The following is a 54,496-nucleotide window of genomic DNA, read 5'->3' as shown; positions in this document are numbered from 1 at the left end:
TGGCAGGACGCGCCGGTGGTGACGCGCTGGGAGCAGCTTTCGCCGCCGGTGCGCCATGTCTTCACGCATTTCCCGCTGGAGCTGACGGTGTTCAAGGCGAGCGCGCCGGCCGGGACGCAGGCTCCGGCAGGCATGCGCTTCACGCCGCTGGCGGCGCTGGGCGAGGAGCCGCTGTCGGGTGTGATGGTGAAGGTGCTGGAGGCGGCGGGGCTCTACGCCAGTTCGAAGACACGGTAGGTCATCGTCGGCAACTCAACGGCCCATTTCGCATAGCCCTTCGAGTAGATCTTGCCACGATTGGGCGGCCAGGGATCGTGGATGCGGAGTGTCGTGCCGCTGCCATCGGCCTCGCCGTCGCCGCGCATGCCGACGACGACGATCATGTGACCCGGACTGCCGCGACCGGCGGTGTATTCCCCGACGCTCCAGAGCATGTCGAACATCAGCGGCCCACGCGACAGAGCCTGCCGCAACGCTTCGACCGACCAGGATTGTGGCGCGTTGCAGCGCAGGCCGTGAATCCGGCCATAGCGCGCGCCGGTCACGACGGCCTGGTCGGTCTCCGACGAGTTCGCCAGGCTGCCATCGGGCAGGATCATGTCCGGCGGCGTCCGCGCGATGACGATCGGCACGGTCGACTTCTTCATCATCGCGGTCGACGTCGCCCAGCAGGTCGTGTTCGTCGGCTGTGCGATGAAAGGGACCCTGTGCAGGATGGGCGGGAAGGCCTCGGTCTCGAAGAGGCATGACTGGGTCGCCGGCCCGGCCTCACCGTCCTCGACGAGCCAGTTCGTCTTCTGGAAGGCCTTGACCGCCGTCTTCGTCAGCGGCCCGAAACGCCCGTCGGGCACCAGAGGCGGCTTGGGTTTCTGCCGAAGGTTGAGGGCCTCCTGCAGCCTCCTCACCTCAGGTCCCGCCGCGCCGAGCTTCAGGATCGCCGCCATCGCCGCCTCCGCGCCATGCCGGCTCCGCAGCGGAGCCCATGACCCGAAGGTTAGCGTCGATGAGCAGGGCTCTCCGTCATCCGAACGGAGGACAGCCTCACGCCGCCGCCATCTGGGCGCGGATCTCGCCGCGCAGGGTGTCGAGCAGCGTCAGGGCGCCGTCGCGCTCGACATGCCAGAAGGTCCAGCCATTGCAGCTCGGCAGGCCCTGCGCCAGCGCGCCGATCTTGTGGATCGAGCCCACCGCCGGGTCGAGCAGCAGCGTGCCGTCGGCACGGATGATGGCCTTGTGGCGGCGCTTCTCGTCGGTGACGGTCTCGCCGGCCTTGACCAGTCCGGCCTCGACCAGAGCGAGGAAGGGCACGCGCGGCTCGCTGCGCTTGGAGGGCGCGGTGGCGAAGGCTTCCGGCGGCAGCGGCGTGATCGCGGCGATGCGCTTGCGTGCGGCCTCGGCATAGGCGCTCTCGCGCTCGATGCCGATGAAGCGGCGGCCGAGCGCCTTGGCGACGGCGCCAGTGGTGCCCGTGCCGAAGAAGGGGTCGAGAATCACATCGCCCGGATTGCTGGCCGAGAGCATGACGCGGGCGAGCAGGGCCTCGGGCTTCTGCGTCGGATGGACCTTGGCGCCGCCTTCGTCCTTCAGCCGTTCCTCGCCGGTGCAGAGCGGCAGATACCAGTCCGAGCGCATCTGCAGGTCGTCATTGCCGCCCTTCAGCGCCTCGTAGTGGAAGGTGTATTTGGAGGCCTCGCCGCGCGCCGCCCAGATCAGCGTCTCATGCGCGTTGGTGAAGCGCCGCCCGCGGAAATTCGGCATCGGGTTGGCCTTGCGCCAGACGATGTCGTTCAGCACCCAGAAGCCGAGATCCTGCAGGATCGTGCCGACGCGGAAGATGTTGTGATAGCTGCCGATGACCCAAAGTGCGCCATCCGGCTTCAGCACGCGGCGGCACTCGGCCAGCCAGGCGCGGGTGAAGGCGTCGTATTCGGCGAAAGAGGAGAACTTGTCCCAGTCGTCGTCGACGGCATCGACGAGGCTGTCGTCGGGCCGGCGCAGATCGCCCCCGAGCTGGAGATTATAGGGCGGGTCGGCGAAGACGAGATCGACGCTGGCGGGCGGCAGCGCCTCGAGGGCCGCCACGCAATCGCCGAGCAGAATCTGGTCGAGCGGCAGCTCCGTGGGCAGGCCGGCCGGCTTGAGCCGGGGTGCCTTGATCGGAGACTGCAGCGCGGGCCGCCCGGTACGCGAAACCTGAATCCGGACGGCGGCGCTGGTGGTCCCGGTACGCAAAATACCCATGACGCCCCAAGACCGTTACGCAACTTGAACAGTCGCGATATTGGCCAGTCAGGGTAAAAGCCGGGTTTAGGCTTCGAAAAAAATGCGTCTCATTCTGGGGCTGCAGTTTTTGCCCAGGTTCCTGGCGGATATGGGGAATTGCTAAGGGGAGGTTAAGGCGCGGCACCATGCGGCCAGCATGAATCCCATGCCGTCATGGTCGCCCTTGTGGCGACCATCCACGCCTTGCAAGGCGGGTCGTGGACAAGGCCGATGTCGGTAGTTGCTACCTAGTCAGGGGCAAGGCGTGGATGGTCGGGACAAGCCCGACCATGACGGTGGAAACCTCCGGCGACGCTCTCGTCACCGCCGCCAGACGCCCTTCACCGGCGCGAAGGAGTAGCGGTGCTCGGGGCATGGGCCGTGAGCCTGCAGGGCGGCGCGGTGCCGCGGCGTGCCGTAACCGGCGTGGAGCGAGAAGCCATAGGCCGGATAGCGCGCGCAAAGCCGCGCCATCATCCCGTCGCGGGTGACCTTGGCGACGATCGAGGCGGCTGCGATCGAGGCGATCTGCGCGTCGCCGCCGATGACGGATTCAGCAGGACAGGCCAGCGTCGGCGGATCGTTGCCGTCGACCAGCACGAAGGCCGGGGCGAGCGCCAGCGCCGCCACCGCACGCCGCATCGCCAGCAGGGTCGCCTGGCGGATGTTGATGGTGTCGATCTCGGCGGCGGTGGCGCTGGCAATGCCGATGGCGAGCGCCGACTGTGCGATCAGCGCAAACAGCTCGTCGCGCCGCGCCGGGGTCAGGTTCTTCGAATCGTCGAGCCCCTCCGGCACCGCCTGCGGATCGAGAATCACCGCCGCGGCCACCACCGGCCCGGCCAGCGGCCCGCGCCCGACCTCGTCGACGCCGGCGAGCGGCCAGAGGCCCTCGGCGATGGCTTTTGTCTCGCGGTGGAAATGGGCGGTCATGGGCGGGGCTTATGCCGATTCGCGGCAAAGCCCATAGCGGCGATCCCTTCTCAGCCCTCCTGAGGAGCGGGCACAAATCCGCGTCACGAAGGATGTTCCAGCTGGTTCCGGAGCCTCCTGGAGCATCCTGCGAGACGCAGCCTGGCGGCTGCTCCTCAGGATGAGGGCTCGGGCAAGAGCCGATGTCCCCTCAGAACAGGCTCAGCTGCGCCTTCTCCTTCTCCGGCTTGACAAAGAGGTCGTTGCGCAGGCGCGTGCGGGTGCCGTTGAAGCCCAGCCGCTCAGCCGCCATCTCGAAGCGCCGGCCGATCATCCAGGCATAGGGGCCGGAGCCGACCTGGCGCTGGCCCCAGGCGGCGTCGTAATCCTTGCCGCCGCGCGTCGAGCGGATCAGCGAGACGACATGGCGCAGCTTGTCGGGGTGATGGGTCAGGAGCCAGTCCTGCACGAGATCCTTCACCTCCAGCGGCAGGCGCAGCAGCACATAGCCGGCCTCCCGCGCGCCGGCCGCCTTGGCGGCATCGAGGATGCGCTCGATCTCGTGCTCGTTGATCGCCGGGATGATCGGCGCGACCAGCACCGTCACCGGAATGCCCGCATCCGACAGACGCTTCACCGTTTCCAGCCTTTTCGCCGGCGAGGCGGCGCGCGGCTCCATGCCGCGCGCGACCTTGGGGTCCAGCGTTGTGATCGAGATCGCGACCTTGGCCAGCCCCTTCGCCGCCATCGGCGCGAGGATGTCGATGTCGCGCTGGACCAGCGCCGACTTGGTGACGATGCCGACCGGGTGGTTGAACCTCGCCAGCACCTCGAGGATCTGGCGCATGATGCGCAGCTTCTTCTCGATCGGCTGGTAGGCGTCGGTGTTGGTGCCGATCGCGATGGTGCGCGGCTGGTAGGACGGGGCCGAGAGTTCCTTCTCCAGCAGCAGCGCGGCGTCGGGCTTGGCGGTCAGCTTGCTCTCGAAGTCGAGCCCCGGCGACAGGCCGAGATAAGCGTGGCTCGGCCGCGCGAAGCAGTAGACGCAGCCATGCTCGCAGCCGCGATAGGGGTTGATCGAGCGGTCGAACGAGATGTCCGGGGAATCGTTCTTCGTGATGATGGTGCGCGGCTTCTCGACCGCAACCTCGGTCCTGAACGCCGGGAGTTCGCCGAGCGAGCCCCAACCGTCATCCTCGCTGATGCGCTGCTCGGCCTCGTATCGGCTGCCGGGATTGATCGTCGCGCCGCGACCGCGCCGGCGCTCGGGATCGATGCGGTGGCCGGCATAGGCCAGCGGATCGACCGGCGCGACGCGCGCCGAGACCGACATCGGCGTGGCACCGGCCTGTTTCAGCGGCTGGGCCGAAATCGGCCGCGAAGAGGGCCTGCTCTGGAGCATGGCGCTGAACGTCCTTCGAAAATCCCCGGGAATCGGCGATTTCTGCGTCGTTTAATGTGAACATAAAGGGAACGAATTGCAAGCGACAGGATTGCGACATGCTGCGCTGCGACATAAGGAGGCGCATGCTCACCGCGGTCATACGCAGCGCTGGCTCGACCGAGGCCCTCGCGGCCACTTTTTCCGTCCTGATCCCGGCGGTGGCCGACGGATTCCTCGGCCATGCCGTCGTTCTCGATGCCGTGGGCGACGCCACGGTGGAGCGCCTCGCGGATGCGACCGGAGCGAGCTATCTGCGCGCCGGCGGGTCGGAAAGCTGGCCGGCGGGCGCGGCCCAGGCACGGGGCGACTGGCTCCTGCTGCTGGAAGAAGGCGACCTGCCGCAGGCGCACTGGCCGCAAGCCGTGGAGCGCCATCTGCTGATGGCGCCGGACAGGCCGGCGCTGATCCCGCTCAAGGGCTTCGCCCAGTCGCTGCGCGAGCGCGCCGGCCTCTCCTTCGGACCGCACCGGTTGCGCGCTGGGCTCGTCCTGCCTAAGGGCCATGCGCTCGCCGGGCGCCTCGGCGGGGCGCCGCAGCGCTTGGCCGTCGGGCGGGAGCGGGCCGCGGGATGATGCGCGGCCGGCTTGCGCCGGCGAGCGCAGCGCCGCACAGTCGCGCATGGCCGTCAAACCCCTCGCAGATCTGATCGACGACCTGCTCGCGCCCGCGCTCGCCGCGCAGGGATTCGCCGGGCGGGCGATCGTCGCGCTCTGGCCGGAGATCGTCGGCGAGCGGCTGGCCGCCCGCACGCGCCCGCTCAAGATCGACTGGCCGCGGCGGCGCCCGGCACCCGGCGAGATGTCCGACCCCGCGACGATGGTGGTGCGGGTCGAGAGCGCCTTCGCGCTCGAGATGCAGCAGCTCGGGCCGATCGTGATCGAGCGGGTCAACACCCATCTCGGCTGGCGGGCCGTCGGCAAGCTCGTGCTGAAGCAGGGGCCGGTGGACGCGCCGGTGGTGGCCACGACCGCGCCGGCAGCCGATCCCGCCCTCCTGGCGCGGATGGAGCGCGAGGTCGCCGGCGTCGAAAGCGAGGCGCTGCGGGCCAGCCTGGCGCGGCTCGGCGCCCATGTCGCGCAACGGGCAGCGCGACAGCGCTCCGACACAGCTTCGTGAGGGATGCGCGGCGGCGCGGTGACGATCTTGCCACAATCCTCCGCGCCTCTATAGGACCGGCAACCGGGCCTTGGCCCATGACATTCGCATTCCAGGAACCACGACGATGACGAACAGGCGACAGCTTATGACCGCGACGGCCGGTCTCGCGGCGGCCGCGATGCTCGGCGCTCCCGCAGCGCGGGCCCAGGCCGACCTCCTGACGCCCGGCCCGCTCGGCGATGTCTGGCTCGGCTCGCCGGACGCCAAGGTCACCATCATCGAATACGCCTCGCTGACCTGCGGCCATTGCGCCACCTTCCACAAGGACACCTGGCCGGCCCTAAAGGCGAAGTACATCGACACCGGCAAGGTGCGCTTCACGCTCCGCGAATTCCCGCTGGACCCGCTGGCGACAGCCGGCTTCATGCTCGCGCGCTGCAACGGCAACGACAAATATGTCGCGATGACCGACCTGCTCTTCGCGCAGCAGAAGGTCTGGGCCTTCACCGACAAGCCGGTCGATGCGCTGTCGACCATGGTCAAGCAGGCCGGTTTCACACAGGATTCCTTCGAAGCCTGCTTGAAAAGGCAGGATATCTATGACGCCGTCACGGTCGTGAAGGATCGTGGGGCCAAGGCCGGGGTGGATTCGACGCCGACCTTCTTCATCAACGGGCAGAAGCGTTCAGGTGCGCTCTCGATCGCCGAATTCGACAAGATCCTCACCCCGCTCCTGGGGGGCTGAGGGCGGCTGGCTTGTTTCCTTCTCCCCTCGGGGGAGAAGGTGGCAGCGCGAAGCGCTGACGGATCAGGGAAAGATGGCTCGCCCGGACACGGCGCCCTCATCCCCCTGCCGAGACCTTCTCCCCCAACGGGAGAAGGGAACGCTCACATGCAGCTGACGCGCCTCAGGCTCACCGGCTTCAAGACCTTCGTCGAACCGACGGAGTTTCTGATCGAGCCCGGACTGACCGGGATCGTCGGCCCCAATGGCTGCGGCAAATCCAATCTCGTCGAAGCCCTGCGCTGGGTGATGGGCGAAAGCTCGTTCAAGAACATGCGCGGCTCGGGGATGGACGACGTCATCTTCGCGGGCTCGAACGAGCGCCCCGGCCGCAACATGGCGGAGGTCGCGCTGACGCTGGACAACAGCGACCGCAAGGCTCCTTCCGCCTTCAACGAGACCGACGTTCTGGAGGTCACGCGCCGGATCGAGCGCGAGGAGGGCTCGACCTATCGCGTCAACGGCAAGGAGGTGCGCGCGCGCGACGTGCAGCTGCTCTTTGCCGATGCCGCGACGGGCGCGCGCTCGCCGGCCCTCGTCCGGCAGGGCCAGATTTCCGAAATCATCTCCGCCAAGCCGCAGTCGCGCCGGCGCATCCTGGAAGACGCCGCCGGCATCGCCGGTCTGCATGGCCGCCGCCACGAGGCCGAGCTGCGGCTGCGCGGCGCCGAAGAGAACCTGACGCGGCTGGAGGATGTGCTCGGCGAGATCGACGGGCAGATCGAGGCGTTGCAGCGGCAGGCCCGCCAGGCCTCGCGCTATCGCAGCCTCGCCGCCGATATCCGCCGGGCCGAGGCGACGCTGGCGCTGCTCGCGCATCATCTCGCGCGGGCGCAGGAGGCCGAAGCCGGGCGCGCGCTGGAGGAAGCGGTGCGCATCGTGACGGAGCGCACCGGAATTCAGGCCGAGGCGGCGCGGAAACAGGCGATCGCCGCCCATGAGCTGCCGGCCCTGCGCGAGGGCGAGGCCGCCGCGGCGGCCGGGCTGGTGCGGCTGAAGCGCGGTCTCGACGAACTGGAGGCGGAAAACCGCCGGGCCCGGCAGCGGGCGGAGGAGCTGGAGCGGCGGCTGGCGGAACTGCAGGGCGATCTCGGCCGGCAGGAGAACGTGGCGCGCGATGCCGCCGAGAGCCTCGCGCGCCTGTCGCAGGAAGACGCGGCCCTCGCCGGCGATGGCGATGGGGCAGCCCAGAGCGCGGAAGCTGCCTCGGCCGTGCTGGCGGAGGCGGAAGCCGCACTCGCCCAGGCGGAGGCCGCGCATGCGGCGGCCCAGGGCGCGCTCTCGGAGCTTTCGGCGCGGCGCGGCGCGCTGGAGCGGGCCCTGCGCGAGACGAAGGAGCGCGAGGCGCGCGCGGTGCATGAGCGCGACAGGCTGCTGCGCGACCAAGCGGCGCTCGACGCCGGCAGCGCCGCCCTGCCGCTGGAGCCCTTGCAGGCTGCCGTCGCCGCCGCGGACCTTGCGCTTCGCGGGGCGGATGCGGCAGCCTCGGAAGCCCGGACGGCGCTGGCCACAGCACGCGAGCGCGAAACCCAGTCGCGGGCGCCGCTCGCCGAGGCCGACCGCCTGGCGCAGCGGCTCGACACGGAAATCCGCACGCTGCGCAAGCTGCTGGCTCCGGCGAGCGCGGAGCGCTGGCCCGCCATCCTCGATTCGCTGACCGTGGCGAAAGGCTACGAGATCGCGCTCGGTGCGGCGCTGGGCGACGATCTCGATGCCGCGACCGACCCCGCCGCGCCAAACCACTGGCACGATACCGGCGCAGGCGAGAGCGACCCGGCCCTGCCGGGCGGGGCCGAGCCGCTGGCGGCGCATGTCGCGGGGCCGGCGGCGCTGCGCCGGCGGCTGGCGCAGATCGGCGTCGTGGCGCGGGGTGATGGGCCGCGCCTGCGCGCCGCCTTGAAGCCGGGGCAGCGGCTGGTCTCGCGCGAGGGCGACCTCTGGCGCTGGGACGGGCTGACCGGAGCGGCCGAGGCGCCCTCCCCCGCCGCCCGCCGCCTCGCCGAGAAGAACCGCCTCGGCGATCTCGAACAGGCGGCGCAAGCCGCGCAGGAGGTTGCCGCGCGAGCCCGCCGGGCGCTGGACGAAGCCATCGGCGAGGCGCGGACCGCAGCCCAGGCCGAGGCGGCGACGCTCGAAGCCGCGAAGCTGGCGCGCCGCGCGCTCGACCAGGCGCGCGAGACGCTGGCCGCCGCCGAGCGCAAGGCCGGCGAGGTCGCGGCCCGCCGCTCGGCGCTGAGCGAGGCGATCGACCGGCTCGGCCGCGGCATCGCGGAAATGGCTGCCGAGGCGGCGCGGCAGCAGGAGGCCGTCGCCGCCCTCCCCGCGACGGCGGCGCTCGAGGCGTCGCTGCTCGAAGCGCGCGTCCTGCTGGGCGAGCGGCGGATCGCCGCCTCCGATGCGCGGGCCCGCGTCCAGACGCTGCGGCGCGAGGCGGAACTGCGCGCCCAGCGCCGCCAGGCGATCGCCGCCGACATGCAGGCCTGGCGCGAGCGCGCCGCGCGCAGCGGCCAGACGGCCGAGGAGACGCGGCGTCGCATCGAAACGGTCTCGACCGAGCGGGCGGCGCTGCTGGAGGCGCCCGACACCTTCCTCACCGAGCGGCGGCGCCTGCTGGCGGAGATCGAGAGCGCCGAGGCACAGCGCCGCGCCGCGGCCGACGCCCTGGCGCTCGGCGAAGCCGCGCTGGCGGAGGCCGACCGGCAGGCGCGAGCGGCGCTGGAGGGACTGTCGGCGGCGCGCGAGACGCGGGCGGCGGCCGAAGCGCGGCGCGAGGCGGCGCGGCAGCGCGTCGCCGATGTCGCGCGCCAGATCGAGGAGGTGCTGGAGACGAGCCTCGACCGGCTCGGCAGCCTCGCCGGGCTGAAGCCGGGCGACACGCCGCCCGAGCAGGCGGAGGTCGAACGTCGGCTCGCCGGGCTGAAAGCCGAGCGCGAGCGGCTCGGTGCCGTCAATCTGCGGGCCGAGGACGAACTGGCCGAGGTCAAGGGCAAGCGCGAGGGGCTCACCGCCGAGCGCGACGATCTCAGCGAGGCGGTGCGCCGCCTGCGCCAGGCGATCGGCGCCCTCAACCGGGAGGGGCGCGAGCGCCTGCTCGCCGCCTTCGAGATCGTCAACGGCCAGTTCCAGCGGCTGTTTTCGGTGCTGTTCGGCGGCGGCACGGCCGAGCTCAAGCTGGTCGACGCGGAAGACCCGCTCGATGCGGGGCTGGAGATCTTCGCCCGCCCGCCGGGCAAGAAGACGCAGGTCATGACCCTGCTTTCGGGCGGCGAGCAGGCGCTGACGGCGACCGCGCTGATCTTCGCCGTGTTCCTGACCAACCCGTCGCCGATCTGCGTGCTCGACGAGGTCGACGCGCCGCTCGACGACGCCAATGTCGAGCGCTACTGCGACCTGCTCGACGAGATGGCGCGCGACACATCGACCCGCTTCATCCTGATCACCCACAACCCGATCACCATGGCGCGGATGGACCGGCTCTTCGGCGTCACCATGGCCGAGCGCGGCGTCAGCCAGATGGTCTCGGTCGACCTCGCGACCGCGGAACGCATCCGCGAGGCGGTCTGAGCGCTGAAAAAAGGCCACAATCGCCTTCGCAATGCGGCAAGAATGTCGGTATTCTCCGAATTTATAAGCTTTCCAATGCCTTAGCCGGCATTCGCCCGCCTTGACAGCATCCGGGGCGGGCAATAAAGGAGGCCGTGCTGACGACGGCTCGATGCGCGGGGCGCGGACAGGGATCGTGTGGCTTTTTGCAGGATCGTGGCCATTTCACGATCATGGAGGAGCTGCTGCCATGGCCGAACCCGACAAAAACGCCTCAGACTCGGAGTTGCGCGCAAGACTGGGGTCTCTGAAGGCCGCCCTCGGGCGGGCCGAAGAGGCCGAAAAGCCGGGCGCGAGCCCGGCCGGAGAGGACGGTGCCATGGCTGGCGCGATGTCCTCCGGTCTGCGCGCCGCGACGGATCTCGCAGGCGGCATCATCGCAGGCGCCCTGATCGGGATGCTGGCAGACCGGTGGCTGGGAACCTCTCCGTTCCTGCTGATCATCTTCCTGGTGATCGGAGCCATCGCGGGGCTGCGCTCCGTCTATCGGCTCGGTTCGCGTCCGACCTCCGGGTCCAAGGGCGGCGGGACGAAAGACTGACCGAGGCTGGCGGCCGGAAGGCCGCACGACAAGGGGCTGAAACGACATGGCGGCTGGCGGCGGAATCGATCCGATCCACCAATTCGAGATCAAGCCGATCATCGGCTTGCGGCCGTTCGGCCTCGACCTGTCCTTCACCAATGCCTCGCTGCTGATGGTCGCCATCGTCGCCGTGATCTCGGCGATCATGATCTATGGCTCGAGCCAGCGTTCGGTCGTCCCCGGCCGGCTGCAGTCGCTCGCCGAGATGATCTACGAATTCGTCGCCTCCACCGTCACCGGCGTGATGGGCAAGGAGGGCATGACGTTCTTCCCGCTCGTCTTCTCGCTGTTCATGTTCGTCCTCAGCGCGAACATGCTCGGCATGATCCCGGGCTCCTTCACCGTGACCAGCCACATCATCGTCACGGCCGCCTTCGCCTTCCTGGTGATCGGTACCGTGCTGGTCTACGGCATCGTCAAGCACGGCAGCCACTTCTTCGGCCTGTTCGTGCCGTCGGGCGTGCCGGGCTGGCTGCTGCCCTTCATGGTCCTGATCGAGGCCGTCTCCTTCGTCTCGCGCCCGATCTCGCTCTCGCTGCGTCTGTTCGGCAACATGCTGGCCGGCCACATCGCGCTGAAGGTCTTCGGCGGCTTCGTCGTCGCCCTGCTCGCCGCCGGCGGCGCCGCGACGATCATCGCCCCGCTGCCGCTGCTGCTGGCCGTCGCGCTGACCGCCCTCGAGTTCCTCGTCGCCTTCCTGCAGGCCTATGTCTTCGCGATCCTGACCTGCGTCTATCTCAACGACGCTCTGCACCCCGGCCACTGAGCCGGGCAGAGTTCGCGAGACCCTCCCACCCGCCATCACCTTTTCACACTGGAGAAAGACCATGGATCCCGTTGCAGCCAAGTACATCGGCGCTGGCCTCGCCTCGCTCGGCATGGGCCTCGCCGCCATCGGCGTCGGCACCATCTTCGGCAACTTCCTCTCGGGCGCGCTGCGCAACCCCTCGGCGGCCGACGGCCAGTTCCCGCGCGCCTTCATCGGCGCGGCGCTCGCCGAAGGTCTGGGCATCTTCGCCTTCGTCGTGGCGCTCGTCCTGCTCTTCGTGGTCTGACGCGATTCTCGACCACCCGCCTTCCCGTCGCGCCCGATCGCCGCTTGGCTGGATCGGGCGCGACTTTTCGAATTCCTTCTGAAAGGCAGCCCATGCCGGTTCGATCTTCACGGTCCGTCAGGCAAGGTTGGGCCGGCTTCGTCGGCTCCGTGCTGACCGCCACGCTGGTGGCCGGGGCAGCCCAGGCCGCGACACCGTCCCTGAGCGGCGAGAAGGCCGCCTTCCCTCCCTTCGACGTCACGACCTTCGCGGGTCAGCTGTTCTGGCTCGCCATCACCTTCGGCGCGCTCTACTGGCTGATGTCGACCATCGCCCTGCCCCGCGTCGGCGCGATCCTCGAGGAGCGCGCGAGCACCATCGCCCGCGATCTCGACAATGCCGCCAAGATGCAGGCCAAGGCCGAGGAAACGGCCCTTGCCTATGAGGCGGCCCTGACCGAAGCGCGCAAGAACGCCCAGGGCATCGCCCAGGCCTCGCGCGATGCCGGCGCCAAGGCCTCCGAAGAGCGCCGCCATGCCGTCGAGGCCGATCTCGCGGCCAAGCTGGCCAAGGCGGAAGAGACCATCGCGACCAGCAAGGCCTCGGCCATGAGCGCCGTGCGCGGCCTCGGCAGCGAGGTTGCCGTGGCGATCGTCACCAAGCTGACCGGCAAGGCCCCGAGCGCCGCCGAGGCGTCCGAGGCGGTCGATCAGGTTCTGGCGCGCGGCTGAGGAGAAGACAGATGGATACTCTCTGGGTCGGCGTCGCCTTCGTCATCTTCATCGCCATCCTGGCCTATTTCGGCGTGCCGAAGGCGATCGTCTCGGCGCTCGATTCGCGCGGCGAAAAGGTCGCCCAAGAGCTCGCCGAGGCGCGCCGTCTGCGCGTCGAGGCCGAGAAGCTGCTGGCCGAGTACGAGGCCAAGCGCAAGGCCGCCGAGACCGAGGCCGCCAGCATCGTCGCCGCCGCCAATGACGAGGCCAAGCGTCTTGCCGCCGAAGCCGAGGCCAAGCTGAACGACTTCGTTGCCCGCCGCACCAAGTCGGCGGAGGAGAAGATCGCGCTCGCCGAGAGCCAGGCCGAGGCCGAGGTTCGCGCCGCGGCCGCCGAGGCTGCGACCAAGGCCGCCGAGCTGATCATCCGCTCTCAGGTGGGCGGCAGCACCGGCGACGCGCTCTTTGCCGCCGGGCTGGGCGAGGTCAAGGCCAAGCTGAACTGAGACCTGCCGCACCGCAAGCGACACCGACGCCGCGATCTCCCCGGATCGCGGCGTCTTCGTTTTCGGGACGGCTCAAACGGAGGAAACACCGCATGTGGCTCCTGCGCCGTTTCGCCGCCCTCCTCCTCTGCCTCGCGACACCCGCGCAGGCGCTGGAACAGATCGCTTTCGCGTCACGCGACGGAACCATGCTCTCGGGTTGGCTCGCCCGTCCCGAGGGCAGAGGCCCGTTCCCGGCCGTCGTCGTTCTGCATGGTTGCGCCGGGCTGTGGAGCGCCTCCGGCAAGCTCGCCAGCCGCGACGCGGACTGGACCGCGCGGCTCACCGCGGCGGGCTATGCCGTGCTTCTGCCCGACAGCTTCGGCGCTCGCGGCTTGACGAGCCTCTGCAATGATCGCGACCGCAACCTGACGCCGGCCGGTCGAGCCCAGGACGCGCTCGGCGCCCGTGACTGGCTGGAGCAGCAAGGCTTGGCCGCCGCGGGCCGAGTCGCTCTCATGGGCTGGTCGAATGGCGGCTCGACCGCGCTGGAGGTCGCAGGTCAGCCCGCTGCGGCAGGTCCCGGCGGCTTTCGGGCCGTCATCGCCTTTTATCCGGGCTGCCGCGTCCTGCTGAAACGCGGCTGGGTGGCGCGGACGCCGACCACGATCCTGCACGGCCTGGCCGACGACTGGACCCCGGCTGAGCCCTGCGAGAAGCTGGCCGCCCAAGGTGGCGCGCGCTTCGTCGGTTATGCCGACGCCTATCACGACTTCGACCATCCCAGCCTGCCGCTGCGCAACCGCAAGGCGGCTTACTCGGAGCGCGCGGACGGGATGGTGACGATCGGGACGAATGCCGAGGCGCGGGCGCAGGCGATCGCCGCGACGATGGCGATCCTCAACGGCCTGTGAACCGTTTCAGTTCGAGACCGTGAGCGTCCTGCCGGCGCCGGCCCCGACCTTGACAGGACGCGCCGGCGGCGACGTGACAGGCTTGGCTTCGCTAGCCGGCTGCACCGGCTTCGGCCTGGTTTTCCGCGCCAGGATCGTCGAGGTGACGATGCCCTGCGGCGTGTCGAGGCCGTAGATGTCCTCCCGGAACTGGACCATGCCATCGGCGCCCTGCCAGCCCGTGAGATAGACCCAGGCGACCGGCACCGCCTTCTTCAGCGGGATGTTCTTGCGCTCGCCCTTGGCGATCTCGGCCTCGATCGCGGCCGGCGTCCATTCCGTGCCTTCGAGCAGCCAGGCGCCGAGATCGCGCACGCCCTCGACACGGGCACAGCCCGAGGAGTTGAAGCGGACGTCGTTGCGGAAGAGCGACTTCTTCGGCGTGTCGTGGAGATAGACGGCCTCGGTGTTGGGCATGTCGATCTTCATCTGGCCGAGCGAATTGTCCGGGCCGGGATCCTGCCGCACGGTGAAATAGGGCGCGGTCAAGCTGGCCCAATTGACGGTGGCCGGGTCGATCTCGCGGTTCTCGGCGCCGAGCAGGCGCATATGCGACTTCGCCAGGAAGCCGGGGTCCTTGCGCATATGTGGGATGATGTCGGCCTTCACGATCGAGGTCGGGACCGTCCAGGTCGGGTTGAGGTTGACCGAGGTGATGTTGGCCTGGAGCACCGGCGAGGGCCGGTCCGGGCGCCCGACGATGGCGAGATGCCGGCGCTGGACGAGGCCGTTCTCGACCGCCTCGACGCTGGCGCCCGGGATGTTGACCACGACATAGCGTTCCGAAAAGGAAAAGCCGTTGCCCTTCAGCCGCTCGAGCGTGGCGGTGAGCTGGTTGAGGCGGACCTCGACCGGCGTGTTCAGCGCCTTCAGCGTGAGGCGGCCGACGGTGCCGAGATCCGACAGGCCGTGGCGGAGCTGGAAGCGCTTCACCGCGGCGACGACATTCGCGTCATAGACGTCGCCCGGCAGGGCGTCAGCCGGCAGGTCTCCGCTGAGCACGAGGCGCCGCTTCAGCACCGCGACCTCGGGCGCCTGAGCGTCCGGCTTCAGCGCCGTGATGCCGGCCGGCACCTTGGGCCAGCCGCCGCGAACGGCAATGTCCTCATGCGCGATCAGCGCCTCGAGGGTGCGATCATAGGTGTTGGGGCCGTAGCTGGGCTCGTTGGCCCGCGCACCCAGCCCTCCCAGCAGAAGCGCCAGGGCGGCGACGGAAGCTTTGACGAAACGCACCGACATGGACGTGATCCCACACAGCGCCAGAGACGCATGACGGAATCATCCCTCGCGCATGGTCAAGGAAGGCTTAAGGCGTGCTCAGGATTTCGGTAACGGACTGTTACTGGCGGCTCGGGCCGCCAGTAACGATCGTCAACGACTACTCCGCCGCTTCCGCCAAGGGCGCCGGCGGCACCCATTTCAGGACCGGCTGGCGCGCGGCGCGGGTCTCGTCGAGGCGGCGCAGCGGGGCGTGGTGGGGAGCCGCGGTGAAGCGTTCCTTGTCGTTGCCCTTCGCCGCCATGGCGAGATCGCGCAGCGTCGCGATGAAGAGGTCGAGCGAGGCCTTGGATTCCGACTCGGTCGGCTCGATCAGCATGGCGCCGTGGACGACCAGCGGGAAATACACCGTCATCGGGTGATAGCCCTCGTCGATCATCGCCTTGGCGAAGTCGAGCGTGGTGACGCCGGTGCCCTTCAGCCATTCGTCGTCGAACAGCGCCTCGTGCATCGAGGGGTGATCGGGATAAGGCAGCGACATCAGGTCGGAGAGGCAGGCGCGGATGTAGTTCGCGTTCAGAACCGCATCCTCGGAAGCCTGCTTCATGCCATCCGCGCCATGGCTGAGCATGTAGGTGAGCGCGCGGACATACATGCCCATCTGGCCGTGGAAGGCGGTCATCCGGCCGAAGGGAGCCGTGCCCTCCGGCGCGTCGGCGGTGGTCTCGATCAGGCGCGGGGTGCCGCCTTCCAGATGGATGAACGGCACCGGGGCGAAGGGCGCCAGCCGCTCCGACAGCACCACCGGCCCGGCGCCCGGCCCGCCGCCGCCATGGGGCGTCGAGAAGGTCTTGTGCAGGTTGATGTGCATGGCGTCGACGCCGAGGTCACCCGGCTTAGCCTTGCCGACGATGGCGTTGAAGTTGGCGCCGTCGCAGTAGAAATAGGCGCCGGCCTCGTGCATCGCGGCGGCGATCTCGACGATCTGCGGCTCGAAGATGCCGCAGGTGTTGGGGTTGGTCAGCATGATCGCGGCGATGTCGGGCCCGAGCAGGGCCTTGACGTCCTCGACGGCGACCGTGCCGTCCGGCCGCGCGGGAACCGAGCGCACCGAGAAGCCGATCAGGGCCGCGGTCGCCGGATTGGTGCCATGCGCCGATTCGGGGACGAGCACGACATTGCGGGTCGCGCCCTCGCCCTTGGCGGCGATGGCGGCCTTGATCGCCATCATGCCGCAGGCCTCGCCATGGGCACCGGCCTTCGGCGACAGCGCGACCGCCGGCATGCCGGTCAGCGTCATCAGGTAGCGCGAGAGCTCGAGCATGACCTCGAGCGCGCCCGGCACGGTCGAGACCGGCTGCAGCGGGTGCACGTCGGAGAAGCCGGGCATCCGCGCCGTCTTCTCGTTGAGGCGGGCATTGTGCTTCATCGTGCAGGAGCCGAGCGGGAAAAGCCCGGTGTCGATGCCGTAGTTCTTCTGGCTCAGGCGCACGTAATGGCGCATCGCCTCGGGCTCGGAGAGACCGGGCAGGCCGATCTCTCCCTTGCGGGCATGCGCGCCGAGGCGCGACTTGAACGGTGCCGGCGGATCGATGTCGACGCCGGTCGTCTCGGTGTGACCGATCTCGAAGATCAGCGGCTCGATCTGCTGCAGCGCGCGGTTGCCGGTGAAGGTGGCGTGCGGCTCATGGGCGGACACGGTGCCCTGGGTGGGACGTCCCTGACGGTTCAGCATCACAGCACCTCCGCGAGCGCCGCCACGAAGGCCGCCCGATCCTCGTTCGTGTTGATTTCGGTCGATGCGACGAGCAGTAGATCGTCGAGCCCGGGGCCGGGCAGCAGCCGCGACACCGGCACGCCGGCGAGGATGCCCTTCGCCGCCAGCGCCTCGACGATCTCAGCCGCCGGCTTCGGCAGCTTCACGGTGAACTCGTTGAAGAAGCTCTGGTTGAGCACCGAGACGCCCTTCACCCCGGCCAGCGCATCGGCCAGCGCCACGGCGTTGGCGTGGTTGACCTCGGCGAGGCGGGTGAAGCCGGCCTGTCCGAGCAGCGTCATGTGGATGGTGAAGGCCAGCACGCAGAGGCCGGAATTGGTGCAGATGTTCGAGGTCGCCTTGTCGCGACGGATATGCTGCTCGCGGGTGGAGAGCGTCAGCACGAAGCCGCGCTGGCCCGAGGCGTCGACGGTCTCGCCGCAGAGCCGGCCCGGCATCTGGCGGATGTATTTCGACTTGGCGGCGAAGAGCCCGACATAGGGACCTCCGAAGTTCAGCGCGTTGCCGATCGACTGGCCCTCGCCGACGACGATGTCGGCATCCTGTTCGCCGGGCGGCGTCACGGCGCCGAGCGCGACGACCTCGGTGAAGACCGCGATCAGCAGGGCGCCATGGGCATGGGCCTTGGCGGCGATGGGCTTCAGGTCGCGCAGATTGCCGAAGAAGTCCGGCGACTGCACCACGACGCAGGAGGTCTGGTCGTCGATCTGGGCGAGGATGTCCTCGGTGGCCGCGACGTCGGGCGCCAGGGTGACGACCTCGTCATTGGCCATCTCGGAGAGGGTCCGGACGACGTCGGCATAATGCGGGTGGAGGCCACCGGACAGCACCGCCTTGTTCCGCTTGGTGACGCGATGCGCCATCAGCACGGCTTCGCCCGTGCCGGTCGAGCCGTCATACATCGAGGCGTTGGCGACCTCCATGCCGGTCAGGGCCGATACTTGCGTCTGGAACTCGAAGAGATATTGCAGCGTGCCCTGGGCGATCTCGGGCTGGTAGGGCGTATAGCTCGTCAGGAACTCGGAGCGCTGGATCAGGTGGTCCACGGTGGCCGGGACATGGTGCTTGTAGGCGCCGGCGCCGACGAAGAAGGGCACCGAGGAGGCCGCGACGTTGCGGGCCGACATCCGCGCCAGGATGCGCTCGACCTCGAGCTCGCCCTTGGCACGCGGGAGATCGACCGGCGCCTTCAGCAGCTTGTCGGCCGGCACATCGGAGAACAGGGCATCGACGTCGGCGACGCCGATGCGGGCCAGCATGTCCTGCCGGTCGGCATCGCTCAGGGGGAGATAGCGCATGGTGGTTCCTCGAATGGCGTCATGCTCGGGCCTGACCCGAGCATCTCTTCAACCAGGGCCTTTTCGTCACGAGATTCTCGGATCTCCGCTTCGCTGCGTCCGAGAATGACGATGGTCCTCAAAGCGTCTTGAGGTAGTTCTGGTACTCGGCCTCGCTCATCAGGCCTTCCAGCTCGGCGGCGTCCTTGAGCTTGAGCTTCAGGAACCAGCCCTTCCCGGAGGGGTCCTCGTTGACGGTGCCCGGCGCGCCCTCGAGCTCGCTGTTGACGGCCACGACCTCGCCGGAGACGGGCGCATAGACCTCGGAAGCGGCCTTCACGCTCTCGACCACAGCCGCCTCGCCGCCCTTCGCGACGGTCTTGCCGATGCTCGGCAGCTCGACGAAGACGACGTCCCCGAGCTGGCCCTGGGCGAAATCGGTGATGCCGACGACGCCGGTCTCGCCCTCGATGCGGATGTATTCGTGATCCTTGGTGTAGCGGGTCTCGGCCATGTCTGGTCTCCGGAGCGAAAAGGGGTTGGAGCGGGTTCAGCGCTTGTAGCGGTTGGGAACAAAGGGCATCGCGGCCACGACGGCCGGCAGAGGCTTGCCCCGCACGATCAGGTGGAGCGGAGTGCCCGGCGCGCTGTGGGCCTTGGCGACGTAGCCCATGGCGCAGGGGGCGTTCAGCGTCGGGCCGAAGCCGCCGGAGGTGACCTTGCCGACGATCTCGCCCTCGGGGGTCGCGATCTCGGCGCCCTCGCGGGCCGGGGCGCGGCCTTCCGGCAGCAGGCCGACGCGGACGCGGCCGACCCCCTCGACGAATTCACGCTGGATGCGCGCGGCACCGGGGAAGCCGCCTTCCTCGCGACGCCGCTTCTGGATCGACCAGGTCAGTGCCGCCTCGACCGGGGAGGTCGTGGTGTCGATGTCGTGGCCATAGAGACAGAGCCCCGCCTCCAGCCGCAGCGAATCACGCGCGCCGAGGCCGATCGGCTTGACGGTCGCATCGAGCAGCAGCGTGTCCCAGATCTCCCCGATCTTCGCGGCGGCGGCCGAAATCTCGTATCCGTCCTCGCCGGTATAGCCGGAGCGGCTGACATTGGCCTTGATGCCGGCGACCTTCATGGTGCGCGAGGTCATGAAGCCCATCTCGGCGGCTTCCGGCGCGATCGCGGCCAGCGCGGCCTCGGCGCCTGGCCCCTGCAGCGCGATGAGGCCGCGATGCTCGGCGCGGATCAGCTTCACATTGGCGGGGAGACGCGCCTCGATATGGGCGTAGTCCTGCGCCTTGCAGGCGGCGTTGACGACCAGATAGAGCGCGCCGTCCTCGTCGGGATCGATCGAGCGCGTCACCATCAGATCGTCGAGGATGCCGCCCTCCTCGTTCAGGAGCTGCGAGTAGCGCTGCTTGCCCGGCGCGAGATTGACGATATCGGCGGGGATCAGCGCCTCTAGCGCGCGCGCCGCGGTCTCGTGATCGGGACCGACCAGGAAGCACTGGCCCATATGCGAGACGTCGAAGAGGCCGGCCTTTTCGCGCGTCCAGTTGTGCTCGGTCAGGATGCCTGAGGGGTACTGGACCGGCATGTCGTAGCCGGCGAAGGGCACCATGCGGGCACCGAGCGCGACATGGCGGGCATGAAGCGGGGTCTTCAGTACGACGGCCTCGGGCGAAGCCCCGGCATCGGCAACAGCGGCATCCATCGACGGCCCCTTCCAGAGTCGAGCGCAGGCCCCGGACGGATGTGTCCGGAGCGCGCCCCCTCTGTCTTGGAACCTGAGAGATTTCCCCGAGCCGGCCGCATGAGCCGGACAGGTTACACCCGTCGGTGGACGGGGTTGCCCCCGCCGCTTTCCAGAGTGCCAGTTCCCACGCGGTCCGTTTGCCTGAGCGTTTCCGGGGCGGTTGCGCCTTCGGCGCCGGAGCCGAACAAGTCCGGACCCGGTCTCTTCCGCGGGGATGTTGCGGCTGTCGGCACAGATACAAGACGGCGCGCCTTAGTCAATCGAGCGGCTGCCTTCTTAACAGGCAAGCCGCGCGACTCTTTGCAGCGGCCGGGACGCCGCGCTCGCCGATCAGCGCCGGCGCGAGCGCGCCGGGGTGGCGGAACCGCCGCCGAGGCCGACGATGATCTCGACATCGCCGCGGCCGGCCGGGACGACGATGCCGTCCTCGACATGCGAGAAGTCGGTGCCGCCCTGGCCGGAGGCGATGGTGCCGCCGACGCGGGCGGCGCGGCGGGCGATCTGCGTGGTGCCGCGGGTGACGCTCGTGGTCAGCGTCGCGCCATAGGTGCCGGGGCCGCCGGCCGGGCCGAGCAGGACCCGCCCCTCGACGCCGACCTTCAGGCGATAGCCTCCATTGCCGGTCGGCGTGCATTCGCGGGCGACGTTGAGGATCGAGATCTGGTGACGCAGGCTGCCGCTGTCCTGACCGGACTGGGCGCGCAGGGCGGCGCCGCCATCGGCGATGATCACATCCGGGCAGACCAGCTGCTCTTCGTCATCCTTCGGCAGCTGATCGGGCGGGGGCGGCGTCGTCGACTGGAACATGACGACGTTGCCGAGCGTCTGCAGCGTGCTCGGCTGGCCGGACGAGGAGCCCGAAGAACCGCAGCCGGCAAGGCCGAGGCAGAGGAACGGCAGAGCCAGCAGGCTCGGGCGGCGAAGCAGCATCTCGTTCACGGCAGGGTCTCCACGCCGGGGCCGAAGCCGTTGAGGGAGACAGGCACGCCCACCCCCTCTTCCGGCGTCTGGAATACGATGAAGGTGGCGTTCTTACCGCCCTTGAGCTGGCCGAGCAGAGTGTCATCCATGACGACCTCGGCGACGCAACCGGTGGTCAGGCAGCGCACGAAGCCGGCGCGGCCGATGTCCTTGTCATCGATCTTCAGGCCGAGGCCGGAGGGCAGCAGCACGCCGAGCGGCGCGACGACGCGCAGCAGCCGACTCTTCTGATCGGCAGTCTTCAGCACGATGACGAGGAGCGTCAGATTGGGCCGATCCTCGGCCGCCACATTCTGAACCAGCGCGCACTGCTCGGTCTTTGCGCCGGGGGGCACCTCACAGCGCATCTGCCAGTCGCCATGCGTCGACTTGACTGCGCCCTGGGCCAGAGCATTCCCGCCCGACAGCCCGGCGCCGGCGAGCGCGAGGGCCGCCGCGCAGACAGGTCCGATGATCCTACCCATCCCTGCGATTCCTCCAAGGCGGCGAGCCCGCCGCATCCGCAATCCCCGCCCGTCGAATACGAGGATTCGGGCGAAATGCCGACCCGAGCGCGATTGAGCCGCCGCTCGCGACCGGACGCCTGCGTTGGGACCATGCAGGCCCCGCCCTGTCAAGGCGGCAGCCGCCCGCCGCGCCAGGGCGCCCGCGGCGGGCTCGCGCGATTATGCCGCACGAGACGCACCGGCCCCTCGCATCGCCCCACTGGCGCAAGCGTGATCTTTGATTTATCGCAATCCCGAAGAGCAAGGCGGCCTCGCGGCCGCACTCGCCGCGCATGGCTGGGCCGTCACTACGTTTCCCTCGGGATCCGTGCCGTCGGGTGACATGCGGGGCATGATGAGGAGCGACGTCGGATCGATGCGATTTCTGAGCAGGACCCCAGCCACACTGGCCGCATCGGCCCTCGCCGTCGCCGCGGCACTGCTTCCGGAGGCCGCTCTCGCCGGCACGGGCATGCCGAGCCCCTGGCAGCTCAACCTGCAGGGCGCGGTCACCGAAGTCGCCGCCTATATCCACTGGTTCCACGACTGGCTGAACGTGATCATCTTCGCGATCACGCTCTTCGTGCTGGCCCTGCTGATCTATGTCTGCTGGCGCTTCAGCGAGAAGGCCAATCCGACCCCCTCCAAGACGACGCACAACGCGCTGCTCGAGGTGGCCTGGACGGTCATCCCCGTCCTGATCCTGGTCGTGATCGCGATCCCGTCCTTCCGCTTGCTGAAGCTGCAGCTGGAAGTGCCGCCGGCCGACATCACCGTGAAGGTGACCGGCAAGCAGTGGTACTGGTCCTATGAGTATCCGCAGGATGGCGGCGCCTTCACCTTCGATTCGCTAATGCTCGATGAGAAGCAGCGGGCCGAGGCGATCGCTGGCAACAAGATCGCCGCCGCCGAGGCGCCGCGCCTCCTGGCTGTGGACAACGAGGCGGTCGTGCCGGTCGGCAAGATCGTGCGCGTGCAGGTCACCGCCGCGGACGTGATCCACAAGTTCACCGTGCCGTCCTTCGGCGTGAAAATCGACGCGATCCCCGGCCGCCTGAACGAAACCTGGTTCAAGGCCGATCGCGAGGGCATCTATTACGGCCAGTGCTCCTTCGTCTGCGGACAGAACCACGCCTATATGCCGATCGCCTTCCGCGTCGTCAGCCAGGAGCGCTACGCCGCCTGGCTCGCCGAATCGAAGCAGAAATTCGCGAATGCCGGCGACGCCGCCGGCAAGATCGCCGCCGCCGGCGAGTGACGCATCCAGAACCCTCGCGGGCCGACAGGCCCGTGCACCACCCGATCTGACCGACTGTCGCGAAGCGATTTCGCACGAGGAGACCAAGGCGATGGCAACAGCGGCTCCGCACGCTCCCGCCCACGGACATCACGACGACGCCCATGCCCACCCGACCGGGTGGCGCCGCTGGCTCTTGTCGACCAACCACAAGGACATCGGCACGCTCTACCTGATCTTCTCGATCATGGCGGGCCTCGTCGGCGGCTTCCTCTCGATCATGATGCGCATCGAGCTGCAGCAGCCCGGCCTGCAGATCTTCGCCAACGGCCAGAGCTACAACGTTTTCGTCACCGGCCACGGCCTGATCATGATCTTCTTCATGGTCATGCCCGCGGTCATCGGCGGCTTCGGCAACTGGTTCGTGCCGCTGATGATCGGCGCGCCGGACATGGCCTTCCCGCGCATGAACAACATCTCGTTCTGGCTGACGGTCGCGGCCTTCGTGCTGCTCGTCATGTCGATGTTCATGGAGGGCGCGCCCGGCGCCCATGGCGTCGGCACGGGCTGGACGATCTACCCGCCCTTCTCCTCTTCCGGCCACCCGGGCCCGGCGGTCGATTTCGGCATCTTCTCGCTTCACCTCGCCGGCGCGGCCTCGATCCTCGGCGCGATCAACTTCATCACCACCATCCTGAACATGCGCGCGCCGGGCATGACGCTGCACAAGATGCCGCTCTTCGCCTGGGGCGTGCTGGTGACGGCGTTCCTGCTGCTGCTGGCCCTGCCGGTGCTCGCCGGCGCCATCACCATGCTGCTGACCGACCGCAATTTCGGCACGACCTTCTACGACCCGGCCGGCGGCGGCGACCCGATCCTGTACCAGCACCTGTTCTGGTTCTTCGGTCACCCCGAAGTGTACATCATGATCCTGCCGGCCTTCGGCATCATCAGCCACATCATCTCGACCTTCTCGAAGAAGCCGATCTTCGGCTATCTCGGCATGGCCTACGCCATGGTCGCGATCGGCGTCGTCGGCTTCATCGTGTGGGCGCACCACATGTACACCGCTGGCCTCTCGCTCAACACGCAGCGCTACTTCGTGTTCGCGACGATGGTCATCGCGGTGCCGACCGGCATCAAGATCTTCTCCTGGATCGCGACGATGTGGGGCGGCTCGATCCGCTTCACCGCGCCGATGATCTGGGCGATCGGCTTCATCTTCCTGTTCACCGTCGGCGGCGTGACCGGCGTGGTGCTGGCCAATGCCGGCGTCGACCGCTCGCTGCACGCGACCTACTACGTCGTGGCGCATTTCCATTACGTGCTGTCGCTGGGCGCCGTGTTCGGCATCTTCGCGGGCTTCTACTACTGGTTCCCGAAGATGAGCGGCTATGTGATCCCGGACTGGATCGGCAAGCTGCACTTCTGGGTCGCCTTCTTCGGCGCCAACCTGCTGTTCTTCCCGCAGCACTTCCTCGGCCTGGCCGGCATGCCGCGTCACTATGTGGACTATCCGGACGCCTTCGCCGGGTGGCATTTCTGGTCGTCGATCGGCTCCTACATCTTCGCCGCCGGTCTGCTGATCTTCTTCTACGGCGTGTATGTCGCCTTCTCCCGCAAGGAGCTCGCCGGCGACAATCCGTGGGGCGAAGGCGCGACGACGCTGGAGTGGACCCTGTCCTCGCCGCCGCCGTTCCACCAGTTCGAGACGCTGCCCCGCATCAGCGGCTCGGACCACTAGAGACCACAGGCGGCGGGCCCTCAGGCCCGCCGCCGCCCTTCCCCCGAGCGCCCCCTCACGGCGTTCCGGAGACGGGCGGCCCCGCCGCGAAGCTTCCCCCGGCGCTCGACAGCGTCGCCAAGGACAAAGACGACCGAACCGATGTCTGCTGCCTTCGAGACCCGTACCGACGGCGTTGCCCTGACCTCGACCGGCGAGGCGCGCGACTTCTTCGCGCTGCTGAAGCCGCGGGTGATGTCGCTCGTCGTGATCACCGCCATGGCCGGCATGGCGACGGCGCCGGGCTCGGTGCACCCCGTGATCGCGTTTGCCTCGCTGCTGGCGATCGCGGTGGGCGCCGGCGCCTCGGGCTGCCTGAATATGTGGTACGATGCCGACATCGACCAGTTGATGTCGCGCACCGCCAAGCGCCCGATCCCGTCCGGCCGCGTGCTGCCCTCGGAGGCGCTGGCCTTCGGCCTGACGCTGTCGATCGGCTCGGTGCTGGTGCTCGGCCTCGTCGCCAATTTGCTGGCGGCGGCGATGCTCGCCTTCACGATCTTCTTCTACGCCGTCGTCTATTCGATGTGGCTGAAGCGCTGGACGCCGCAGAACATCGTCATCGGTGGCGCCGCCGGCGCCTTCCCGCCGATGATCGGCGAGGCGGTCGTCACGGGCGATCTCGGCCTCCATTCGATCGTGCTGTTCGCGATCATCTTCCTGTGGACGCCGCCGCATTTCTGGGCGCTGGCCCTCGTCAAGGCGGCCGATTACGGCCGCGCCGGCATCCCGATGATGCCGAACGTCGCCGGCCCGGCCGCGACGCGCCGCCAGATCGTGCTGTACACGCTGCTCATGGCCCCCGTCGCCGTTCTGCCGGCCCTGATGGGCTTTGCGGGGCTGGCCTATCTCGTCGTTTCGGTGACGACGGGCCTGGCGATGATCGTGCTGTCGCTGCGCGTCTGGCGCCGGACCGAGGGCGAGGCCGCCACCAAGGCCTGCTGGTCGCTGTTCGGCTTCTCGATCCTCTATCTTTTCGGGCTGTTCGCCGTGCTGCTGGTCGAGAACGGCCTCGGGCTGATGTGGGCGCTGCCGAAGGTGATCGGATGAGCGCGCCGCAGAAGCAGACGCCGCCGGCCGCCTTCTCGCCGGAGGACATGGCCCGGCGCCGTCGCCGCTCGATCGCGCTCGCCCTCGTCTTGGGCGGGCTCGTGGTGTTCTTCTTCGTCGTGACGCTGGTGAAGACCGGCCCCGCCATTCTCAACAGGCCGCTGTGATGGACAAGCCCGCCTCAGCCCCGCAACGCCCCCAGAACCTCGGCCGCACCGCGCTGATCTGTACCGGCGTGGTGATGGGCATGACGGGCCTCTCCTTCGCGGCCGTGCCGCTCTACGACATGTTCTGCCGTGCGACCGGCTTCGGCGGCACGCCGAAGATCGGCACCGCCGCGGCGGGCAAGATTCTCGACCGGACGATGTCGGTGCGCTTCGACGCGAACGTCGCGCCGGGGCTGGGATGGAAGTTCGAGGCCGAGAGCTCCGAGATCAAGCTTCGGGTCGGCGAGACCAAGACGGTGTTCTACAAGATCACCAACCGGACCGACCGGCCGACAACGGGCATCGCGAGCTACAACATCGCCCCCGACAAGGGCGCGGCCTTCTTCGTCAAGATCCAGTGCTTCTGCTTCACCGAGCACACCCTGCAGCCGGGCGAAAGCCTCGAGGCGCCGGTGGTGTTCTACATCGACCCCGAGATCGCCGATAAGCGCGAACTCGACGGGCTGAAGGCGATCACCCTCTCCTACACCTATTTCGCCTCGAAATCGGGGCAGCCGCTGGCCCAGGGCGGGGGCAACCCCGTCAAGGATGACGCGGGCAAGACGAACCTGTAGAGACTTGCGCTGTAACGAGCGCTGCAAAAAGCCGGACGCGGAGACTGTAGATGGCCGGGGCCCATACCAAGAACCACGATTACCACCTCGTCGATCCGAGCCCGTGGCCTCTCGTCGGCTCGATCAGCGCGACCGTCATGGCGACGGGCGCGGTGATGTGGATGAAGGCGATGACGCTGGGCGGCATGAAGCTCGGCCCGCTCGTCTTCGGCATCGGCCTGCTCGGCGTGCTCTACACCATGCTCTCCTGGTGGATGGACGTCGTCCGCGAGGCGGAGAAGGAGGGCCACCACACCCGCGTGGTGCAGATGCACCACCGCTACGGCATGCTGATGTTCATCGCCTCCGAGGTGATGTTCTTCGTCGCCTGGTTCTGGGCCTTCTTCGACGCCAGCCTCTTTGCCGGCGAGGCGATCAACTACACCCGCAAGGAGTTCACCGGCGGCGTCTGGCCCCCGACGGGCATCCAGACCTTCGACCCCTGGCACCTGCCGCTGCTCAACACGCTGATCCTGCTGACCTCGGGCACGACCGTGACCTGGGCCCATCACGCGCTGATCCACGGCGACCGCAAGGGCCTGAAGCAGGGCCTGTGGCTGACCGTGATCCTCGGCGTGCTCTTCACCGCCTGCCAGGTCTACGAGTATTCGCACGCCGCCTTCGCCTTCAGCGGCCACATCTATGGCGCGACCTTCTATATGGCGACGGGCTTCCACGGCGCGCATGTGGTGATCGGCACGATCTTCCTCGCCGTCTGCCTGTACCGGGCCTATCTCGGCCACTTCAAGCCGCAGCAGCATCTCGGCTTCGAGTTCGCCGCCTGGTACTGGCACTTCGTCGACGTGGTCTGGCTGTTCCTCTTCGCCGCGATCTATGTCTGGGCGGCGGGCACGCCCGGCGCGCACTGAGGCAAGCCGCCATCAGAACCCTGGAAAGGCGGCCTCGGCCGCCTTTCGCTTTTCAGGAGGCCGCCATGGCCGACGACCAGCCCAGCCTGCCCTCGCCCTATTCGACCGGCCTCAAGGGCCGCTGCCCCCGCTGCGGCGAAGGCAAGCTGTTCGAGGGCTTCCTGAAGGTGCGGCCGCGCTGCGCGGCCTGCGGGCTCGATTACAGCTTCGCCGATTCGGCGGACGGGCCGGCCGTGTTCATCATGCTGATCGCGGGCTTCGCTGTGCTGGGCGCGGCGCTGGCGGTCGAGATCGCCTATGAGCCGCCGATCTGGCTGCATCTGGTGATCTGGCTGCCGCTGGCGGTGATCGTCTGCCTCGCCCTGCTGCGGCCGATGAAGGGCCTCGCGGTGGCGCTGCAATATGTCCACAAGGCGCAGGAAGGCAGGCGCGAACAGTGAGCGAGACCGCCCCCTCGGCTGCCCCCTCCCCGCGCCGTCCGCGCCTGCTCTGGCCAGCGCTGCTCTCGATTCTCGGCGTCGCGATCCTGTGCTCGCTCGGCAGCTGGCAGATCGCGCGGATGAGCGAGAAGCGCGCCTTCATCGAGCGCCTGACCGCGCAGGCGGCCGGCGCGCCCGCCGCCATGCCGCCAGCCGCGAGCTGGGCTGCGCTCGACCCCGCCGCCCTCGACCTGACGCGGGTGAGCGCTCGGGGGACCTTCATCGACGGCTTCGCCGGGGTCCGCACCACCATCGCCGCCGGGGAGCGCGGCACGCGCCAGCTCGCCGGCTTCGGTCGCTGGATCTTCCAGGGCTTCCGGCTCGACGATGGCGGCGTCATCCTGGTCAATCGCGGCTTCGTGCCGGAGGGGCGCCTCGGCGAGATCAAGCCGGCCTCGGGACCGGCGACGGTCACCGGCTTCCTGCGCGCAGCCGAGGCCCGCGGTTCCTTCACGCCGGCCGACCTGCCGGCGCAGCGCGAATTCTACACCCGCGACCCCGCCGCCATCGCCGCCTCGCTCGGCATCGGGGCAGCCGCACCATTCTATCTCGAGGCCGAGCGCCAGGGCGACGGGCTGACGCCCCCGGCCGGCGTCGATGCGAAGGAGCTGATCGCCCGCATCCCCGACAACCACCTCTCCTACGCGCTGACCTGGTTCGGGCTGGCGCTGACGCTGATCGGGGTGTTCGCGGCGTTTGCCTGGCAGGGGCGCAGGAAGGGCTAGGACATCGGTTGAGAGGTCGCGCCCGTCACAATAGGCCGTCATCCTGAACGAGCCGCGCAGCAGCGCAGTCCGGGATCCATCCTAGGGGATCGACGCTGCTCTATGATGGATCCCGGTCGACCTCCGGTCGCCCAGGATGACGGCCAGAGCTGGCGACTGCTGAGTGCTTCGAACAGTTCGACCGCTATCGCGTTCAAGGCTTTGCCCTCGCCGCCCGGCGGGCCTATAGCTGTCCTCACGCCGACATCACGCCAGATCACCGAGACAAGACGCCGTGCTGCATGTGTCCACCCGCGGGGAGGCTCCCGCCCTCTCCTTCTCCGATGCGCTGCTGGCCGGGCTCGCCCGCGATGGCGGGCTTTATGTGCCCAAGGCCTGGCCGGCGCTGACGCCCAGTGAGATCGCCGGCTTTTCCGGCCGCAGCTATGCCGACGTCGCCGAGCGGATCGTCGGGGCGCTGGCCGATGGCGATGTCGAGGGGTCGGCGCTGTCGGCGATGATCGCCGAGGCCTATGCCACCTTCCGGCACCCGGCCGTCTGCCCGCTCAACCAGATCGGCGACAATCTCTTCGTGCTGGAGCTCTTCCACGGCCCGACGCTCGCCTTCAAGGACGTGGCGATGCAGCTGCTCGGGCGGCTGATGGACCATGTGCTGAAGCTGCGCGGCGAGCGCGCCACCATCGTCGGCGCGACCTCGGGCGACACCGGCGGCGCGGCGATCGACGCCTTCAAGGGCCTCGAGCGGGTCGATGTCTTCATCCTCTATCCGCAGGGCCGCGTCTCGGACGTGCAGCGCCGGCAGATGACGACGGTCGAGGCCGACAACGTCCATGCGGTCGCGGTCGAGGGCACCTTCGACGACTGCCAGAATCTGGTGAAGGCGCTGTTCAACCATCACGCCTTCCGCGACGAGATCGGACTGTCGGGCGTGAACTCGATCAACTGGGCCCGCATCGCGGCGCAGGTGGTGTATTACTTCACCTCGGCCGTCTCGCTCGGCGCGCCCGGCCGCAAGGTCTCCTTCGCCGTGCCGACGGGAAATTTCGGCGATGTGCTGGCCGGATACGTCGCCAAGCGCATGGGCCTGCCGGTCGAGCGGCTGCTGATCGGTACCAACAGCAACGACATTCTGGCGCGCACGCTCGCCACCGGCGCCTACGAGATGAAGGGCGTGCACGCCACGACCTCGCCCTCGATGGACATCCAGATCTCCTCGAATTTCGAGCGGTTGCTGTTCGAGGCGCATGGCCGCGACGGCGCCGCGGTGCGCCGGCTGATGCAGTCGCTGCAGCAATCGGGACGCTTCGAGATCGCGGAGGGGCCGCTGGCCGCCATCCGCGCCGAGTTCGACGCCACCGGCATCGACGAGGCCGCGACCTCGGCCGAGATCGGCCGCACCTGGCGCGAGGCCGGCTATCTGCTCGATCCGCATACCGCGGTCGGCGTCGCGGCGGCGCGCGGCGGGCTCGCGCGCGATCCGGCGACGCCGATGGTCGTGCTCGGCACGGCCCACCCGGCCAAGTTCCCCGCCGCGGTGAGGGCGGCGAGCGGCGTGACGCCGGCTCTGCCGGCGCATCTCGGCGATCTGATGGAGCGCGAGGAGCGCTTCACGCTGCTGCCCAACGACCAGAGCGCGATCGAGGCCTTCGTGCGCGCCAAGGCGCGGGCGGTGCGGAGCGCCGCGGCATGAGCGCGGAGATGAGCGCGGCCGGCCCGGCCGAGACGGGCGAGGTCGCAGCCAGCGGGGTGCGCGGCGCGCATGACCCCTCCGTCGGGCTGACCACGCTGCCGTCTGGCCTGCGCATCGTCTCGCAGCGCATGGACCATGCCGCCACCGTCTCGCTCGGTATCTGGATCGGCGCCGGCTCGCGCGACGAGCTGCCCCATGAGCACGGGCTCGCCCATCTGCTCGAGCATATGGCCTTCAAGGGGACGGCGCGTCGGAGCGCGCTGCAGATCGCGGAAGAGATCGAGAGCGTTGGCGGTGATCTCAACGCCGCGACCTCGGTCGAATACACCTGCTACACCGCCCGCGTGCTCGGCTCCGACCTGCCGCTGGCGGTCGACATCCTCTCCGACATCCTGACCGCCTCCTCGCTGAGCGAGGACGAGCTGAAGCGCGAGAAGGGTGTGATTCTGCAGGAGATCGGCGCCGTGCAGGATACGCCGGACGATCTCGTCTATGACCGGTTCCTGCAGGCGGCCTTCCCGGACCAGCCGCTCGGCCGGCCGATCCTGGGCACCGCCGAGACGGTGAAGAGCTTCACCCCCGACGCGATCCGCGCCTATCTCGCGCGGCATTACCATGCCGGCAACATGGTGCTGGCGGCGTCCGGCGCGGTGGATCATGGGCAGTTGGTGGCGCTGGCGGAGCAGCATCTCGCCGCCCTCCCCGCCAGTCCCGCTACGCCGCCCGCCCGCGAGGAGGGCCATTATCGCGGCGGCGAGGCGCGCGTCGGCAGCGACGAGGAGCAGGTCCATCTCGTGCTCGGCTTCCCGGGCCAAGCCTTCAAGGACGGCGCGCATTATCCCCTGCAGATCTTCTCCTCAGTGCTCGGCGGCGGCCTCTCCTCGCGGCTGTTCCAGGAGGTGCGCGAGAAGCGCGGGCTCGCCTATGCGATCGACGCCTTCCACTGGCCCTTCTCCGATTGCGGCGTCTTCGGCATCGGTGCCGGCACGGCGCCGGAGGATGTGGGCGAGCTGATCGAGGTCGCGCTCGCCTGCCTGCGGCAGGCGGCGGAGGACACGACGGAGGCCGAGGTCGCCCGCGCGCGGGCGCAGATGAAGGTCGGGCTGCTGGCCTCGCTCGAAAGCCCCGGCGGCAAGCTCGACCAGATGGCGCGGCAGGTGCTGCTGTTCGGCCGGGCGATTCCGCGCGAGGAGCTGGCGGCGCGGCTCGATGCGGTGACGCTGGAGGATGTCCGCGCTGCGGGGCGCTCTCTGCTCGGCCACCAGCCGACGGTGGCGGCAGTCGGCCCGCTCAAGGGCCTGCCGCCGGCCAAGGCGCTCAAACATGCGGCGCGGGCGGGCGCGTGACGCCATGGCGCTGTTCCGCTTCTCGACCGAGCCGCCGACACGCCCGCTGATCCGGACCGAGAACCTGATCCTGCGGGCGCCGCAGGCCTCGGACTACGCGGCCTGGTCGCTCTTGCGCATCGAGAGCCGCGCCTTCCTGACGCCCTGGGAGCCGGTCTGGAACGAGGACGACCTGACGCGCAACTCCTTCCGCCTGCGCGTCAAGCGGGCGGCGCGCGAGATCGCGTCCGACGAGGCGTATTCGCTGTTCGTGCTCGATGCCCGCAGCGAGATGCTGCTGGGCGGACTGACGCTCGGGCTGGTGCGGCGCGGCGTCGCCCAGGCCTGCACGCTCGGCTACTGGATGGGCGCGCGCCATGCCGGCAAGGGCCATATGAGCGAGGCGGTGCGCGGCGCGCTGCGCTTCGCCTTCCAGGAACTGGCGCTGCACCGCGTCGAAGCGGCCTGCCTGCCGAACAACGAGCCCTCGCGGCGCCTGCTCGAGCGCGTCGGATTCCGGCATGAAGGCTTGGCGCGCTCCTATCTGCGCATCAACGGCGCCTGGGCCGATCATCTGCTCTATGCCGCGCTCGCCAGCGACCGGCTGCCGGGCGAGGGACGATGAGCCGGCACGGCGAAGGCTGGGGAGGCCGGGGCGACCATGCCTTGTCCTCGCCACGAGCCGCCGATAGGACTGGCTCCCGACGCCGCATGACCGTTCCCCGATCCAGATACGAGCGCAGCTTGACCCTCACCGACCGATGCCTCCGCTTCGGCCTCGCCGTCGCCGGGCTCGCGCTCTGGTTCGTTCTCGCCGCAGCCGCCCCGGCCGCCGCGGTGGAAGCGGTCCGTGTGCCCGTCGACGCGCCGGTGCTCGACCTGACCAATGTCGTCGAGCGCAACAAGTCCGATGGCGACGTCATCCAGATCTCGACCGCGCCGGGCCCCGACGGGATCGTGCGCCGCATCGCGGTGCGGGCGCGCGAATCGGGCGCGCGGCCGGACTGGATCGTCTTCGCGCTGACCAATGATTCCGATGAGCAGATCGACCGGCTGCTGGTTGCGCCCTTCCATCGGCTGATCGGCTCGGGCGTGATCTGGCCGGATCTCGGCGACAGCCGCATCGAGGCCGTGACCGCGAGCCAGGGGCTGTCCCCGGATCGCGAGGCCAGCCCCGATGCCGACGTCTTCCTGATCACGCTCGACCCCGGCACGACGGTGACCTTCGTCGCCGAGCTGAAATCCTCCAACCTGCCGCAGCTCTATCTCTACGAGCAGGAGGCCTATCGCCAGAAGACCAACGGGCTGACGCTCTACAAGGGCATCATCATCGGCATCGCCGGCCTGCTGGCGCTGTTCCTGACGATCATCTTCGTGGTCAAGGGGGCGGTGATCTTCCCGGCCGCCGCGGCGCTGGCCTGGGCGGTGCTGGCCTATGCCGGGCTGGATTTCGGCTTCTTCCAGCGCATCTTCCCGCTGACGCCCGCGATCGAGCGGATCTACCGGGCCGGCGCCGAGGTGGTGCTGGCTGCGACGCTGCTCGTCTTCCTCTTCGCCTATCTCAACCTGGCGCGCTGGCATGTGCGCTACAGCCACGTCACCATCGTCTGGATGCTGGGGCTGGCGGCGCTGGTCGGGCTGGCCGTCGTCGATGCGCCGATGGCGTCCGGCATCGCGCGCATCTCGATCGCGGCCGTGGCGGCGGTCGGCTTCGTGCTGATCCTGCATCTCGCCACCCATGGCTATGAGCGCGCGGTGATGCTGATCCCGACCTGGTTCCTACTCGCGGTCTGGGTGACCGCGGCGGGCTTCACGGTGACCGGCCAGTTCCAGCGCGATCTGGTCGCGCCGGCGCTGCTCGGCGGGCTGGTGCTGATCGTGCTGCTGATCGGCTTCACCGTGATCCAGCACGCCTTTGCCGGCAGCGGGCTGTCGCAGGGGCTGGTTTCGGATACGGAGCGCCGTGCGCTGGCGCTGTCCGGCTCGGGAGACCTCGTCTTCGACTGGGACGTCAGCGCCGACAAGATCTTCGTCTCGCCGCAGATCGAGACGCTGCTCGGCCTGCCGCGCGGCGCGCTCGAAGGCTCGGCCTCGCGCTGGTTCGAGCACATGCATGTCGCCGACCGCGACCGCTATCGCGTCTCGCTCGACGCGGTGCTGGAGCAGCGCCGCGGCAAGCTCAATCTCGACCTGCGCCTGCGGGCGGCCGGCGGCAACTACCACTGGTTCAACCTGAAGGCGCGGCCGGTGATCGGCTCCGACGGCGAGGTGGTCCGCGTCATCGGCACGCTCGCCGACGTCACCGAGCAGCGCACGGCGCAGGAGCGGATGCTGCACGACGCCGTGCATGACAACCTCACCGGCCTGCCCAACCGCAAGCTGTTCCAGGACCGGCTTTCGGCCGTGTTCGGCTTCTGCCGTGCCGATGAGAGCATCCGCCCGACCGTGCTGGTGATCGACATCGACCGCTTCAAGCAGGTCAACGAATCGGTCGGCTTCTCGGCGGGCGATTCAATCCTGCTGACGCTGGCGCGCCGGCTCGGGCGGCTGCTGCGGGCGCAGGACACGCTGGCGCGCATCGGCGGCGACACCTTCGCGATGATCCTGGTGTCCGAGCGCGACCCCGAGCGCATCCTGGCGCTGGCCGAACTCGTGCGCCGCGCCGTCTCGACGCCGATCACCTTCGCCGAGCGCGAGATCCTGCTGACGCCTTCGGTCGGGCTCGCCTTGTTCGATCCCGCGCCAGCGGCGCGCAAGGACGACGCACTCAAGAACGCCGAACTCGCCATGGCCCATGCCAAGCGCCAGGGCGGCAACAAGATCGAGGTCTTCGTGCCGGCGATGCGGACCGACCGCAACGACCGGCTGGCGCTGGAGAGCGATCTGCGCCGGGCGATCGAGCGCGGCGAGATCCAGGTCATGTACCAGCCGATCGTGCGGCTGGAAGACCGCACAATCGCCGGGTTCGAGGCGCTGGTGCGCTGGGATCACCCGCGCGAAGGCCGGCTGATGCCGGCTGATTTCCTCTCCATCGCCGAGGAGACCGGGCTGATCGTCGATCTCGGCGTCTATGTGATGGACCGCGCGGCCCGCGAACTCGAAGCCTGGCAGGCGGCGCTCGAGGTCGATCCTCCGATCTTCGCCAGCGTCAACGTCTCGAGCCGGCAGCTGCTGCGCCACGACCTGCTGCACGACGTGAAGACCGTGTTGGCTCGCCGGCGCATCCTGCCCGGCACGCTCAAGCTCGAGATCACCGAGAGCCTGGTGATGGAGAACCCGGAATATGCCGCGCAGATGCTCTCGCGCATCCGCGATCTCGGCGCCGGCCTCTCGCTCGACGATTTCGGCACCGGCTATTCCTCGCTGTCCTATCTGCAGCGCTTCCCCTTCGACACGATCAAGGTCGACCAGAGCTTCGTCAGGCAGATGGGCAGCGGCAAGCCACCGGTGATCCTGCGCTCGATCGTCCAGCTCGCCGCCGACCTGCGCATGGATGTGGTGGCGGAAGGGGCCGAGACCGAGTCGGATGCGATCGAGCTCTACCAGCTCGGCTGCCAATATGCGCAGGGCTACATCTTCGGCCAGCCGATGAGCGCGGCGGAAGCGCGACGGCTGATGGGCGCGGCGGCTGCGAACTCCAGCGAGGCGGCATAAGGAGCGGGCGTCATGTCCCGGTCCGAGCCCGGCAGGACTTGAAACCGGATCCCGGCTCTGCGCTGCCCTTCGCCTGAAAGCGGCGGATGGCCTCAGGCGTGCCCAGCCTCGCTCGACAAGAAGGCCGGATCGATCCCGATCTTGCCAAGCGCGCGGGCGTATTTCGTCTCGACGCCGTCGTCGAACAGCAGGGCGGGGTCGGCGGCGCAATGCAGCCAGCCATTGGCCTGGATCTCGGATTCGAGCTGGCCGGCGCCCCAGCCGGCATATCCCAGCGCCAGCACCGCGCTCTCCGGCCCGCTGCCGATAGCGATGGCGCGCAGGATGTCGAGCGTCGCAGTCAGGCAGATGCCGTCATCGATCGGCAGCGTCGCCGATTCGAGGAAGAAATCAGCCGTGTGCAGCACGAAGCCGCGCTTGGTCTCGACCGGGCCGCCGCGCAGCACCTGCAGCTTTTCGGCCTGGCTCGGCAGCCGAATCAGCTCCTCGGAGGGGATGACGTCGAGCTGGACGAGAAGATCGGGAAAACGCGTATCGGCGGCGGGCTTGTTGACGATGATGCCCATCGCCCCATCCTCGGAATGGGCGCAGACATAGACGACGCTGCGGCTGAAGCGCGTATCGGCCATGCCGGGCATGGCGATGAGGCACTGCCCGTCGAGATAGCTGCGGCCGCTGAGGCGCTGGTTCGAGCCGATCTTCATGACGCCATGCTAAATCAAATCCGGCGGCGCTGGAAACAGGCTTCGCGTTGCGGCAGCGTCTCTTTGCGACCGCTCGCGTCAGGATCACGCGATTGTTCGTGCCGGCATGGCGGATTTTGTCGCAATTCGCGGCTAGGTCTCATAAATGTCTGCTGTGCAACGTCTTCTCACCCTCCTCGCGGTGCTCGCCGCCGCGCTGGCGACGCCCGCCCTCGCTCAGGAAGCGGCGATGTCGCCCTGGTCGAAGGGTGACCACGCGTCGCTGCGTCTCATCGCCGGCGCGACCGCCGCCTCCGGCAAGCAGCGCGTCGGCGTCGAGATCCTGATGGCGCCGGGCTACAAGACCTATTGGCGCAGCCCCGGCGATTTCGGCGTGCCGCCCGTGTTCGACTGGAGCGGATCGACCAATATCGGCGGGCTCGACGTGCGCTGGCCGGCGCCCGAGCGCTTCGAGGACGGGAACGGCCATTCCCTCGGCTATGTCGGCGAGGTCGTGATCCCCGTCTCGGTGCAGCCGGCCGATCCGGCCAAGCCGGTGATGCTGGTGCTGAAGCTCGACTATGCCGTCTGCGAGAAGATCTGCATCCCCGTGAAGGGCGAGGCGCGGCTCTGGCTCGAGCCCGGCGTCACCGCGGTGACCTCGCCGCGGCTGGAGCGCTTCGAGGCACGCGTGCCGGCGCCGGTGAAGCTCGGGCCCCAGAAGACGAGGATCTCCGTCCTCGAGGCGAAGCTCGACGAGGGCGCGATCGAGCCCGGCCTGCGCCTCGTGCTGCAGGCCCCTCCCGAGGGTAAGGTCGAGGATGTCTTCATTGAGGGCGCCGGGATGTGGTCCTTCGGCAAGCCGACACTGAGCCTCCAGCCGGACGGCACGACGCTGGCGCTGCTTCGCATCGTCGACCGGCCGAAGGGCGCGGCGGGGCCGATCCCCTTTATCATCACCGTGCGCGGCAAGCCCGCCGCGATCGAGACGCGACTCGACCTCGACATCCCCGCCGCCAAGCCCTAATCGGTTGGCCGGGCGGCAGCTGCCGCAGGGCCTTCACGGAGAACAGGCGCGATGACCATCAAGGTGGGTGACAAGCTTCCGCAGGCGACGTTCCGGCTCATGGGGTCCGAGGGACCGGTGGCCAAGACCACCGACGAGCTCTTCGCCGGCAAGACCGTCGTGCTCTTCGCCGTGCCCGGCGCCTTCACGCCGACCTGCCACAAGAATCACCTGCCGGGCTTCATCGCCAAGGCGGCCGAGATCAAGGCCAAGAATGTCGACGCGATCATGGTGACCAGCACCAACGACGTCTTCGTCATGGACGCCTGGGCCAAGGCGACCGGCGGCGCCGGGCTGATCGAATTCCTCTCCGACGGCAATGCCGATTTCGCCAAGGCGATCGGCCTCTCGATGGACGGCTCGGGCTTTGGCCTGGGCACCCGCTCGCAGCGCTACTCGATGATCGTCAAGGACGGCGTCGTCGACAAGCTGAACGTCGAGGACGGACCCGGCAAGGCCGACATCTCCGGCGCCGAAGCCCTGCTCGCCCAGCTCTGAGCCGAGGCGCTTCCCTCATCGAGCCCGCGTCGTCCGCAAGGATGGCGCGGGCTTTTTGCTGGGTGGGAGGGGGGATCCGCCTGAGGCGCCGCAGCGTCTATCGGCTAACGTCGTCGCAGGAAGCTGCTGCCGTTCCGGTGGCCTGGCGGGAGTGATCGATTGTGAGAAGCGAAAAGCAGAAGATGCTGGCGGGCGAAGCCTACCGGCCCGGTGATCCGGAACTCCAGGCGGATGCCCAGCGTGCCCGCGCGTGGATGGTCCGCTACAACACCACCCTGGCGGCATCACCCGACGAGCGGCGGGTGATGCTACGCGAATTGTTTGCTCATGTCGGCGAAGGCGCCGTCGTGCGTCCGCCTTTCCATTGCGATTACGGCCAGCACATCTCTCTCGGCGATGGCGTCTTCTTGAATTTCAACTGCGTCATCCTCGACGTCGCTCCCGTGGTGATCGGCGCCCTGACGCAGGTCGGACCCGGCGTGCAGTTCCTCACCGCCGACCATCCGCGCGATCCCGAGCTTCGGCGCGCCGGGGTCGAGAGCGGACTCCCCATCACTATCGGGGCGAATGTCTGGATCGGTGGCGGCGCGCTGATCCTGCCGGGGGTCACGGTGGGGGATGATGCCATCATCGGAGCGGGGGCCGTCGTCACCCGCAACGTCTCCGCAGGGACGACCGTCATGGGCAATCCAGCCCGACCGCGCGGCAAGGCCTGACGGGTCATTGACCTCTCTCGTCATTCGCGGCGGGAGCGCGCGACGCATGACTGCCTCGACGAGGTCACGACTGACAAAAGGGAAGGCAAGAGGCGCTGGTCGCCACGTGGCGCCATCCCACGCCCCCGCCCTGATCGATCCGATCTCGCTTCGTCATGAGACAGCCCGGCGGGGCGGCGTTAGGCTTCGCCGAGATCGCCGGAGCCTGCCATGACCGCCCTGACCGCCCTGACCATCCGCCCCCTCGCCCGATCCGACCGCGCCGGCTGGGACCCGCTCTGGCAGGGCTATCTGACCTTCTACAAGGCGACGCTGCCGGCCGGGACCGACGACGTCACCTTCGCCCGGCTGACCGGCGGCCGCGAGCCGATGGGCGGTTTTGTGGCGGAGCGCGAGGGCACTTTGATCGGCCTCGTCCATTGGGTGATCCACCGCACCACCTGGCGCGAGGCTGATATCTGCTATCTGCAGGACCTCTTCACCGCACCCGAAGCGCGCGGAACCGGCGCGGGGCGCGCGCTGATCGAGGCTGTCCGGCAGATGGCGCAGGCCAAGGGGTGCTTTCGCGTCTACTGGCAGACGCATGAGAGCAATCTGCCGGCGCAGGCGCTCTACGACAAGATCGCCGACAAGTCCGGCTTCATCGTCTATCGCCAGCCGCTCGGCTGAAAGGTCCGGCGCGCAGGGCATGGACGCAGCGTGCGCCAGCCCCTATCCCGATTCCGGCGCCTGACGAGGCGGCTGGGATGGAGACGGCGATGCGGGCGGCGGGACTGGCATTTCGGGCGATCATCGCGCTCGCGGCGCTCGGCATGATCGGCAGCGGGCTCGTGCTGCTCGGCGAGGCCGGCACCAATCTGCTGGCGGCGGCGCGCGCCATGCTGGCGAACGACCATGCCCAGAGCACGATCTCGCTGGTGATGAAGACGATCGACGAATGCCTGTTCGCGGTCATCATCACCCTGCTCGGCGCCAAGGTGATCGCGAGCTTCGTCCTCGCGGAGCGCGTCACGGCGGGCGACGACCTGCCCTCCTGGATCCGCCCGAGCGAGATGGGGGAGCTGAAGAGCACCTTCTGCCAGGCGATCCTGGTCTATCTCATCGTCGATTTCGCCACCGACATGGCCACCGCCGACAGCAAGCTCGAACCCGGCTATCTCGTCCTGCCGGCGGCGATCCTGCTCATCGCCGGCGCACTGAAGCTGATGCCGCATGGCGGCGCGGCGAGCGGGCCGCAGAGCGAGACGCATTGAGGGCGCTAGCCCGCGGTCACCGCCCCGGCTTGAACGGCGCCATGCCGGCGCGGGCCAGTTCGTCGGCGCGCTCGTTCATCGGGTCGCCGGCATGGCCCTTGACCCATTTCCACTCGATCCTGTGCTGCTTCAGCGCCGCGTCGAGGCGCTTCCACAGCTCCTCGTTCTTGACCGGCTTGCGATCGGCGGTCTTCCAGCCGTTTTTCTTCCAGCCATGGATCCAGGCGGTGATGCCCTGGCGCAGATACTGGCTGTCGGTGTGCAGCGCGACCGTGCAGGGCCGCGTCAGCGATTCCAGCGCCGCAATCGCCCCCATCAGCTCCATACGGTTGTTGGTGGTCATCGCCTCGCCGCCGGACAGCTCCTTCTGCGTGCCCCTGTAGGAGAGGATGACACCCCAGCCGCCGGGCCCCGGATTTCCGGAACAGGCGCCGTCCGTCCAGACTTCGACGGTGTCGCTCATCGCCTCAGCCCGTAGTCGCGGGCATCGGCGACGCGCTGGTGGAAGGCGAGCTTGCGGTCGTATTCGAGCGGGTCATGCGGCTTGACCAGCGCGCCCGGCGGCACGTTGAGCCAGTCGACCAGCCGGGTCAGCAGGAAGCGCAGCGCCGAGCCGCGGCAGAGCTGCGGCAGCGCCTCGATCTCGGCTTCCGTCAGCGGGCGCACGCTCTCATAGCCGGCGAGCATGGCCTGGCCCTTGGTCAGGTTGAAGGAGGCATCGGCCTCGAAGCACCAGGAGTTCAGGCAGATCGCGAGGTCATAGGCGAAGGCATCGGTGCAGGCGAAATAGAAGTCGATCAGCCCCGAGAGCCTGTTCTTCAGGAAGAAGACGTTGTTGGGGAAGAGATCGGCGTGGATGACGCCGCGCGGCAGCCCTTCCGGCCAGCCGGCCTCGTGCACCGCGATCTCGGCCGCGACGCGTCCCGCCAGCCCCGCCGACACCGTATCGGCGGCCGCACCCGCCTGCTCCGCGAGAGGGCGCCAGCCGGGCACGGAGAGCGCATTCACCCGCTCCATGCCGAAATCGGCCCCGGCCTGGTGCAGCAGCGCCAGCCCGCGGCCGAGCTCCTGGCAATGCGTCGCGGTCGGCCGGCGCACCGACAGCCCGTCGAGGAAGGTCACGATGGCGGCCGGGCGCCCGGCGAGGCGGCCGAGCATCTCGCCGCGGCTGTCGCTGACCGGCTGCGGGCAGATCAGCCCGCGTGCCGCCAGATGCTGCATCAGCCCGAGGAAGAAGGGCAGATCATCCGGGTTCACCCGCTTCTCGTAGAGGGTGAGGATGTAGAACCCTTGCGTGGTGTGCAGCAGGTAGTTCGAGTTCTCGACGCCCTCGGCGATGCCCTTGGCGGAGAGGAGATCGCCGATGCCGTAGCGCGCGACGAATGCCGCCATCTCGTCATCGGGTACTTCGGTATAGACGGCCAAAGCTCTGCTCGCTCACTCGGCGGCTGCGGGCGCATCGCGCAATTCGCGCGGCAGCGGAAAGAAGACGTTCTCGTCGGCGGTCGAGACGGTCTCGACGCGGACCTCGTAGCGCTCGGCGAAGGCGTCGATGATCTCCTCGACCAGCACCTCGGGCGCACTGGCGCCGGCGGTGATGCCGAGCGTGCGGATCGACCCGAAGACCGACCAGTCGATCTCGTCCGTGCGCAGAACGAGCCGGGCGACCGGGCAGCCGGCGCGCTCGGCGACCTCGCGCAGGCGCTGCGAGTTCGAGGAGTTGGGCGAGCCGACGACGATCAGCGCCTCGACCTGCGGAGCGACGCGCTTCACCGCTTCTTGGCGGTTCGTCGTGGCGTAGCAGATGTCTTCCTTGTGCGGCGCGATCAGCTCCGGGAACCGCGCCTGGAGCGCCTCGACGATGCCGCGCGTGTCGTCGACCGAGAGCGTGGTCTGCGTGACATAGGCGAGCGGCTGGCCGGCCGGGGGGGTGAGCTCCGCGACGTCCTCGAGCGTCTCGATCAGGGTGATCGCGCCCGGCGGCAATTGCCCCATCGTGCCGATCACCTCCGGATGGCCGGCATGGCCGACGAGCAGGATGTGGCGCCCGCGCTTGTGATGGACCTCGGCCTCGCGATGGACCTTGGTGACGAGCGGACAGGTCGCGTCGATGGCGAAGAGATTGCGGGCATTCGCCTCCGCCGGCACGGATTTGGCGACGCCATGGGCGGAGAAGATCACGGGCCGCGTCGCATCCGGCACCTGCGACAGCTCCGCGACGAAGACGGCGCCCTTCCGCTTCAGCGATTCGACCACGTATTTGTTGTGAACGATCTCGTGGCGGACATAGACCGGCGCGCCATGCAGCGTCAGCGCCTTCTCGACCGCGTCGATCGCGCGCACGACGCCCGCGCAGAAGCCGCGCGGGGCACAGAGCAGGATATCGAGCGGCGGCTTGGTCACGCGGGGCTCCGGTTGGACAGCGGTCTTCTTTCGGCGTGGCGCGGGCGATGTCAAGAAAGGCGGCCGGCATCGGCATGCGGCGGCGATGGCCCTCGCCTGCCGACACGGGAGCGCCTAGAGAAGGCGACCGATCCCCGCAGACCGCCACCCTCGGCCGGAGCCCGTCGACGCGCCATGCCAGCCGCATGCTCTGCCGCACCGAGCGCTTCCGCCAGCAGGCTGCGCCCGTGAATCACCAAAGCCCGCCCCAGACGGCCGTCTTCGTCAGCGGCTCGCTGATGCGCCATGTCGCGGTGATGACCGGGACCGGCGCGATCGGGCTGATGGCGATCTTCGTCGTCGATCTGCTCTCGCTGCTCTACGTCTCCTGGCTCGGACGCCCCGAGGCCACCGCCGGCGTCGGCTTCGCGACGATCGTCCTCTACCTGATGATCTCGATCAATATCGGGCTGATGATCGCGGTTTCCGCCCTGACGGCCCGGGCGCTCGGCGCCGGCGAGCGCGAGGCGGCGCGGCGCATCGCCAGCTCGACGCTGGTGCTGATGGCACTCGCCGCGCTGGCCCTGACGGCGATCGCGCTGCCCGCCCTGCCCTCGCTGCTGCGCCTGCTCGGCGCCCATGACGAATCCTACCGCGTCGCGCTCTCCTTCCTGTGGATCGTACTGCCGTCCAACGTCCTGATGGCGGTCGGCATGGGACTGTCGGGCGTGCTGCGGGCCGTCGGCGATGCGCGCCGCGCCATGTTCGTGACACTGGGCGGCGGCCTCGCCACGGCCGGGCTCGACCCGCTGCTGATCTTCGGGTTCGGGCTCGGGCCGGACGGCGCGGCCTGGGCGATCGTGATCTCACGCGTCGTCATCGTCGCGACCGGGTTCCATGGGGCGGTGCGCGTGCACGACATCGTCGCTCGCCCGAACCTCGCCGGTGTGCGCCGCGATAGCGCCGCCACCATGGCCATCGCCGGCCCCGCGATCCTGACCAATCTCTCCAATCCGATCGCCAACGCCGTCTTCGCCGGCATCTTCTCCCGCTTCGGCGACGGAGCGATGGCGGCACTGGCGATCATGGACCGGCTCGTGCCCGTCGCCTTTGGCGTCCTCTTCGCGCTGACCGGGGCGGTCGGGCCGATCCTGGCGCAGAACTGGGGCGCCGGACGCTTCGACCGGATGCGCGCCGGGCTCACCGCCTCGGCGCAGTTCGCGATCGGCTGCGTCGTCGTCTCGGGGGTGGCGCTGGCCCTGCTGCGGGCGCCGATCGCGGCCGCCTTCGGCGCGACCGGGCTGACCGGCGAACTGCTGATGTTCTTCTGCCTCGTCGTCGGGCCGATGTGGATTTTCGTCGGCCTGCTCTTCGTCGCCAACGCCGCCTTCAACAATCTCGGCATGCCGCTGCTCTCGACGCTGTTCAGCTGGGGGCGGGCGACTCTGGGCACGATCCCGCTGGCCTGGGTCGGCGCGCACTATGCCGGGCCGAAGGGGGCGCTGGTCGGCTCCGCGCTCGGGGCCGTCGTCTTCGGCATCGTGGCGCTGGTCTTCGCCTATCGCGGCATCTCCCGGCTCGAGCGACGCTCCGCTGGCGGCTGACGAACACCGGGCACGGCTTGCCTCCCCCCTTTCCGCTGTTATCGTCGGCCGTTCAGGCGGCGACAGACCGCGCAGCAGCCGGAGGCACGCCATGATGACCCTGTTCGAGATGATGCAGCAGGCCCAGAACGGCCAGGCGATGCAGAACCTCGCCCGGCAATACGGGCTCAGCCAGCAGCAGACGCAAGCCGCCATCGAGGCGCTTCTCCCCGCCTTCTCGATGGGGCTGCAGCGGCAGACGCAGGATCCTTACGCCTTCGGCTCGCTGGCCCAGATGATGACCGCCTCCCCGTTCGGCCGCATCTTCGACGCCAATGGCGACGGCATTCCCGATCAGGCGCGCAGCGCGGGCACCGATGTGCTGAGCCAGATCTTCGGCTCCAAGGAGGTCAGCAACGCCGTGGCGGCGCAGGCGGCGGCGACCAGCGGCGTCGGCCAGGCGGTGCTGAAGCAGATGCTGCCGGTGATCGCCGCGATGGTGATGGGCGGGCTGACCAAATCGATGCAGAGCAGCGGCTTCGGCGGCATTCTCGGGCAGTTCGCCGAGATGATGCGCGGCCAGATGCCGGGCCTGCAACCCGCCCCGCCACCTCCGCCGCCACAGCCGGCCAACCCCATGAATCCGTTCGAAGCCATCCTCGGCAGCATGTTCGGCAACGGGCAGGTGCCCGCCGGCGGCCAGACGCAGGGGGGCGGGCCGTTCGGCGGCGGCCAAATGCCGGGGGGTCAGGCCGGCATGGACCAGATGGGCGGAATCTTTGGCCAGATTCTCACCGGCATGCTGGGCGGAGCGCAATCCCAGCCGGAGCCGGAGACCCGCACGGCGCGTCGGGCGCCTGAGCCCGAGCCGCAGGACGACGTGCCGCCGGCGGGCGCCGGGCCGGGCGCAATCGGCCTCGACGCGCTCAACCAGATGTTCGAGACCGGCCGCCAGGTGCAGGACAGCCATCAGCAGGCGATGAAGTCGATCTTCGACACGATGTTCGGCGGACCGGGCCGGCGCTGAGCCGACAAGAAAAAGGGCGGAGGCACGAAGCCTCCGCCCGCAGGAACGTGCAGCCCCAAGGGGTCAGGCGCTGCACGCAACCGTGTCGGCCACCGCCGCTCGCCGCGCGGGCGCCACCGGCTCCAACCGGGCGGGTCTGGCGGGAGCGACCCGCTCCGCCTGCTGAAGCGCGGCCTGGCGGCGCAGCGAGGCGACGCCGTGGCGGGCGCTGGAGCGCTCGGCGAGGACGAGCGAAGGGTCCGACAGCCAGGAGACCGAGAGCGCGCCGTCGAGATCCGAACGGACAAGACCGATGTCCTTGAGCCCGCGCTCGTCGAGCTCGCCCAGGCGCATCACCTCTCGGCGATGGATCAGGGCTTTGACGATGGCATTCACCGGCCGCAGCGTGAGGGTCGCGACACGCGCGGCACCGACCGAAACGGACGAGAGCGACTTCGTGGCGAAGGTCATGAGCAGCATGACGGCCTCCTGTGGACGGATGAGAGCGGGCATCGCGCTGCAGCCTGGACGCACCGTTTGGCTGAAGCGGATGATGCAAAGAGCCTAGCTTTCGACTGGTCATCAGCCAAACGAATGGTTATGATATCTCACAACACGGATATTGATGATCCATCCGCGAGGGTTTTCGATGGCCCATGTCCTCGACGCCGACCAGCTCAAGACCTTCGTCGCGATCGCCGATACCGGCTCCTTCACCCGCGCGGCAGAGATCGTGTTCAAGACCCAGTCGGCGGTGTCGATGCAGATGAAGCGGCTGGAGGAGCGCGTCGGCCGGCCTCTGTTCGGGCGTGACGGGCGCCATGCCAAGCTGACAGAGGATGGCGAGCGCCTGTTGGACTATGCCCGGCGCATCGTGCGGCTGAATCTCGAATGTGTGGCGAGCTTCGCCGATGCCGACCTCAAGGGGCGCATCCGCCTCGGTGTATCGGACGATTACGCCGACCGCTATCTGCCCGAGATCCTGGCGCGATTCGCCCGCTCGAATCCCGGCGCCGAGGTGACGGTGGTCTGCGAACCGACGCCTATGCTGGCCGAGCGGATCGCCACCGGCGACATCGATCTCGCCATCATCACCCATGTCGAGAGCCGCGGCCAGGGCGAGATCATCCGCATCGAGCCGCTTCTCTGGGTCACCTCGGCGCGGCATGGCGTGCATGAGGAGGACCCGTTGCCTCTGGCGCTGGGGCGGCCGAACTGCAACTGGCGGCAGGCGGCGGTCGACGCGCTGGAGAATAAGGGCCGGCGCTTCCGCGTGCTCTATGCGAGCTGGAACTCGACCGCGGTCGGCGCGGCGGTCGTCGCAGGGCTCGCCGTTTCCGTGTTGCCGGAGAGCGCCGTCCGGCCAGGCATGCGGATTCTCGGCCCGTCGGAGGGGTTCGCGACGCTGCCCTCCTGCAAGATCGGGCTGCTGCGCACGCGCTTCGACCCCTCGGTGCTGTCGAATGCACTGGCCGAGCACATCATCCAGAGCCTGGACAATCTGGCGAGCTTCAAGACCGCGGCGGAGTAACGCCGGTCTGCACCTTCAGCCCTTGAAGCCGGCGGCCGTCAATTCGAGCAGCGCCTTCAACCTGTCGCCCATAAGGGTTGCGCCCGCGATGATTGCCAGCGACACTAGGGTGGCGATGAGGCTGTACTCGATCGCCGTTGCACCGCGCTGGTCGCGGGCGAATCTTTTCATGAGGGCGCGGAGCGTCTGCATCGCGCCAGCATGCGAGGCAATCTCCGCAATCCGGTTAACGCCCTGCGCGACATTTGCTAGATCGCCCGCGTTTGACGGTTATAGTTTAAACTCCGTAAACAGCGGCGCGATCTCGCCGCCCCATTCTGTCTCGAACCGGGCCGCGAGATCCTGCGCCACCGTCCTGTCGGCTGCGACGAGCGCCTCGAGCGGATCGAGGAAGCCCGTCTCGTCGGCCCCTTCGCCATTGCGGCGTGCGCGACGCGCCAGCCCGGCGCGCGACTGGGCAAGCACCTCGCGGGCGATCTCGCGCAGTTGACGCCTGGCGATGGTGGCGGCGAGGCCCTCTCTCGGCACGGCGTCGCGCAAGGCCTGGCGCTCCTCTGCACTCCAGCCCTTCACGATCTCCCATGCGGCGTCGAGCGAGGCAGGGTCATAGAGCAGGCCGACCCAGAAAGCCGGCAGCGCATTGAGCATCTCCGGCGGCCCGGCATCGGCGCCTCGCATCTCGAGGAACCGCTTCAGGCGCACCTCGGGGAAGAGCGTCGAAAGATGGTTGGCCCAGTCGGAGATCGTCGCCTTCTCGCCGGGAAGCTGCGCGAGCTTTCCCGCCAGAAGGTCGCGGAAGGAGCCGCCTGCGACGTCGTGATAGGTGTCGCCGCGCTTGACGAAATACATCGGCACATCGAGCGCCCAGTCGACATAGGCCTCGTAGGACATGCCATCGTCGAAGGCGAAGGCGAGCATTCCGGAGCGGGCGGCGTCGGTGTCGCGCCAGATTTCGGAGCGCATCGACTGGAAGCCGTTGAGCCTGCCTTCCGTGAAGGGCGAGGACGCGAAGAGCGCCGTTGCAAACGGCTGCAGGGCGAGCGAGACCCGCAGCTTGCGGACCATGTCCGCCTCGCTGGCAAAGTCGAGATTGACCTGGACCGTGCAGGTCCGGAACATCATGTCGAGGCCGCGCGAGCCGACCTTCGGCATGTAGTTGGCCATGATCTTGTAGCGCCCCTTGGGCATGACGGGCGTCTGGGCGCGCGTCCACAGCGGCGAATGGCCGAGCGAGACGAAGCCGATGCCGTGCTCCTGCGCCACGGCCTTGACGTCGCGCAGATGGCCGCCCAGTTCCGCCGCGGTCTCGTGCAGGGTTTCGACCGGTGCGCCCGAGAGTTCGAACTGCCCGCCGGGCTCCAGCGAGATTGCGCCGCCGCCGTCGACCCCGGCGAGGCCGATGATGTGGCCGGCGTCCATGATCGGCTCCCAGCCGAGCTTCGCCTGCATGCCCTCGAGCAGATGGCGGATGCCGCCGGCGGCCGGGCGACCGCCGGATGCCGCCCGGCCTTCATAAGGGACGGGTGCGAGGTCGTCGCTATAGAAGGCGAACTTCTCGTGTTCGGTGCCGAGACGGAAGGCGGAAGGTGGTTTCTCCCCCGCTGCGATCCAGGACACCAACTCGTCCTTGGAACCGATCGGGGTGGAGTCGGACACGTCGCGAGCCATGGGCGCTCCGGCAGAAGAACAGGACGGCCAGATTGCCGTCCATGTCTCGGGACATGGGGGCTCGGGCTCCGGGAGCGCCAGACATAGGCGAGCCGCGAACGCTCGACAACGACCCTCGCCGCGCGTTGGCGGATGAGTGGCGAACGCAAGGCGCAGAACGGAGCCGGCCCGGGTCGTGCCCTAGGCAGCGCCGCCCTGGCGGGCCCAGCCGGTGCGATCGAGCCGCGTTTCGGAGGCGATCCAGTCGACCACGGCTGCAAGCCCGGCATTCTGCCCGCCGGATCGGCCGCGGGCCTCCTCGAAAACCGCAAGTTGAACATCGGCACTGGTGCCGTTCGTGACGACGTCGTTGCAGAGGGAGAGCTCTGCCTCGCAGCCCAGAGCACGGGCATCGTCCGCGAGGCGGCTGACCAGATCGCCGACCAGGTCGGGGACACTGCGCATGCTGCGGCTCGGCTCGTCGATCAGCCCGCCATGGATGCCGTAGCGCTGGGCGCGCCAGAGGTTCTCGCAGGCGATGGCACGCGAGGCGGGCGTCAGATCGGCATTGAGCCCGGGATGGCGCAGGAGATGCCGGACGAGGCAGCGATAGAGCGCGACGATGGCGAGGGTATCGTCCAGCCGCGTGCAGGAATCGGCGATGCGCAGCTCCAGGGTCGGAAGCTTGTCGGAGGGTCGGATCGCCCACCAGAGATAGCTGCCATCCTTGATCGCGCCGGTCGCAACCATGGTGTCGAGATAGGCCCGGTAATCCGCCGGGTCGGCGAAGAGGTCCGGCAGGCCGGTGCGCGGCAGCTCGCCATAGGCGGCGAGCCGATAGCCCATCAGCCCGGTGCGGCGCCCCTGCCAGAAGGGCGATGAGGTCGAGAGGGCAAGGATGACCGGCAGGAAGGGCATGATCCGCGCCATCAGCCGGATTCGCTCGTCCGCATCGGCGACCTCGACATGGACATGCAGGCCGCAGAGCTGGTTGCGGCTGCCGAGCATCTGCAGATCGCGCATCAGCGTATCGTAGCGCGCGGCTTCGGTGGCGCGCTGGCGCGACCAGGCGGCGCTCGGATGGGTGCCGCAGGCGAGCAGCAGCATGTCATGCTCCAGCGCCAGCCCGGCCAGCCCGGTGCGGAGCCTTGTCAGGGACCGCCGCGCCTCGTCCATCGTCCGGCAGATCGGCGTCGCGACCTCGATCTGCGACTGCAGCATCTCGCGCTGGACCTCCTCGGGAAAGGCGCGCTGGGCCGCTTCGATGAAGGCAGCGGAGACCTTGCGTCCGATCCCCCGCGTCACCGCGTCCGCCAGAAAATACTCTTCCTCGATGCCGAAGAGGCCCTCGTTGCTCATGCGCTCATCCTCGTGGCGGACCTTGGGCCCGGTCGCCGAGCCATCGCGGCGACACCCGACCGGCGGGCGCGCCAGACTGCGCTCGATTGAGTCGAGAATGCGTCCCCCATGACCGGCCAAACGTTGCAGGGGCAGCGGCGTTCCGCGAATCAGCCGCGAGGCCAGTCGCCCAGCACGGCCTGGACGAGCGCGAGAGCGGCCACGGCGGCCGTGTCGGCGCGCAGGATGCGCGGACCGAGCGAGATCGCGAGCGTCCGGGGCCGCGCCATGATGAGGCGCCTCTCCGCTTCGTCGAAGCCACCCTCGGGGCCGATCAGCACGGCGAGCGGGCCCGGCTTCGCCTGCGCGAGAGCGGCGACAGGGCTCTCCTGCGCCAGCGCCTCGTCGCAGAAGACGAGCAGCCGGTCCGGTTCGAGCGCGGCGAGCGCCACTTCCAGCCCCTGTTCGGCGCGGATCTCGGGAAGGCTCAGGATGCCGCACTGCTCCGCCGCCTCGACGGCATTCGCGCGCATCCGGTCGAGATTCAGCCGCGAGACCTGGGTGCGGCGGGTGAGCACGGGCTGGATGACGCCGGCGCCCATCTCCACGGCCTTCTGCGCGATGTAGTCGAGCCGGGCATGTTTGAGAGGGGCGAAGAGGTACTGCAGATCGGGCGCGGCCGGCTGCGGCGTCGTCTGCCGCAGCACTGTAAGGCTCGCCTGCTTGCGCCCCTCCACCGCGATCGCGGCCAGCCATTCGCCGTCGCGGCCGTTGAAGACGAGCACGGTTTCGTCCTGCTTCATCCGCAGAACCGAGATCAGATAGTTCGCCTGCTCGCGCGCGAGCGGAAGTCGATAACCTTCGGCCAGAGCCGGCTCGACGAACAGCCGGTAGCGCGCGAAATCGGGGGTGGTCATGGCTCGAGCGCTGTCCTCTCGGCGGCGGATCGCACCCTTCGCGACCGTCGCAGGCCGGTCATCCACGCCAAAACCGCCACAATCCACCGCTAACGGCAGGTCAAGCCGGCAGCCGGCAGCTCCGGCGCGCAAAGGTTCTTGGCGCTAACACGACGTTGCTGTTAAGGAAACCGCGAGGGGCCGGAGTGCCCCCGCAGGATGTGGAGCGGAAACGAGATGCGGCGCAGTTTGGCTTCCGGAGTGATCGCGACGATGGGCCTCGCGGCGGCCGCGCTGCTCGACGCCGCCCCGGCCCGCGCCCAGGCCTCCGGCTGCGAGAAGATCCAGGCGCTGCTGCAGGAGCGGCAGTCGCTCGTCGCCTCGCTCAACGCCGCCCAGAAATCCAAGCGCAAGCTGACGCCACAGCAGGCCTGCAGCACGATGACCAAGCTGGTCAGCAACGGCGCGACCACCGTCAAGTTCGCGACCGACAACCAGGACTGGTGCCAGATACCGCCCTCCTTCATCGAGGGCATGAAGGCCGACAACCAGAAGGCCGCCGGCATCCGCACCCAGGCCTGCAATGCGGTGAAGCAGCAGGCCGAGATGATGCGTCGCGCGCAGCAGCAGGCGCAGGGCGGCGGCAACCCGTTCGGCGGCGGCGACGCCATCACCGGCGGCGGCATGCGCATTCCCCAGGGCGCTCTCTAAGCCCGGCGCCCGGCCATGGCGGGCCCCGGACCCTCGGCCCCGGTGCCCGACGCTCCGCTTCCCGACGCGCTGCGCGGACATTGGGTCGATACCAGGGCGCCGCGCCGGCTGCGGCCCTTCCTCAAGCTCGCGCGCATCGAGCGGCCAATCGGCTGGCAGCTCCTTCTCCTGCCCTGCTGGTGGTCGGCGGGGCTGGCGGCGATCGCCTCCGGCGCGCCTTTTCCGAACCTCTGGCACTGCCTGCTCTTCCTGATCGGCGCGGTGGTGATGCGCGGCGCGGGCTGCACCTTCAACGACATCGTCGACCGCAAGCTCGACGCACAGGTGGCGCGCACGCGCGGACGGCCCCTCCCCTCGGGTCAGGTCACGGCCAGGGCCGCGGCGCTGTTCATGGTGGCGCTGTCCTTCGTCGGGCTCGCGGTTCTGCTGCAGTTCAACCGCTTCACCATCGTCGCCGGCATCGCCTCGCTCGCGATCGTCGCGATCTACCCCTTCATGAAGCGGATCACGAACATGCCGCAGTTCGTGCTGGGGCTGGCCTTCTCCTGGGGCGGGCTGCTCGGCTGGAGCGCGGTGTTCGGGCGGCTCGATGCGCCGGCCGTCCTGATCTATGCGGCAGCGGTCGCCTGGACGGTCGGCTACGACACGATCTACGCGATGCAGGATCTGGAAGACGACGTCATCGCCGGCATCAAGTCGAGCGCGCGCTATTTCGGCGATCACGGGCGCGAGGCGATCGCGCTGTGCTTCGCGATCACGGTGGTGCTGGCGGGACTCGCGGCCTGGATGGCGGGCGGCGGAGCGCTGGCTTTCGCCGGGCTTGCGGCCTTTGCGGGCCATCTCGCCTGGCAGGTTTCACGGCTCAAGGGGGCGAGCGCGAAGGTCGCGCTCTCCCTCTTCCGCTCGAACTGGCATGCCGGATTGCTGCTGGCGGCAGGCTTCGCGCTGGATGCGCTCGGCCGCTCCCTTTTCTGATCTCAGTCGGTCAGACGCTCACCGGCGACGACGACTGGGCGCTCCGCGAGCTTGCCCGTCTTGCGCCGCACCAGGAAGCGCGGACGGCGTCCGTTCAGGAAGGCATAGCGCCGCCTGACCCGGATCGGGCCGAGCGCGAGCCGGCCGATCTGCGGAAAGGGCTGCGAAATCTCGCCGTCGCTGGTCTCGAGCAGCAGCGGCATGCCGCTGGACCGACCGCAGTCGCGCCAGAGCGCCACCGCCTCGTCGCCATCGACGGTCGCGATCGTGATCGAGCGGCCGTCACCCGCCGTCAGCGCGAGCTGGAAGAGCTGATCCTCGCCTGCCGGATTGGCCAGGCGCAGCGAAACGCCACGCCAGCCGGCGGAACCCCGCAGGATCCGGACGGAGCCGATGCGCTCGATGCGCGGCGTATCCGGCTGGGCCGCAGCGGCCTCGCGGGGGGTGATCGTCGGGTCGGTCGTACCGCCGGGGCCATTCGGTGCGAAACCGAACTCCCCGGCGGCCGGCGTGACTCTGGCCATGGGTTTGACGCCTCTCTGTAATCCCTGCCGCATCGGAGCCCTCTGTGTGGTGCGGGGCTCTCGTGCTTGCCGGGAGAGATTGCGTCTCAGCTCTCTCCGAGCGCTTAAGCGGTTGGGTTAAGGGAGCGTGTCGGGGCCGTTCCAGGGCCTTCCATGGCGTGTTTCCTGCATGATGATTGACGGAATCTTTCGTCTCCGGGGCGCATTTTCGCCTTGAAGCAGGCCTTTGCCCTCCGTAGGGAACGCCCATGAGCACGCCTCCGCTACCCATCGCACCGGATCTCCTGAAGGCCGTGCGCGAAAGCTGCCTGGAAGCCGGTGCCATCGCCACCGACCTGTTCCGACCCGGAGCGAAGACGGCCGCACGGACTTGGTCCAAGAGCGGCGGCTCGCCCGTTACGGAAGCGGATATCGGGGTCGACACCTTCCTGCGCATCCGTCTCTCGGCGTTGCTGCCCGAGGCCGCCTGGCTCTCGGAGGAAACGGTGGACGATGCGCTGCGGCTGTCGCGCCGCTTCGTCTGGGTGGTCGATCCGATCGACGGCACGCGCGCCTATATGAGCGGCCTGCCGGACTGGGCGGTCTGCGTCGCGCTGCTCGACGAGGGCGAGCCGATCCTCGGTGTCGTCCATGCCCCGGCGAGCCACGCCACCTACACGACCCTGCGCGGCGGCGGTGCGCAGAAGAACGGCGGCGCCATCAGCACGACTCCCGTGTCCCGCCTCGGCGAGGCGCGCATCGCGGGCCCCAAGCCGATGCTCGACGCGCTGGCGCGGATCGAGCCCTTCGAGCCGGTCGACAAGATTCCCTCGCTGGCGCTGAGGCTGGCGCGCATCGCCGACGGCTCGATCGACGCCGGCCTGATCTCGGCGGACGCTCGCGACTGGGACCTCGCCGCCGCTGACCTGATCCTGCGCGAGTCGGGCGGGACGATGAGCGGCGGGGCCGGCGAGGCGGTGGTCTACAACCGGGCGACGCCGGTGCATGGCGTGCTCGTCGCCAGCGGCAACGGACTGTCCGCGCCGCTGCTCGCGGCGATGCAGCGGCTGCGCGAGACCCAATCGCAGCGTCTTTGACCTCGCTTCAGGCCGTCTACCGTCACGGATGCGCACTGGCGGACCATGCGGCACTCGCGCCGCGGGCCCGGATGGCTTAACAGGTGGCGCGCTGCACCTGCGGCGATTGCGGTGCACCATGCTGGAGGGATCGATGGCGGCCGAGCCGGAACAGAAACAGCTACTCCACCTCGTCTTCGGCGGGGAGCTCAGCTCCCTCGAAGGCGTGACCTTCAAGGACCTGTCGAAGCTCGACGTGGTTGGCGTCTTCCCGAACTACGCCACCGCCCACACCGCCTGGAAGGCGAAGGCGCAGGCCACGGTCGACCAGGCGCAGACGCGCTATTTCATCGTGCATCTGCACCGCCTGCTCGATCCCGACACCTGAAGGGCTCGACAGCGGCTTCATGGGCTTCTCGATTCTCAAGACGCGCGTGGCGCAGGAGGCGCTCGGCCGAATGCTGGCCGGGTATCTGCGCCTTGTGCAGCGCACCAACCGCTTCGTCGTCGAGCCGGCGGACGTCTATGAGCGTGTGCGCCCGGAGCTGCCGCTGATCATCGCGATGTGGCACGGCCAGCACATCATGATCCCGTTCTCGCGGCCGGACTGGATGCCGGCCTGCTCGCTGGTCTCGCGGCATGGCGATGGCGGCTTCAATGCCGTGGCGCTGCGCCAGCTCGGCATCGGCGCGATCCGCGGCTCGGGCGCGCTCGGCAAGAAGATCCGCGAGAAGGGCGGCGCCAGCGCCTTCCTCGCCATGCTGAAGCGGCTCAAGGCCGGCGAGACGATGGTGCTCACCGCCGACGTCCCGAAGCGCGCCCGCATCGTCGGGCCGGGCATCATCCAGCTCGCGCGGGCCTCCGGGCGGCCGCTGCACCCGATCGCGGTGGTGACGAGCCGGCGCATCGACTTCAACAGCTGGGACCGGGCCTCGATCGGCCTGCCCTTCGGACGCGGCGCCATCGTCGTCGGCGAGGCGATCCATGTCGCGCGCGAGGCGGACGAGGCCGCCTGCGAGGCGGCGCGTCTGGCGCTGGAAGCCGGTCTCGACGCCGTCCATGCCCGCGCCTATGCGTTGGTCGGCGCGCAGGACCCGGGCGCCGGGCTGAGGCAGGCGCGGCTCGCCGCCGAAGGCGCAGCGCCAGGGGCAGCGGCATGAGCGGCAAGGGCGCGATCCTCACCGGCTACCGGCTGCTGACCGGCCTGCTGGAGCCTGCTGCGGCGGGACTGCTGGTCTGGCGCCGCCGCCGCGGCAAGGAAGACCCGACGCGCCTCGCCGAGCGGCGCGGCTATCCGGGCGTGCGCCGTCCGGACCGGCCGCTGGTCTGGTTGCACGGTGCCAGCGTCGGCGAGACGGTGACGCTGCTGCCCCTCGTCGCCCGCTTGCAGAAGCGCGGCCTGACCGTGCTCGTCACCTCCGGCACGGTGACCTCGGCCAAGCTGCTGGCGGCGAGGCTGCCGGCCGGCGTGATCCACCAATATCTCCCGCTCGACGTGCCGCGCTACATGCGCCGCTTCCTCGACTACTGGCAGCCCTCGCTCGGGCTGATCTGCGAGTCCGAGATCTGGCCCAACCTGCTGATCGAGGCGCGCAAGCGCGAGGTGCCGCTCGTGCTCGTCAACGCCCGGATGTCGGAGCG

At 69.0% G+C, this 54,496-nt stretch carries 58 protein-coding genes and 1 riboswitch (2 of these 59 only partly in view); of the genes, 37 read left to right on the top strand and 21 right to left on the bottom strand.

The genetic code is table 11. From position 1 onward, the window contains the following. A protein-coding gene (gene mutY, locus AX750_RS24455) for an A/G-specific adenine glycosylase (RefSeq protein ID WP_156446543.1) crosses the window boundary here: on the top strand, nucleotides 1-237 show its end. Its footprint begins 828 nt before the window's first position; only the last 237 of its 1,065 coding nucleotides appear in the window; its start codon lies off the left edge, out of view; the stop codon is at nucleotides 235-237. Here mutY and AX750_RS24450 read toward each other — a convergent pair. The 4 genes from AX750_RS24450 to AX750_RS24435 all read right to left on the bottom strand — a co-directional run bounded on the left by AX750_RS24450 (nucleotide 213) and on the right by AX750_RS24435 (nucleotide 4,507). Beyond that, nucleotides 213-944, bottom strand: coding sequence for a peptidoglycan-binding protein (locus tag AX750_RS24450; protein ID WP_066721149.1), 732 nt, complete (start codon nucleotides 942-944; stop codon nucleotides 213-215). The genes mutY and AX750_RS24450 overlap by 25 nt on opposite strands. Nucleotides 945-1,041: 97 nt before the next feature. Further along, nucleotides 1,042-2,241, bottom strand: a complete 1,200-nt coding sequence (locus AX750_RS24445; RefSeq protein ID WP_082735048.1) for a site-specific DNA-methyltransferase — start codon at nucleotides 2,239-2,241, stop codon at nucleotides 1,042-1,044. Nucleotides 2,242-2,583: 342 nt separating this feature from the next. Beyond that, entirely contained in the window at nucleotides 2,584-3,195 is a 612-nt protein-coding gene (locus AX750_RS24440) for a ribonuclease HII (RefSeq protein ID WP_066721146.1), read from the bottom strand. Nucleotides 3,196-3,385: 190 nt separating this feature from the next. Beyond that, nucleotides 3,386-4,507 carry a PA0069 family radical SAM protein gene (locus AX750_RS24435; protein WP_066721207.1) on the bottom strand — a complete coding sequence of 374 codons (1,122 nt, stop codon included), beginning with the start codon at nucleotides 4,505-4,507 and terminating at the stop codon, nucleotides 3,386-3,388. Nucleotides 4,508-4,701: 194 nt separating this feature from the next. Here AX750_RS24435 and AX750_RS24430 point away from each other — a divergent pair, with 194 nt between their 5' ends. From AX750_RS24430 to AX750_RS24385, 10 genes are all read left to right on the top strand, one after another. Continuing rightward, entirely contained in the window at nucleotides 4,702-5,190 is a 489-nt protein-coding gene (locus tag AX750_RS24430) for a hypothetical protein (RefSeq protein ID WP_066721143.1), read from the top strand. A gap of 46 nt (nucleotides 5,191-5,236) precedes the next feature. Then, on the top strand, nucleotides 5,237-5,734 hold the full coding sequence (locus AX750_RS24425) for a DciA family protein (protein WP_066721140.1): 498 nt from the start codon (nucleotides 5,237-5,239) through the stop codon (nucleotides 5,732-5,734). Nucleotides 5,735-5,894: 160 nt separating this feature from the next. After that, the gene (locus AX750_RS24420) at nucleotides 5,895-6,461 is read left to right on the top strand and encodes a DsbA family protein (protein WP_245282512.1); all 567 of its coding nucleotides are present in this window, start codon (nucleotides 5,895-5,897) and stop codon (nucleotides 6,459-6,461) included. Between the two features lie 147 nt (nucleotides 6,462-6,608). Next, the gene (smc, locus tag AX750_RS24415) at nucleotides 6,609-10,064 is read left to right on the top strand and encodes a chromosome segregation protein SMC (protein WP_066721133.1); all 3,456 of its coding nucleotides are present in this window, start codon (nucleotides 6,609-6,611) and stop codon (nucleotides 10,062-10,064) included. Between the two features lie 229 nt (nucleotides 10,065-10,293). Beyond that, nucleotides 10,294-10,644: an AtpZ/AtpI family protein gene (locus AX750_RS24410; RefSeq protein WP_066721131.1), complete on the top strand. Its 351-nt coding sequence runs from the start codon at nucleotides 10,294-10,296 to the stop codon at nucleotides 10,642-10,644. A 46-nt stretch (nucleotides 10,645-10,690) separates the two neighbouring features. Continuing rightward, nucleotides 10,691-11,452: a F0F1 ATP synthase subunit A gene (locus AX750_RS24405; RefSeq protein ID WP_066721128.1), complete on the top strand. Its 762-nt coding sequence runs from the start codon at nucleotides 10,691-10,693 to the stop codon at nucleotides 11,450-11,452. A gap of 61 nt (nucleotides 11,453-11,513) precedes the next feature. Beyond that, on the top strand, nucleotides 11,514-11,741 hold the full coding sequence (locus AX750_RS24400; protein WP_043231023.1) for a F0F1 ATP synthase subunit C: 228 nt from the start codon (nucleotides 11,514-11,516) through the stop codon (nucleotides 11,739-11,741). A gap of 92 nt (nucleotides 11,742-11,833) precedes the next feature. Then, a complete protein-coding gene (locus AX750_RS24395) occupies nucleotides 11,834-12,451 on the top strand; it encodes a hypothetical protein (RefSeq protein WP_082735047.1) in 618 nt (205 codons plus the stop codon). A gap of 11 nt (nucleotides 12,452-12,462) precedes the next feature. Then, entirely contained in the window at nucleotides 12,463-12,939 is a 477-nt protein-coding gene (locus tag AX750_RS24390) for an ATP F0F1 synthase subunit B (RefSeq protein ID WP_066721125.1), read from the top strand. 92 nt (nucleotides 12,940-13,031) lie between these two features. Further along, complete coding sequence (locus tag AX750_RS24385) at nucleotides 13,032-13,832, top strand: dienelactone hydrolase family protein (RefSeq protein WP_066721123.1); 801 nt, start codon at nucleotides 13,032-13,034, stop codon at nucleotides 13,830-13,832. Between the two features lie 6 nt (nucleotides 13,833-13,838). On the opposite strand, the gene AX750_RS24380 is transcribed toward AX750_RS24385, so the two are convergent. The 7 genes from AX750_RS24380 to AX750_RS24350 form a co-directional block, all read right to left on the bottom strand. Then, nucleotides 13,839-15,110, bottom strand: a complete 1,272-nt coding sequence (locus AX750_RS24380; protein WP_066721122.1) for a L,D-transpeptidase family protein — start codon at nucleotides 15,108-15,110, stop codon at nucleotides 13,839-13,841. Between the two features lie 139 nt (nucleotides 15,111-15,249). After that, nucleotides 15,250-16,824 (bottom strand): aminomethyl-transferring glycine dehydrogenase subunit GcvPB, encoded by a 1,575-nt coding sequence (gene gcvPB, locus AX750_RS24375; RefSeq protein ID WP_066721120.1) that lies wholly within the window; start codon nucleotides 16,822-16,824, stop codon nucleotides 15,250-15,252. Then, nucleotides 16,824-18,164 (bottom strand): aminomethyl-transferring glycine dehydrogenase subunit GcvPA, encoded by a 1,341-nt coding sequence (gene gcvPA / locus AX750_RS24370; protein ID WP_066721119.1) that lies wholly within the window; start codon nucleotides 18,162-18,164, stop codon nucleotides 16,824-16,826. Before gcvPA ends, gcvPB begins: the two co-directional genes overlap by 1 nt. Nucleotides 18,165-18,282: 118 nt before the next feature. Next, on the bottom strand, nucleotides 18,283-18,657 hold the full coding sequence (gene gcvH, locus AX750_RS24365; protein ID WP_066721116.1) for a glycine cleavage system protein GcvH: 375 nt from the start codon (nucleotides 18,655-18,657) through the stop codon (nucleotides 18,283-18,285). A 36-nt stretch (nucleotides 18,658-18,693) separates the two neighbouring features. Next, nucleotides 18,694-19,851 (bottom strand): glycine cleavage system aminomethyltransferase GcvT, encoded by a 1,158-nt coding sequence (gene gcvT, locus AX750_RS24360; protein WP_066721113.1) that lies wholly within the window; start codon nucleotides 19,849-19,851, stop codon nucleotides 18,694-18,696. Nucleotides 19,852-20,012: 161 nt separating this feature from the next. Further along, nucleotides 20,013-20,112, bottom strand: a riboswitch (glycine riboswitch). A gap of 111 nt (nucleotides 20,113-20,223) precedes the next feature. Next, nucleotides 20,224-20,832, bottom strand: a complete 609-nt coding sequence (locus AX750_RS24355; RefSeq protein ID WP_066721109.1) for a hypothetical protein — start codon at nucleotides 20,830-20,832, stop codon at nucleotides 20,224-20,226. After that, a complete protein-coding gene (locus tag AX750_RS24350; RefSeq protein ID WP_066721106.1) occupies nucleotides 20,829-21,338 on the bottom strand; it encodes an invasion associated locus B family protein in 510 nt (169 codons plus the stop codon). Before AX750_RS24350 ends, AX750_RS24355 begins: the two co-directional genes overlap by 4 nt. Nucleotides 21,339-21,831: 493 nt before the next feature. Here AX750_RS24350 and coxB point away from each other — a divergent pair, with 493 nt between their 5' ends. The 12 genes from coxB (at nucleotide 21,832) to AX750_RS24295 (ending at nucleotide 34,991) form a co-directional block, all read left to right on the top strand. Next, on the top strand, nucleotides 21,832-22,617 hold the full coding sequence (gene coxB, locus AX750_RS24345; protein ID WP_245282511.1) for a cytochrome c oxidase subunit II: 786 nt from the start codon (nucleotides 21,832-21,834) through the stop codon (nucleotides 22,615-22,617). A gap of 91 nt (nucleotides 22,618-22,708) precedes the next feature. Then, nucleotides 22,709-24,340 (top strand): cytochrome c oxidase subunit I, encoded by a 1,632-nt coding sequence (gene ctaD / locus AX750_RS24340; RefSeq protein ID WP_066721103.1) that lies wholly within the window; start codon nucleotides 22,709-22,711, stop codon nucleotides 24,338-24,340. 141 nt (nucleotides 24,341-24,481) lie between these two features. Next, nucleotides 24,482-25,429, top strand: a complete 948-nt coding sequence (locus AX750_RS24335) for a heme o synthase (protein ID WP_066721100.1) — start codon at nucleotides 24,482-24,484, stop codon at nucleotides 25,427-25,429. Next, on the top strand, nucleotides 25,426-25,596 hold the full coding sequence (locus AX750_RS26670) for a hypothetical protein (RefSeq protein ID WP_197426618.1): 171 nt from the start codon (nucleotides 25,426-25,428) through the stop codon (nucleotides 25,594-25,596). Before AX750_RS24335 ends, AX750_RS26670 begins: the two co-directional genes overlap by 4 nt. Beyond that, entirely contained in the window at nucleotides 25,596-26,210 is a 615-nt protein-coding gene (locus tag AX750_RS24330; RefSeq protein ID WP_066721098.1) for a cytochrome c oxidase assembly protein, read from the top strand. The genes AX750_RS26670 and AX750_RS24330 overlap by 1 nt, the downstream gene beginning before the upstream one ends. A gap of 50 nt (nucleotides 26,211-26,260) precedes the next feature. Beyond that, a complete protein-coding gene (locus AX750_RS24325; RefSeq protein WP_066721095.1) occupies nucleotides 26,261-27,118 on the top strand; it encodes a cytochrome c oxidase subunit 3 in 858 nt (285 codons plus the stop codon). A gap of 65 nt (nucleotides 27,119-27,183) precedes the next feature. Further along, entirely contained in the window at nucleotides 27,184-27,558 is a 375-nt protein-coding gene (locus tag AX750_RS24320) for a DUF983 domain-containing protein (protein WP_066721092.1), read from the top strand. Next, nucleotides 27,555-28,322 carry an SURF1 family cytochrome oxidase biogenesis protein gene (locus AX750_RS24315; RefSeq protein ID WP_066721089.1) on the top strand — a complete coding sequence of 256 codons (768 nt, stop codon included), beginning with the start codon at nucleotides 27,555-27,557 and terminating at the stop codon, nucleotides 28,320-28,322. Before AX750_RS24320 ends, AX750_RS24315 begins: the two co-directional genes overlap by 4 nt. A gap of 274 nt (nucleotides 28,323-28,596) precedes the next feature. After that, complete coding sequence (thrC, locus tag AX750_RS24310) at nucleotides 28,597-30,012, top strand: threonine synthase (RefSeq protein ID WP_066721086.1); 1,416 nt, start codon at nucleotides 28,597-28,599, stop codon at nucleotides 30,010-30,012. After that, nucleotides 30,009-31,358: a pitrilysin family protein gene (locus tag AX750_RS24305; protein ID WP_082735045.1), complete on the top strand. Its 1,350-nt coding sequence runs from the start codon at nucleotides 30,009-30,011 to the stop codon at nucleotides 31,356-31,358. The genes thrC and AX750_RS24305 overlap by 4 nt, the downstream gene beginning before the upstream one ends. 4 nt (nucleotides 31,359-31,362) lie before the next feature. Beyond that, nucleotides 31,363-31,962, top strand: a complete 600-nt coding sequence (locus AX750_RS24300; RefSeq protein ID WP_066721192.1) for a GNAT family protein — start codon at nucleotides 31,363-31,365, stop codon at nucleotides 31,960-31,962. Nucleotides 31,963-32,174: 212 nt separating this feature from the next. Then, complete coding sequence (locus tag AX750_RS24295; RefSeq protein WP_280939925.1) at nucleotides 32,175-34,991, top strand: EAL domain-containing protein; 2,817 nt, start codon at nucleotides 32,175-32,177, stop codon at nucleotides 34,989-34,991. A gap of 92 nt (nucleotides 34,992-35,083) precedes the next feature. Here AX750_RS24295 and AX750_RS24290 read toward each other — a convergent pair whose 3' ends face one another. Then, nucleotides 35,084-35,695, bottom strand: a complete 612-nt coding sequence (locus tag AX750_RS24290; protein ID WP_066721081.1) for a YqgE/AlgH family protein — start codon at nucleotides 35,693-35,695, stop codon at nucleotides 35,084-35,086. A gap of 145 nt (nucleotides 35,696-35,840) precedes the next feature. Between AX750_RS24290 and AX750_RS24285 the strand changes: the two genes are divergently transcribed. The 5 genes from AX750_RS24285 (at nucleotide 35,841) to AX750_RS24265 (ending at nucleotide 39,207) form a co-directional block, all read left to right on the top strand. Continuing rightward, nucleotides 35,841-36,701 carry a protein-disulfide reductase DsbD domain-containing protein gene (locus AX750_RS24285; protein ID WP_066735426.1) on the top strand — a complete coding sequence of 287 codons (861 nt, stop codon included), beginning with the start codon at nucleotides 35,841-35,843 and terminating at the stop codon, nucleotides 36,699-36,701. 51 nt (nucleotides 36,702-36,752) lie between these two features. Next, entirely contained in the window at nucleotides 36,753-37,238 is a 486-nt protein-coding gene (locus tag AX750_RS24280; protein WP_066721075.1) for a peroxiredoxin, read from the top strand. Nucleotides 37,239-37,399: 161 nt separating this feature from the next. Beyond that, nucleotides 37,400-37,954, top strand: coding sequence for a sugar O-acetyltransferase (locus AX750_RS24275; protein WP_066721071.1), 555 nt, complete (start codon nucleotides 37,400-37,402; stop codon nucleotides 37,952-37,954). 210 nt (nucleotides 37,955-38,164) lie between these two features. Then, nucleotides 38,165-38,623 carry a GNAT family N-acetyltransferase gene (locus AX750_RS24270; RefSeq protein WP_066721068.1) on the top strand — a complete coding sequence of 153 codons (459 nt, stop codon included), beginning with the start codon at nucleotides 38,165-38,167 and terminating at the stop codon, nucleotides 38,621-38,623. 77 nt (nucleotides 38,624-38,700) lie between these two features. Beyond that, on the top strand, nucleotides 38,701-39,207 hold the full coding sequence (locus AX750_RS24265) for a YqhA family protein (RefSeq protein WP_066721065.1): 507 nt from the start codon (nucleotides 38,701-38,703) through the stop codon (nucleotides 39,205-39,207). Between the two features lie 16 nt (nucleotides 39,208-39,223). Here AX750_RS24265 and rnhA read toward each other — a convergent pair whose 3' ends face one another. The 3 genes from rnhA to ispH are packed head-to-tail and all read right to left on the bottom strand — an operon-like array spanning nucleotide 39,224 to nucleotide 41,610. After that, on the bottom strand, nucleotides 39,224-39,670 hold the full coding sequence (gene rnhA, locus AX750_RS24260) for a ribonuclease HI (protein ID WP_066721062.1): 447 nt from the start codon (nucleotides 39,668-39,670) through the stop codon (nucleotides 39,224-39,226). Further along, nucleotides 39,667-40,632, bottom strand: coding sequence for a homoserine kinase (locus tag AX750_RS24255; protein ID WP_066721059.1), 966 nt, complete (start codon nucleotides 40,630-40,632; stop codon nucleotides 39,667-39,669). Before AX750_RS24255 ends, rnhA begins: the two co-directional genes overlap by 4 nt. Nucleotides 40,633-40,644: 12 nt before the next feature. Next, nucleotides 40,645-41,610: a 4-hydroxy-3-methylbut-2-enyl diphosphate reductase gene (gene ispH, locus AX750_RS24250; RefSeq protein ID WP_197426617.1), complete on the bottom strand. Its 966-nt coding sequence runs from the start codon at nucleotides 41,608-41,610 to the stop codon at nucleotides 40,645-40,647. Between the two features lie 185 nt (nucleotides 41,611-41,795). Here ispH and AX750_RS24245 point away from each other — a divergent pair, with 185 nt between their 5' ends. Together AX750_RS24245 and AX750_RS24240 are read left to right on the top strand one after the other, a co-directional pair. Then, nucleotides 41,796-43,193, top strand: a complete 1,398-nt coding sequence (locus AX750_RS24245) for an MATE family efflux transporter (RefSeq protein ID WP_066721054.1) — start codon at nucleotides 41,796-41,798, stop codon at nucleotides 43,191-43,193. A gap of 91 nt (nucleotides 43,194-43,284) precedes the next feature. Further along, the gene (locus tag AX750_RS24240) at nucleotides 43,285-44,199 is read left to right on the top strand and encodes a DUF937 domain-containing protein (protein WP_066721052.1); all 915 of its coding nucleotides are present in this window, start codon (nucleotides 43,285-43,287) and stop codon (nucleotides 44,197-44,199) included. Between the two features lie 63 nt (nucleotides 44,200-44,262). On the opposite strand, the gene AX750_RS24235 is transcribed toward AX750_RS24240, so the two are convergent. Beyond that, nucleotides 44,263-44,658 carry a DUF1127 domain-containing protein gene (locus AX750_RS24235; protein ID WP_066721050.1) on the bottom strand — a complete coding sequence of 132 codons (396 nt, stop codon included), beginning with the start codon at nucleotides 44,656-44,658 and terminating at the stop codon, nucleotides 44,263-44,265. Between the two features lie 169 nt (nucleotides 44,659-44,827). On the opposite strand from AX750_RS24235, the gene AX750_RS24230 reads away from it, so the two are divergent. Next, nucleotides 44,828-45,709: a LysR substrate-binding domain-containing protein gene (locus AX750_RS24230; RefSeq protein WP_067255132.1), complete on the top strand. Its 882-nt coding sequence runs from the start codon at nucleotides 44,828-44,830 to the stop codon at nucleotides 45,707-45,709. A 15-nt stretch (nucleotides 45,710-45,724) separates the two neighbouring features. On the opposite strand, the gene AX750_RS25745 is transcribed toward AX750_RS24230, so the two are convergent. The 4 genes from AX750_RS25745 to AX750_RS24215 form a co-directional block, all read right to left on the bottom strand. Beyond that, complete coding sequence (locus AX750_RS25745; RefSeq protein ID WP_348626299.1) at nucleotides 45,725-45,880, bottom strand: Flp family type IVb pilin; 156 nt, start codon at nucleotides 45,878-45,880, stop codon at nucleotides 45,725-45,727. A 99-nt stretch (nucleotides 45,881-45,979) separates the two neighbouring features. Beyond that, on the bottom strand, nucleotides 45,980-47,377 hold the full coding sequence (locus AX750_RS24225) for a glutamate--cysteine ligase (protein ID WP_066721048.1): 1,398 nt from the start codon (nucleotides 47,375-47,377) through the stop codon (nucleotides 45,980-45,982). A gap of 180 nt (nucleotides 47,378-47,557) precedes the next feature. Further along, nucleotides 47,558-48,715 carry a carboxylate-amine ligase gene (locus tag AX750_RS24220; RefSeq protein ID WP_066721046.1) on the bottom strand — a complete coding sequence of 386 codons (1,158 nt, stop codon included), beginning with the start codon at nucleotides 48,713-48,715 and terminating at the stop codon, nucleotides 47,558-47,560. 149 nt (nucleotides 48,716-48,864) lie between these two features. After that, the gene (locus tag AX750_RS24215; RefSeq protein WP_066721045.1) at nucleotides 48,865-49,611 is read right to left on the bottom strand and encodes a 16S rRNA (uracil(1498)-N(3))-methyltransferase; all 747 of its coding nucleotides are present in this window, start codon (nucleotides 49,609-49,611) and stop codon (nucleotides 48,865-48,867) included. A 216-nt stretch (nucleotides 49,612-49,827) separates the two neighbouring features. Between AX750_RS24215 and AX750_RS24210 the strand changes: the two genes are divergently transcribed. Together AX750_RS24210 and ubiA are read left to right on the top strand one after the other, a co-directional pair. Then, on the top strand, nucleotides 49,828-50,301 hold the full coding sequence (locus tag AX750_RS24210) for a hypothetical protein (RefSeq protein ID WP_082733114.1): 474 nt from the start codon (nucleotides 49,828-49,830) through the stop codon (nucleotides 50,299-50,301). A gap of 15 nt (nucleotides 50,302-50,316) precedes the next feature. Beyond that, nucleotides 50,317-51,276 (top strand): 4-hydroxybenzoate octaprenyltransferase, encoded by a 960-nt coding sequence (ubiA, locus tag AX750_RS24205; protein WP_066721041.1) that lies wholly within the window; start codon nucleotides 50,317-50,319, stop codon nucleotides 51,274-51,276. A 2-nt stretch (nucleotides 51,277-51,278) separates the two neighbouring features. On the opposite strand, the gene AX750_RS24200 is transcribed toward ubiA, so the two are convergent. Then, on the bottom strand, nucleotides 51,279-51,800 hold the full coding sequence (locus tag AX750_RS24200) for a DUF6101 family protein (protein WP_066721038.1): 522 nt from the start codon (nucleotides 51,798-51,800) through the stop codon (nucleotides 51,279-51,281). A gap of 248 nt (nucleotides 51,801-52,048) precedes the next feature. On the opposite strand from AX750_RS24200, the gene AX750_RS24195 reads away from it, so the two are divergent. From AX750_RS24195 to AX750_RS24180, 4 genes are all read left to right on the top strand, one after another. Next, a complete protein-coding gene (locus AX750_RS24195; protein ID WP_066721035.1) occupies nucleotides 52,049-52,876 on the top strand; it encodes a 3'(2'),5'-bisphosphate nucleotidase CysQ in 828 nt (275 codons plus the stop codon). Nucleotides 52,877-53,009: 133 nt separating this feature from the next. Next, a complete protein-coding gene (locus tag AX750_RS24190; protein WP_066721032.1) occupies nucleotides 53,010-53,243 on the top strand; it encodes a DUF4170 domain-containing protein in 234 nt (77 codons plus the stop codon). A 19-nt stretch (nucleotides 53,244-53,262) separates the two neighbouring features. Continuing rightward, nucleotides 53,263-54,015, top strand: coding sequence for a DUF374 domain-containing protein (locus tag AX750_RS24185; RefSeq protein WP_066721030.1), 753 nt, complete (start codon nucleotides 53,263-53,265; stop codon nucleotides 54,013-54,015). Further along, nucleotides 54,012-54,496: the 5' end (the start) of a 3-deoxy-D-manno-octulosonic acid transferase gene (locus tag AX750_RS24180; protein WP_066721029.1), read on the top strand. Its footprint extends 820 nt past the window's final position; 485 of the gene's 1,305 nt are visible here — the first part of the coding sequence; the start codon lies at nucleotides 54,012-54,014; its stop codon lies off the right edge, out of view. The genes AX750_RS24185 and AX750_RS24180 overlap by 4 nt, the downstream gene beginning before the upstream one ends.

Origin of the sequence: Methylobacterium sp. CCH7-A2 (assembly GCF_001557075.1) — a bacterium.
GTDB lineage: Bacteria > Pseudomonadota > Alphaproteobacteria > Rhizobiales > Beijerinckiaceae > Allobosea > Allobosea massiliensis.
Note: the sequence above shows the minus strand (reverse complement) of the source record. Positions and strands in the feature narration are given on the sequence as shown.

Bases quoted from the DNA above. Each gene is read 5' to 3' on its own strand.
- gcvPA (WP_066721119.1), bottom strand. From the start codon at position 18,164: ATGCGCTATCTCCCCCTGAGCGATGCCGACCGGCAGGACATGCTGGCC.
- AX750_RS24430 (WP_066721143.1), top strand. From the start codon at position 4,702: ATGCTCACCGCGGTCATACGCAGCGCTGGCTCGACCGAGGCCCTCGCG.
- AX750_RS24200 (WP_066721038.1), bottom strand. From the start codon at position 51,800: ATGGCCAGAGTCACGCCGGCCGCCGGGGAGTTCGGTTTCGCACCGAAT.
- AX750_RS24290 (WP_066721081.1), bottom strand. From the start codon at position 35,695: ATGAAGATCGGCTCGAACCAGCGCCTCAGCGGCCGCAGCTATCTCGAC.
- AX750_RS24215 (WP_066721045.1), bottom strand. From the start codon at position 49,611: ATGACCACCCCCGATTTCGCGCGCTACCGGCTGTTCGTCGAGCCGGCT.
- AX750_RS24225 (WP_066721048.1), bottom strand. From the start codon at position 47,377: ATGGCTCGCGACGTGTCCGACTCCACCCCGATCGGTTCCAAGGACGAG.
- AX750_RS24440 (WP_066721146.1), bottom strand. From the start codon at position 3,195: ATGACCGCCCATTTCCACCGCGAGACAAAAGCCATCGCCGAGGGCCTC.
- gcvH (WP_066721116.1), bottom strand. From the start codon at position 18,657: ATGGCCGAGACCCGCTACACCAAGGATCACGAATACATCCGCATCGAG.
- AX750_RS24305 (WP_082735045.1), top strand. From the start codon at position 30,009: ATGAGCGCGGAGATGAGCGCGGCCGGCCCGGCCGAGACGGGCGAGGTC.
- AX750_RS24285 (WP_066735426.1), top strand. From the start codon at position 35,841: ATGTCTGCTGTGCAACGTCTTCTCACCCTCCTCGCGGTGCTCGCCGCC.
- AX750_RS24210 (WP_082733114.1), top strand. From the start codon at position 49,828: ATGCGGCGCAGTTTGGCTTCCGGAGTGATCGCGACGATGGGCCTCGCG.
- ubiA (WP_066721041.1), top strand. From the start codon at position 50,317: ATGGCGGGCCCCGGACCCTCGGCCCCGGTGCCCGACGCTCCGCTTCCC.
- AX750_RS24450 (WP_066721149.1), bottom strand. From the start codon at position 944: ATGGCGGCGATCCTGAAGCTCGGCGCGGCGGGACCTGAGGTGAGGAGG.
- AX750_RS24270 (WP_066721068.1), top strand. From the start codon at position 38,165: ATGACCGCCCTGACCGCCCTGACCATCCGCCCCCTCGCCCGATCCGAC.
- gcvPB (WP_066721120.1), bottom strand. From the start codon at position 16,824: ATGCTGAACCGTCAGGGACGTCCCACCCAGGGCACCGTGTCCGCCCAT.
- AX750_RS26670 (WP_197426618.1), top strand. From the start codon at position 25,426: ATGAGCGCGCCGCAGAAGCAGACGCCGCCGGCCGCCTTCTCGCCGGAG.
- AX750_RS24280 (WP_066721075.1), top strand. From the start codon at position 36,753: ATGACCATCAAGGTGGGTGACAAGCTTCCGCAGGCGACGTTCCGGCTC.
- AX750_RS24425 (WP_066721140.1), top strand. From the start codon at position 5,237: ATGGCCGTCAAACCCCTCGCAGATCTGATCGACGACCTGCTCGCGCCC.
- gcvT (WP_066721113.1), bottom strand. From the start codon at position 19,851: ATGGATGCCGCTGTTGCCGATGCCGGGGCTTCGCCCGAGGCCGTCGTA.
- AX750_RS24350 (WP_066721106.1), bottom strand. From the start codon at position 21,338: ATGGGTAGGATCATCGGACCTGTCTGCGCGGCGGCCCTCGCGCTCGCC.
- AX750_RS24410 (WP_066721131.1), top strand. From the start codon at position 10,294: ATGGCCGAACCCGACAAAAACGCCTCAGACTCGGAGTTGCGCGCAAGA.
- AX750_RS24385 (WP_066721123.1), top strand. From the start codon at position 13,032: ATGTGGCTCCTGCGCCGTTTCGCCGCCCTCCTCCTCTGCCTCGCGACA.
- AX750_RS24300 (WP_066721192.1), top strand. From the start codon at position 31,363: ATGGCGCTGTTCCGCTTCTCGACCGAGCCGCCGACACGCCCGCTGATC.
- AX750_RS24445 (WP_082735048.1), bottom strand. From the start codon at position 2,241: ATGGGTATTTTGCGTACCGGGACCACCAGCGCCGCCGTCCGGATTCAG.
- coxB (WP_245282511.1), top strand. From the start codon at position 21,832: ATGCCGAGCCCCTGGCAGCTCAACCTGCAGGGCGCGGTCACCGAAGTC.
- AX750_RS24230 (WP_067255132.1), top strand. From the start codon at position 44,828: ATGGCCCATGTCCTCGACGCCGACCAGCTCAAGACCTTCGTCGCGATC.
- AX750_RS24185 (WP_066721030.1), top strand. From the start codon at position 53,263: ATGGGCTTCTCGATTCTCAAGACGCGCGTGGCGCAGGAGGCGCTCGGC.
- AX750_RS24265 (WP_066721065.1), top strand. From the start codon at position 38,701: ATGGAGACGGCGATGCGGGCGGCGGGACTGGCATTTCGGGCGATCATC.
- AX750_RS24220 (WP_066721046.1), bottom strand. From the start codon at position 48,715: ATGAGCAACGAGGGCCTCTTCGGCATCGAGGAAGAGTATTTTCTGGCG.
- AX750_RS24320 (WP_066721092.1), top strand. From the start codon at position 27,184: ATGGCCGACGACCAGCCCAGCCTGCCCTCGCCCTATTCGACCGGCCTC.
- AX750_RS24195 (WP_066721035.1), top strand. From the start codon at position 52,049: ATGAGCACGCCTCCGCTACCCATCGCACCGGATCTCCTGAAGGCCGTG.
- AX750_RS24335 (WP_066721100.1), top strand. From the start codon at position 24,482: ATGTCTGCTGCCTTCGAGACCCGTACCGACGGCGTTGCCCTGACCTCG.
- AX750_RS24400 (WP_043231023.1), top strand. From the start codon at position 11,514: ATGGATCCCGTTGCAGCCAAGTACATCGGCGCTGGCCTCGCCTCGCTC.
- ctaD (WP_066721103.1), top strand. From the start codon at position 22,709: ATGGCAACAGCGGCTCCGCACGCTCCCGCCCACGGACATCACGACGAC.
- rnhA (WP_066721062.1), bottom strand. From the start codon at position 39,670: ATGAGCGACACCGTCGAAGTCTGGACGGACGGCGCCTGTTCCGGAAAT.
- smc (WP_066721133.1), top strand. From the start codon at position 6,609: ATGCAGCTGACGCGCCTCAGGCTCACCGGCTTCAAGACCTTCGTCGAA.
- AX750_RS24190 (WP_066721032.1), top strand. From the start codon at position 53,010: ATGGCGGCCGAGCCGGAACAGAAACAGCTACTCCACCTCGTCTTCGGC.
- AX750_RS24390 (WP_066721125.1), top strand. From the start codon at position 12,463: ATGGATACTCTCTGGGTCGGCGTCGCCTTCGTCATCTTCATCGCCATC.
- AX750_RS24325 (WP_066721095.1), top strand. From the start codon at position 26,261: ATGGCCGGGGCCCATACCAAGAACCACGATTACCACCTCGTCGATCCG.
- AX750_RS24420 (WP_245282512.1), top strand. From the start codon at position 5,895: ATGCTCGGCGCTCCCGCAGCGCGGGCCCAGGCCGACCTCCTGACGCCC.
- AX750_RS24235 (WP_066721050.1), bottom strand. From the start codon at position 44,658: ATGCTGCTCATGACCTTCGCCACGAAGTCGCTCTCGTCCGTTTCGGTC.
- AX750_RS24245 (WP_066721054.1), top strand. From the start codon at position 41,796: ATGCTCTGCCGCACCGAGCGCTTCCGCCAGCAGGCTGCGCCCGTGAAT.
- AX750_RS24330 (WP_066721098.1), top strand. From the start codon at position 25,596: ATGGACAAGCCCGCCTCAGCCCCGCAACGCCCCCAGAACCTCGGCCGC.
- AX750_RS24405 (WP_066721128.1), top strand. From the start codon at position 10,691: ATGGCGGCTGGCGGCGGAATCGATCCGATCCACCAATTCGAGATCAAG.
- AX750_RS24240 (WP_066721052.1), top strand. From the start codon at position 43,285: ATGATGACCCTGTTCGAGATGATGCAGCAGGCCCAGAACGGCCAGGCG.
- AX750_RS24435 (WP_066721207.1), bottom strand. From the start codon at position 4,507: ATGTCGGTCTCGGCGCGCGTCGCGCCGGTCGATCCGCTGGCCTATGCC.
- AX750_RS24380 (WP_066721122.1), bottom strand. From the start codon at position 15,110: ATGTCGGTGCGTTTCGTCAAAGCTTCCGTCGCCGCCCTGGCGCTTCTG.
- AX750_RS25745 (WP_348626299.1), bottom strand. From the start codon at position 45,880: ATGAAAAGATTCGCCCGCGACCAGCGCGGTGCAACGGCGATCGAGTAC.
- AX750_RS24395 (WP_082735047.1), top strand. From the start codon at position 11,834: ATGCCGGTTCGATCTTCACGGTCCGTCAGGCAAGGTTGGGCCGGCTTC.